This is a genomic window from Nocardia mexicana NBRC 108244, from assembly GCF_001613165.1.
Classification (GTDB): domain Bacteria; phylum Actinomycetota; class Actinomycetes; order Mycobacteriales; family Mycobacteriaceae; genus Nocardia; species Nocardia mexicana.
Genome location: NZ_BDBV01000067.1, coordinates 1 through 56,775, shown reverse-complemented (window position 1 = coordinate 56,775; position 56,775 = coordinate 1). Strand labels below are relative to the sequence as shown.

Annotated in this window: 57 protein-coding genes; 38 read left to right on the top strand and 19 right to left on the bottom strand. The window is 69.6% G+C overall.

From position 1 onward, the window contains the following. Positions 1-107 precede the first annotated feature (107 nt). From NM1_RS26120 to recN, 5 genes are all read left to right on the top strand, one after another. Positions 108-344 (top strand): SRPBCC family protein, encoded by a 237-nt coding sequence (locus NM1_RS26120; RefSeq protein ID WP_068025123.1) that lies wholly within the window; start codon positions 108-110, stop codon positions 342-344. Between the two features lie 377 nt (positions 345-721). Further along, positions 722-1,021 (top strand): hypothetical protein, encoded by a 300-nt coding sequence (locus NM1_RS42525; RefSeq protein WP_246011653.1) that lies wholly within the window; start codon positions 722-724, stop codon positions 1,019-1,021. A 1-nt stretch (position 1,022) separates the two neighbouring features. Next, positions 1,023-1,883, top strand: a complete 861-nt coding sequence (locus NM1_RS26110) for a TlyA family RNA methyltransferase (RefSeq protein ID WP_068025116.1) — start codon at positions 1,023-1,025, stop codon at positions 1,881-1,883. Continuing rightward, a complete protein-coding gene (locus NM1_RS26105; RefSeq protein ID WP_068025112.1) occupies positions 1,880-2,809 on the top strand; it encodes an NAD kinase in 930 nt (309 codons plus the stop codon). Before NM1_RS26110 ends, NM1_RS26105 begins: the two co-directional genes overlap by 4 nt. Further along, entirely contained in the window at positions 2,809-4,590 is a 1,782-nt protein-coding gene (gene recN / locus NM1_RS26100) for a DNA repair protein RecN (protein WP_068025109.1), read from the top strand. The genes NM1_RS26105 and recN overlap by 1 nt, the downstream gene beginning before the upstream one ends. Before the next feature lie 42 nt (positions 4,591-4,632). On the opposite strand, the gene NM1_RS26095 is transcribed toward recN, so the two are convergent. Next, a complete protein-coding gene (locus NM1_RS26095) occupies positions 4,633-5,055 on the bottom strand; it encodes an SRPBCC family protein (protein ID WP_068025319.1) in 423 nt (140 codons plus the stop codon). Positions 5,056-5,236: 181 nt separating this feature from the next. On the opposite strand from NM1_RS26095, the gene steA reads away from it, so the two are divergent. From steA to NM1_RS26005, 18 genes are all read left to right on the top strand, one after another. Continuing rightward, the gene (steA, locus tag NM1_RS26090) at positions 5,237-6,451 is read left to right on the top strand and encodes a putative cytokinetic ring protein SteA (RefSeq protein ID WP_068025106.1); all 1,215 of its coding nucleotides are present in this window, start codon (positions 5,237-5,239) and stop codon (positions 6,449-6,451) included. Between the two features lie 9 nt (positions 6,452-6,460). After that, positions 6,461-7,384 carry a copper transporter gene (locus tag NM1_RS26085; RefSeq protein WP_068025103.1) on the top strand — a complete coding sequence of 308 codons (924 nt, stop codon included), beginning with the start codon at positions 6,461-6,463 and terminating at the stop codon, positions 7,382-7,384. Between the two features lie 323 nt (positions 7,385-7,707). Next, a complete protein-coding gene (locus NM1_RS26080) occupies positions 7,708-8,313 on the top strand; it encodes a CatB-related O-acetyltransferase (protein WP_068025316.1) in 606 nt (201 codons plus the stop codon). A gap of 121 nt (positions 8,314-8,434) precedes the next feature. Further along, positions 8,435-10,174, top strand: coding sequence for a CTP synthase (pyrG, locus tag NM1_RS26075; RefSeq protein WP_068025099.1), 1,740 nt, complete (start codon positions 8,435-8,437; stop codon positions 10,172-10,174). Beyond that, complete coding sequence (locus tag NM1_RS26070) at positions 10,171-10,824, top strand: NUDIX domain-containing protein (RefSeq protein ID WP_068025097.1); 654 nt, start codon at positions 10,171-10,173, stop codon at positions 10,822-10,824. Before pyrG ends, NM1_RS26070 begins: the two co-directional genes overlap by 4 nt. Before the next feature lie 189 nt (positions 10,825-11,013). Continuing rightward, positions 11,014-11,322 carry a hypothetical protein gene (locus tag NM1_RS26065; RefSeq protein ID WP_068025094.1) on the top strand — a complete coding sequence of 103 codons (309 nt, stop codon included), beginning with the start codon at positions 11,014-11,016 and terminating at the stop codon, positions 11,320-11,322. 328 nt (positions 11,323-11,650) lie between these two features. Continuing rightward, on the top strand, positions 11,651-12,577 hold the full coding sequence (gene xerD, locus NM1_RS26060; RefSeq protein ID WP_068025091.1) for a site-specific tyrosine recombinase XerD: 927 nt from the start codon (positions 11,651-11,653) through the stop codon (positions 12,575-12,577). 286 nt (positions 12,578-12,863) lie between these two features. After that, positions 12,864-13,805: a ParA family protein gene (locus NM1_RS26055; RefSeq protein WP_068025313.1), complete on the top strand. Its 942-nt coding sequence runs from the start codon at positions 12,864-12,866 to the stop codon at positions 13,803-13,805. Beyond that, positions 13,802-14,746 carry a segregation and condensation protein A gene (locus NM1_RS26050; protein WP_084520040.1) on the top strand — a complete coding sequence of 315 codons (945 nt, stop codon included), beginning with the start codon at positions 13,802-13,804 and terminating at the stop codon, positions 14,744-14,746. The genes NM1_RS26055 and NM1_RS26050 overlap by 4 nt, the downstream gene beginning before the upstream one ends. A 141-nt stretch (positions 14,747-14,887) precedes the next feature. After that, on the top strand, positions 14,888-15,178 hold the full coding sequence (locus NM1_RS26045) for a hypothetical protein (RefSeq protein ID WP_147289117.1): 291 nt from the start codon (positions 14,888-14,890) through the stop codon (positions 15,176-15,178). Between the two features lie 221 nt (positions 15,179-15,399). Next, positions 15,400-16,071, top strand: coding sequence for an SMC-Scp complex subunit ScpB (scpB, locus tag NM1_RS26040; RefSeq protein WP_068025306.1), 672 nt, complete (start codon positions 15,400-15,402; stop codon positions 16,069-16,071). Positions 16,072-16,986: 915 nt separating this feature from the next. Beyond that, on the top strand, positions 16,987-17,934 hold the full coding sequence (locus NM1_RS26035) for a pseudouridine synthase (RefSeq protein ID WP_084520039.1): 948 nt from the start codon (positions 16,987-16,989) through the stop codon (positions 17,932-17,934). An 89-nt stretch (positions 17,935-18,023) separates the two neighbouring features. Continuing rightward, positions 18,024-18,692, top strand: coding sequence for a (d)CMP kinase (cmk, locus tag NM1_RS26030; RefSeq protein WP_068025300.1), 669 nt, complete (start codon positions 18,024-18,026; stop codon positions 18,690-18,692). Next, on the top strand, positions 18,689-20,110 hold the full coding sequence (der, locus tag NM1_RS26025; protein WP_068025084.1) for a ribosome biogenesis GTPase Der: 1,422 nt from the start codon (positions 18,689-18,691) through the stop codon (positions 20,108-20,110). The genes cmk and der overlap by 4 nt, the downstream gene beginning before the upstream one ends. A 652-nt stretch (positions 20,111-20,762) precedes the next feature. Beyond that, positions 20,763-21,476: a MerR family transcriptional regulator gene (locus NM1_RS26020; protein ID WP_068025081.1), complete on the top strand. Its 714-nt coding sequence runs from the start codon at positions 20,763-20,765 to the stop codon at positions 21,474-21,476. Between the two features lie 133 nt (positions 21,477-21,609). Continuing rightward, positions 21,610-22,695 (top strand): amidohydrolase family protein, encoded by a 1,086-nt coding sequence (locus tag NM1_RS26015; RefSeq protein WP_068025078.1) that lies wholly within the window; start codon positions 21,610-21,612, stop codon positions 22,693-22,695. Between the two features lie 346 nt (positions 22,696-23,041). Then, the gene (locus NM1_RS26010) at positions 23,042-24,190 is read left to right on the top strand and encodes an RNA-guided endonuclease InsQ/TnpB family protein (protein WP_084520038.1); all 1,149 of its coding nucleotides are present in this window, start codon (positions 23,042-23,044) and stop codon (positions 24,188-24,190) included. 109 nt (positions 24,191-24,299) lie between these two features. Then, a complete protein-coding gene (locus tag NM1_RS26005) occupies positions 24,300-24,494 on the top strand; it encodes a hypothetical protein (protein ID WP_068025072.1) in 195 nt (64 codons plus the stop codon). On the opposite strand, the gene NM1_RS26000 is transcribed toward NM1_RS26005, so the two are convergent. After that, entirely contained in the window at positions 24,488-26,602 is a 2,115-nt protein-coding gene (locus tag NM1_RS26000; protein WP_068025069.1) for a putative bifunctional diguanylate cyclase/phosphodiesterase, read from the bottom strand. The two genes, NM1_RS26005 and NM1_RS26000, sit on opposite strands and share 7 nt — an antisense overlap. A 133-nt stretch (positions 26,603-26,735) precedes the next feature. Between NM1_RS26000 and NM1_RS25995 the strand changes: the two genes are divergently transcribed. Beyond that, positions 26,736-27,542 carry an SAM-dependent methyltransferase gene (locus NM1_RS25995; RefSeq protein WP_068025065.1) on the top strand — a complete coding sequence of 269 codons (807 nt, stop codon included), beginning with the start codon at positions 26,736-26,738 and terminating at the stop codon, positions 27,540-27,542. A gap of 118 nt (positions 27,543-27,660) precedes the next feature. Next, positions 27,661-28,095, top strand: coding sequence for a protease inhibitor I42 family protein (locus tag NM1_RS25990; RefSeq protein ID WP_169814325.1), 435 nt, complete (start codon positions 27,661-27,663; stop codon positions 28,093-28,095). Positions 28,096-28,177: 82 nt separating this feature from the next. Here the strand turns inward: NM1_RS25990 and glpD are convergent, their stop codons facing one another. From glpD to NM1_RS25975, 3 genes are read right to left on the bottom strand one after another with little or no spacing between them, the layout of a single operon-like run. Next, on the bottom strand, positions 28,178-29,854 hold the full coding sequence (gene glpD / locus NM1_RS25985) for a glycerol-3-phosphate dehydrogenase (protein ID WP_068025059.1): 1,677 nt from the start codon (positions 29,852-29,854) through the stop codon (positions 28,178-28,180). A 32-nt stretch (positions 29,855-29,886) separates the two neighbouring features. Further along, positions 29,887-31,407 (bottom strand): glycerol kinase GlpK, encoded by a 1,521-nt coding sequence (glpK, locus tag NM1_RS25980; protein ID WP_068025057.1) that lies wholly within the window; start codon positions 31,405-31,407, stop codon positions 29,887-29,889. 56 nt (positions 31,408-31,463) lie between these two features. Then, complete coding sequence (locus NM1_RS25975) at positions 31,464-32,252, bottom strand: MIP/aquaporin family protein (RefSeq protein ID WP_246011654.1); 789 nt, start codon at positions 32,250-32,252, stop codon at positions 31,464-31,466. A gap of 252 nt (positions 32,253-32,504) precedes the next feature. On the opposite strand from NM1_RS25975, the gene NM1_RS25970 reads away from it, so the two are divergent. Continuing rightward, on the top strand, positions 32,505-33,269 hold the full coding sequence (locus NM1_RS25970) for an IclR family transcriptional regulator (protein ID WP_068025050.1): 765 nt from the start codon (positions 32,505-32,507) through the stop codon (positions 33,267-33,269). A 103-nt stretch (positions 33,270-33,372) separates the two neighbouring features. After that, the gene (gene glpK / locus NM1_RS25965) at positions 33,373-34,905 is read left to right on the top strand and encodes a glycerol kinase GlpK (protein ID WP_068025046.1); all 1,533 of its coding nucleotides are present in this window, start codon (positions 33,373-33,375) and stop codon (positions 34,903-34,905) included. Positions 34,906-34,982: 77 nt separating this feature from the next. Here the strand turns inward: glpK (NM1_RS25965) and NM1_RS25960 are convergent, their stop codons facing one another. Together NM1_RS25960 and NM1_RS25955 are read right to left on the bottom strand one after the other, a co-directional pair. Beyond that, a complete protein-coding gene (locus NM1_RS25960; RefSeq protein ID WP_068025044.1) occupies positions 34,983-35,216 on the bottom strand; it encodes a hypothetical protein in 234 nt (77 codons plus the stop codon). A gap of 186 nt (positions 35,217-35,402) precedes the next feature. Continuing rightward, positions 35,403-35,888 carry a hypothetical protein gene (locus tag NM1_RS25955; RefSeq protein WP_246011656.1) on the bottom strand — a complete coding sequence of 162 codons (486 nt, stop codon included), beginning with the start codon at positions 35,886-35,888 and terminating at the stop codon, positions 35,403-35,405. Positions 35,889-36,063: 175 nt separating this feature from the next. Here NM1_RS25955 and NM1_RS25950 point away from each other — a divergent pair, with 175 nt between their 5' ends. The 3 genes from NM1_RS25950 to NM1_RS25940 all read left to right on the top strand — a co-directional run bounded on the left by NM1_RS25950 (position 36,064) and on the right by NM1_RS25940 (position 38,757). Continuing rightward, positions 36,064-36,711, top strand: coding sequence for a TetR family transcriptional regulator (locus NM1_RS25950; protein WP_084520037.1), 648 nt, complete (start codon positions 36,064-36,066; stop codon positions 36,709-36,711). Next, the gene (locus tag NM1_RS25945) at positions 36,708-37,901 is read left to right on the top strand and encodes an NADH:flavin oxidoreductase (protein WP_068025042.1); all 1,194 of its coding nucleotides are present in this window, start codon (positions 36,708-36,710) and stop codon (positions 37,899-37,901) included. Before NM1_RS25950 ends, NM1_RS25945 begins: the two co-directional genes overlap by 4 nt. 106 nt (positions 37,902-38,007) lie before the next feature. Further along, positions 38,008-38,757: an SDR family oxidoreductase gene (locus tag NM1_RS25940; RefSeq protein WP_068025039.1), complete on the top strand. Its 750-nt coding sequence runs from the start codon at positions 38,008-38,010 to the stop codon at positions 38,755-38,757. Here NM1_RS25940 and NM1_RS25935 read toward each other — a convergent pair. The 3 genes from NM1_RS25935 to NM1_RS25925 all read right to left on the bottom strand — a co-directional run bounded on the left by NM1_RS25935 (position 38,694) and on the right by NM1_RS25925 (position 42,077). After that, entirely contained in the window at positions 38,694-40,187 is a 1,494-nt protein-coding gene (locus NM1_RS25935; protein WP_068025036.1) for an MFS transporter, read from the bottom strand. The two genes, NM1_RS25940 and NM1_RS25935, sit on opposite strands and share 64 nt — an antisense overlap. After that, positions 40,184-40,750, bottom strand: a complete 567-nt coding sequence (locus tag NM1_RS25930) for an acyl carrier protein (protein WP_068025033.1) — start codon at positions 40,748-40,750, stop codon at positions 40,184-40,186. The genes NM1_RS25935 and NM1_RS25930 overlap by 4 nt, the downstream gene beginning before the upstream one ends. A 268-nt stretch (positions 40,751-41,018) precedes the next feature. Continuing rightward, positions 41,019-42,077, bottom strand: a complete 1,059-nt coding sequence (locus tag NM1_RS25925; RefSeq protein WP_084520035.1) for an alpha/beta hydrolase — start codon at positions 42,075-42,077, stop codon at positions 41,019-41,021. Between the two features lie 181 nt (positions 42,078-42,258). Here NM1_RS25925 and NM1_RS25920 point away from each other — a divergent pair, with 181 nt between their 5' ends. Both NM1_RS25920 and NM1_RS25915 read left to right on the top strand, forming a co-directional pair. After that, on the top strand, positions 42,259-42,738 hold the full coding sequence (locus NM1_RS25920; RefSeq protein WP_068025030.1) for an RrF2 family transcriptional regulator: 480 nt from the start codon (positions 42,259-42,261) through the stop codon (positions 42,736-42,738). A 186-nt stretch (positions 42,739-42,924) separates the two neighbouring features. Beyond that, entirely contained in the window at positions 42,925-44,148 is a 1,224-nt protein-coding gene (locus NM1_RS25915) for an NAD(P)/FAD-dependent oxidoreductase (RefSeq protein ID WP_084520034.1), read from the top strand. A gap of 17 nt (positions 44,149-44,165) precedes the next feature. On the opposite strand, the gene NM1_RS25910 is transcribed toward NM1_RS25915, so the two are convergent. After that, positions 44,166-45,404, bottom strand: a complete 1,239-nt coding sequence (locus NM1_RS25910) for a serine hydrolase domain-containing protein (protein ID WP_068025027.1) — start codon at positions 45,402-45,404, stop codon at positions 44,166-44,168. 360 nt (positions 45,405-45,764) lie between these two features. On the opposite strand from NM1_RS25910, the gene NM1_RS25905 reads away from it, so the two are divergent. Continuing rightward, the gene (locus NM1_RS25905) at positions 45,765-47,063 is read left to right on the top strand and encodes an NtaA/DmoA family FMN-dependent monooxygenase (RefSeq protein ID WP_068025024.1); all 1,299 of its coding nucleotides are present in this window, start codon (positions 45,765-45,767) and stop codon (positions 47,061-47,063) included. A 24-nt stretch (positions 47,064-47,087) separates the two neighbouring features. Here the strand turns inward: NM1_RS25905 and NM1_RS25900 are convergent, their stop codons facing one another. Then, positions 47,088-47,396: a DUF1330 domain-containing protein gene (locus NM1_RS25900; protein ID WP_068025021.1), complete on the bottom strand. Its 309-nt coding sequence runs from the start codon at positions 47,394-47,396 to the stop codon at positions 47,088-47,090. Between the two features lie 42 nt (positions 47,397-47,438). Further along, positions 47,439-47,846 carry a Dabb family protein gene (locus NM1_RS25895; protein WP_068025018.1) on the bottom strand — a complete coding sequence of 136 codons (408 nt, stop codon included), beginning with the start codon at positions 47,844-47,846 and terminating at the stop codon, positions 47,439-47,441. Positions 47,847-47,968: 122 nt separating this feature from the next. On the opposite strand from NM1_RS25895, the gene NM1_RS25890 reads away from it, so the two are divergent. Together NM1_RS25890 and NM1_RS25885 are read left to right on the top strand one after the other, a co-directional pair. After that, the gene (locus NM1_RS25890) at positions 47,969-48,601 is read left to right on the top strand and encodes a TetR/AcrR family transcriptional regulator (RefSeq protein WP_068025016.1); all 633 of its coding nucleotides are present in this window, start codon (positions 47,969-47,971) and stop codon (positions 48,599-48,601) included. A 270-nt stretch (positions 48,602-48,871) separates the two neighbouring features. Further along, positions 48,872-49,363, top strand: a complete 492-nt coding sequence (locus tag NM1_RS25885) for a hypothetical protein (RefSeq protein ID WP_147289119.1) — start codon at positions 48,872-48,874, stop codon at positions 49,361-49,363. A 356-nt stretch (positions 49,364-49,719) separates the two neighbouring features. Here the strand turns inward: NM1_RS25885 and NM1_RS25880 are convergent, their stop codons facing one another. From NM1_RS25880 to NM1_RS25865, 4 genes are all read right to left on the bottom strand, one after another. Next, positions 49,720-50,541 (bottom strand): acyl-CoA thioesterase, encoded by an 822-nt coding sequence (locus tag NM1_RS25880; RefSeq protein WP_068025011.1) that lies wholly within the window; start codon positions 50,539-50,541, stop codon positions 49,720-49,722. Between the two features lie 95 nt (positions 50,542-50,636). Further along, positions 50,637-51,329, bottom strand: coding sequence for a YqeB family protein (locus NM1_RS25875; RefSeq protein WP_084520033.1), 693 nt, complete (start codon positions 51,327-51,329; stop codon positions 50,637-50,639). Continuing rightward, a complete protein-coding gene (locus NM1_RS25870; protein ID WP_068025008.1) occupies positions 51,326-51,931 on the bottom strand; it encodes a TetR/AcrR family transcriptional regulator in 606 nt (201 codons plus the stop codon). The genes NM1_RS25875 and NM1_RS25870 overlap by 4 nt, the downstream gene beginning before the upstream one ends. A gap of 111 nt (positions 51,932-52,042) precedes the next feature. Then, complete coding sequence (locus tag NM1_RS25865) at positions 52,043-52,405, bottom strand: MerR family transcriptional regulator (protein ID WP_068025283.1); 363 nt, start codon at positions 52,403-52,405, stop codon at positions 52,043-52,045. A gap of 211 nt (positions 52,406-52,616) precedes the next feature. Between NM1_RS25865 and NM1_RS25860 the strand changes: the two genes are divergently transcribed. Next, positions 52,617-53,522, top strand: coding sequence for an NmrA/HSCARG family protein (locus NM1_RS25860; RefSeq protein WP_068025281.1), 906 nt, complete (start codon positions 52,617-52,619; stop codon positions 53,520-53,522). Positions 53,523-53,614: 92 nt separating this feature from the next. Here the strand turns inward: NM1_RS25860 and NM1_RS25855 are convergent, their stop codons facing one another. After that, positions 53,615-54,433 (bottom strand): maleylpyruvate isomerase family mycothiol-dependent enzyme, encoded by an 819-nt coding sequence (locus NM1_RS25855; RefSeq protein ID WP_068025005.1) that lies wholly within the window; start codon positions 54,431-54,433, stop codon positions 53,615-53,617. 53 nt (positions 54,434-54,486) lie between these two features. Further along, complete coding sequence (locus NM1_RS25850; protein ID WP_068025001.1) at positions 54,487-54,720, bottom strand: hypothetical protein; 234 nt, start codon at positions 54,718-54,720, stop codon at positions 54,487-54,489. 265 nt (positions 54,721-54,985) lie between these two features. On the opposite strand from NM1_RS25850, the gene NM1_RS25845 reads away from it, so the two are divergent. Both NM1_RS25845 and NM1_RS25840 read left to right on the top strand, forming a co-directional pair. Beyond that, a complete protein-coding gene (locus NM1_RS25845; protein WP_084520032.1) occupies positions 54,986-56,245 on the top strand; it encodes a PucR family transcriptional regulator in 1,260 nt (419 codons plus the stop codon). Positions 56,246-56,567: 322 nt separating this feature from the next. Further along, positions 56,568-56,775 (top strand): hypothetical protein (locus NM1_RS25840; protein ID WP_157124011.1); only part of this gene is annotated, 208 nt, incomplete at its 3' end.

Here is a 56,775-nt window from a genome sequence, read left to right as displayed (position 1 = left end):
GATATCGACGTATGGCTCGATCAGTTCCGCGGGCTGTGGAGCGATGCCCTGTCTGCTCTCGACGTAGAGGTGCGTCGAGGAAAGTCGTCAACGAGGAACGGGGCGACATGAACATCGCCGACGAGATCAACAGGGTGATCCGCAAGATCACGACCAGCGGTGAAGCGCATCAGGTCGTTCTGGAGCGCGCCTTCGATACCGATGCCGCCGATCTGTGGAACGCGTGCACGAGTCCAGAGCGGCTGTCGCGCTGGTTCGAGCCGCTGCAACGGGTGTCGGGTGGGAAGAGTCGTTGCGAGCCCTGTCGCTGCATCTCGCCGACGATGCTCGATACACCCCGATGACATGGTGGAGTTCGCTAGTAGGCACGAAGGTCAGGAGCGGATCCGGCGGGCCGCCGATGCTTGGGGTTTGACCGACCAGGGCGCCGGAACGCCCGCGATCCGTGCAGAGCCGCGAGCACTGAGGACGGCAGCGTTTTACCTGGGCCGCGCAACAGACTCCTAGCCCCATGTCGATGAAGCAGGTAGCCCAGGCAGTCAGGTCGTGTCGTGACAGTCGTGGAACTCGGGAGGGCGGGTTACCAGCGGTCCGGAGTCATCGCATGTCCTTGTCCTGGTCGGCGGTGCGGAAATACCGACCGGAAAATGGGGTGGTGTACACCCCGACACCCGGTCAGTACGTGTGTTCGAATGTGAACTCCGGTAGCGTTGTGCGCACCATGAGTACTCCGATGCCCCGCCCGCACGCACCCGGATCGAACGGGCCCCACCCCGGCATTCCGATGCCCGGCCAGCACCTGGCGGGCGCGAATCCGGCGGAGTTCGCCGACCCGGAACAGGTGCGCGCGGAGATCGACGCCCTGCTGTCGGAACTGTCTGCGGGAGCGCGTCGTTCGGATCTCGCGGAGGCCGCGCCCGGCACCGCGAGCGCCGGGACCGACATCACCCGCCGCGCCCGCATCCTGGAGCAGGCGCACGAGGTGCTGGTCCAGGCCCTGGCGACGGTGGACAAGATCTGAGTTGGCCAGGCGCGCGCGGGTGGACGCCGAACTGGTTCGCCGCGGATTGGCGCGGTCGCGGGAACATGCGGTCGAGCTGATCGGTGCGGGCCGCGTCCTGATCAACGGTACGGTCGCGTCGAAACCGGCGACGGCCGTGGAACTCGGCACCCCGCTGCTGGTGCGCGACGAGCCCGACGAGGTGCAGTGGGCCTCGCGTGGCGCGCACAAGCTGCTGGGAGCGCTGGAAGCGTTCGAACCCCACGGAGTCACGGTCGCCGGAAAACGCTGCCTGGATGCCGGTGCGTCGACCGGCGGTTTCACCGATGTCCTGCTGTCCCGGGGTGCCCGCGAGGTGGTGGCGGCGGATGTCGGCTACGGCCAGCTGGTGTGGCGGCTGCGCAGCGACGACCGGGTGCGGGTGCACGATCGAACCAATGTCCGGGCATTGACGCCGGACGTGATCGGCGGAACCGTCGAACTGGTGGTCGCCGACCTGTCGTTCATCTCCCTCGGCCTGGTGCTGCCCGCGCTGACGCAGTGCTGTGCGCCGGGCGCCGATCTGCTGCCGATGGTGAAACCGCAGTTCGAGGTCGGCAAGCAGCGAGTAGGCTCCGGCGGCGTGGTGCGGGATCCGGCGTTGCGGGCCGAGGCGGTGCGCGAGGTGGCGGGTGCGGCGGCGGCGTTGGGGCTGCGGCCCCGGGGCGTGGTGGCCAGTCCGCTGCCCGGTCCGTCCGGGAATGTCGAATACTTCCTGTGGTTACGCAAGGAGTCGGTCGGCCTCGAGGCGGACGGCACAGTGGCCGCTTCCGGGACGGACGATGTCGCCGCGGGTGAGATCGCGGCGCTGGTGCAGCGGGCGGTCGAGGAGGGACCACAGTGAAACGGGAGATTCTGCTCGTCGCGCACCCCGGCCGTCCGGAGCTGACCGAGACCGCGCACCGGGTGGCGAAGATCTTCGAGGACGCCGGGATCGGACTGCGCGTGCTGGCCGACGAGGCCTACAGCACCCGGCTGGACTGCGACGACACCGGCGAGCCGGACGGCTACCCGGTGCAGGCGGTCGAGCACGGGCCAGACGCCGCCGTGGGCTGCGAGATGGTGCTGGCGCTCGGCGGCGACGGTACGTTCCTGCGCGCCGCCGATATGGCGCGCTCGGCGCGGGTGCCGGTGCTGGGAATCAACCTGGGCCGCATCGGATTTCTCACCGAGGCGGAGGCCGAGCATCTCGACGACGCGCTGGCCCAGGTGGTGCACGGCGACTACCGCATCGAGCAGCGGATGACGCTGGATGTCAGTGTCCGGGTCGATGATGTAGTCGTGGAACGCGGATGGGCCCTCAACGAGGCCAGCATCGAGAACGCCGCCCGCATGGGCGTGCTGGAGGTGGTGCTGGAGGTCGACGGCCGCCCCGTGTCCCAGTTCGGCTGCGACGGAGTGCTGATCGCGACCCCGACCGGATCCACCGCGTACGCGTTCTCCGCGGGCGGCCCGGTGGTGTGGCCGGAGCTGGAGGCGCTGCTGGTGATCCCGAGCAACGCCCACGCCCTGTTCGCGCGCCCGCTGGTGACCAGCCCGGATTCCCGGATCGCGGTGGAAACCGTTGCGACGGGCCATGATGCGATAATTTTCCTGGACGGCCGCCGGACGCTCGCACTGCCCAAGGGCGCCCGGTTCGAGGCGGTCCGCGGGACCGAGCCGGTGCGCTGGGTGCGGCTGGATTCCGCGCCGTTCGCCGATCGGATGGTGCGCAAATTCCAACTGCCCGTGACAGGCTGGCGAGGTCGTCCGCCGAACGGAGAGCACTAGTGCTGACAGAGATCAGGATCGACGGCCTGGGGGTCATTTCCACCGCCACGGCCCAATTCCACGAGGGGCTGACCTGCCTGACCGGTGAGACCGGCGCCGGGAAGACGATGGTGGTGACGAGCCTGCATCTGCTCGGCGGCGCCCGCGCCGACGCGGGAAGAGTGCGCCAGGGCGCGGCCCGCGCGGTGGTGGAGGGCCGCTTCACGGTCGAGGACGTGCACGACGGCGCCCGTGACGAGGTCGCGAAGGTGCTGGAATCGGCTGGGGCACAGCGCGATGACGACGGCAGCGTCATCGCCGTGCGCACCGTCGGCAGCGACGGGCGCTCACGCGCGCACCTGGGCGGGCGGGGCGTCCCGGCGGCGGTGCTGGGCGATTTCACCGCACCGCTGCTGACCGTGCACGGCCAGAACGATCAGCTGCGATTGCAGCGTCCGGAGCAGCAGCTGCGGGCGCTCGACCAGTTCGCCGGCGGCCCGATGGACGGGCTGCTGCGCAAGTATCAGCTGGCCCGCCGCACCTGGCTGCAGGCGCGCGACGAACTGCTGGAGCGCACGGCCCGGGGCCGCGAACTCGCGCTGGAGGCGGACCGGCTGAAGTACTCGCTGGACGAGATCGACGCCATCGCACCGGAACCCGGGGAGGACGAGCGCATCGTCGCGGAGGTGCGCCGGCTGTCGGATCTGGATTCGCTGCGCGAGGCGGCCACGGCCGCCCACGATGCGCTGGCCGGTCCGGCCGATGCGCCCGGCGAGGGCGCGGGCGCGCTGGACCTGCTCGGCACCGCGCGGGCCCGGCTGGATTCCGCCGAGGACCGCGCGCTGGGGGACCTGTCGCCGCGGTTGGGCGAGGCGATCTCGGTGGTGGCCGACCTGACCACCGAACTCAGCACCTACCTGTCGGACCTGCCCTCCGATCCGAGCGCGCTGGATTCGCTGCTGAACCGCCAGGCCGAATTGAAGACGCTGACAAGGAAATACGCGCCCGATATCGATGGCGTGCTCGCCTGGGCCGTCGATGCGCGCGGCCGCCTGGATTCACTCGACGTCTCCGACGAGGCGCTGGCCGCGCTCCGCAAGGAGGTGGAGGCCGGCGCCGAGCAGGTGTGCGAGACGGCGAAGAAATTGACCGCCGCGCGCACCAAGGCCGCCAAGAAGCTGGCCGCGGCGGTGAGTTCCGAACTGTCCGGCCTGGCCATGGGCCGCGCGAAGCTCGAGGTCGTGGTGCGCCCGATGCCCGCCGCCGCCGGAGATGCGGCGCCGATCACCGTGGGCGGCAAGGAATTACACGCCGGATCCGCCGGTGTGGACGAGGTGGAGTTCCGGCTCTCGGCGCATTCGGGGGCTCAGTCGCTGCCGTTGAGCAAGAGCGCCTCCGGCGGCGAGCTGTCGCGCGTGATGCTCGCGCTGGAGGTGGTGCTGGCCAGCTCCGAACACGGCACCACCATGGTGTTCGACGAGGTCGACGCCGGGGTCGGCGGCCGCGCCGCGGTCGAGATCGGCCGCCGCCTGGCCCGGCTGGCCCGCACCCACCAGGTGATCGTGGTGACCCACCTGCCGCAGGTGGCCGCGTTCGCCGACACCCATCTGGTGGTGGACAAGGTCGACGACGGCAAGGGCGTCAACAGCGGCGTCCACGCCCTGGCCACCGACGAACGCGTCAAGGAACTGGCCCGCATGCTGGCCGGTCTCGACGACACCGAAACCGGCCGCGCCCACGCGGAAGAACTGCTGGAAACCGCCCGCGCCGAAAAGGGCAGCGCCGAACCGGCCGCGAGCTGAGCGGATTCCGGCCGAAAGCATGCCGGAATCAGGTGGGAGCGCCTACTTCGCCACCGCCTTCTTGGCGGCGCTGAGGAACGGGCTGATCAGGCCCTTGAGGGCGAGTTCGGTGAGCTTGGCGGGGACGGGGACCTTCGGGTCGGAGTCCATGCGGTAGGTGACCAGGGTGCCGCCGGGGGCATCGGCGAAGGTGATGGTGCCGGTGTGGCTGCGGACCGGGGCGCCGGCGATGATCTTGTACTCCATGCGCTCGCCGGGTACCAGGGCGGTGGTCTCCTCGGTGACACCGACGCCCGCGACGCCGACCAGGTACCGCGCGCCGACACCGGCGGGCTCGGGCGAACCGGGCTGCTTCATGGTGAAGTTGATCGGCAGATATTTGTTGAGGCTGTCACGCTCGGTGAAGAGCTTGTACACGACATCGCGCGGTGCGGGAATGACGGTGTCGATCGTGGTGCTGGCCATGCCAATCTCCTTCTGAAGCGGTACGTCGTGCGCCTGCCGGGCGAGCATATCGGTACCGGACATATCGGTACCGGTTCGGTGACCCTCGTGATGCGTCGCTGGCATCACTGTGACGAATCTGGTAGCGGAATTCGGCGCGCCTCCACCAAAGGTTGAGGGTTTCCGATCATCATCGGATCTCATGAAGATGCTGGCGCTGCTGTCGAAAAGCACCGAAACGCTGCCCGGCCTGTCCGGGATAGCCCGGGTCGACCGCAACACCCGGCGTCTGCTCAAGCGTGTCGGACCGGGCGACGTCGTGGTGCTCGACGAGATGGATCTGGATCGGCTGACCGCCGACCGGCTCGTCGAGGCGGGCGTGGTGGCGGTGATCAACGCCTCCCCGTCGATCTCCGGGCGGTATCCGAATCTGGGCCCGGAAGTGCTGGTGGCCAACGGAATCCTGCTGCTGGACGCGGTGTCCACCGACGTCTTCACCAAGATCAAGGACGGCATCAAGGTCCGCATCGACGAGGGTGTCGTCTACGCCGACCGGGTCACCAAGAAGGTGCCGGAGGTGCTGGTGGAGACCATCGAGCTGAGCGAGGCCACGATCGCCGAGCGCATGATCGAGGCCCGCAACGGCCTGGCCGATCACCTGGAGGCGTTCGCGGGCAACACGATCGAGTTCATCCGCACCGAGAGCGCCCTGCTGATCGACGGTCTCGGGGTGCCGGACCTGGCCGTGTCCATGCGTAAGCGGCACGTCGTGGTGGTCGCCGACGGGCCCGATCACCGCGAGGACCTCAAGTCGCTCAAGCCGTTCATCAAGGAGTACGCGCCGATTCTGGTCGGGGTGGGGCGCGGCGCGGATGCGTTGATACGCGGCGGATACCGGCCCGATCTGATCGTCGGCGATCCGGAGGAGATCACCGCCACGGCCCTGAAGTGCGGCGCCGAGGTGATCCTGCCCGCCGATACCGACGGCCACGCCAAGGGCCTGGAGCGCATCCAGGACCTCGGTATCGGCGCCACCACCTTCCCGTCGTCCGGCTCGGCGACGGATCTGGCGCTGCTGCTGGCCGACCACCACGAGGCCGCGCTGATCGTCACCTGCGGCGCCGCCGCCTCGCTCGACGACTTCTTCGATCGCAGCAGGCGCGAATCGAATCCGGCGACCTTCCTCACCCGGCTCAAGACCGGGTCGAAGCTGATGGACGCGAAAGCCGTTGCCACGCTGTACCGGCAGCGCACCTCCGGCTGGGCGGCCGCGCTGGTGGTGTTGGCCGCGCTCGTCGCGCTGATCGTGGCGCTGCTCGCCTCGCAGCACATGGGTGGTGAGGTGCTGGACTGGGTGCGCGACACCTGGCAGCACGCCGAGTCCTGGGGCCGGGGCTTACTCGATCGGAAACAATAAGGGGGAACAGTGATTTCGTTACGCCAGCACGCCATCTCCATCGCGGCGATCTTTCTGGCGCTGGCGGTCGGGCTGGTACTCGGCGGGCAGGTGATCGGCGGGGGTTCGCTGCGCGCGGACCGCGGCGACGGGCGCACCGCCGAGCTGAGCGACGAAAACGCCGAGCTCACCGCGCAGCTGAACGCGGCCGACGCCTTCGTCGCCCGGTCGGCGGGACGGCTGCTGGGCGGTACGCTCGCCGACCGCAGCGTGCTGGTGTTCACCACTCCCGACGCCGACAATGCCGATGTCGACGCCGTCACCAAATCGCTGCTGGCATCGGGTGCCACGGTGGCCGGAAAGGTCTCGCTGACAGCGGCTTTCGTGGACTCCGGTCAGGGCGATCGGCTGCGCACGGCGGCCACGAACATGATTCCGGCCGGTGCCCAATTGCAGACCGGCGCGGTCGACCAGGGGGGTCTCGCGGGCGATCTGCTGGGCCTGGCGCTGCTCACCGATCCCGGTAGCGGTCAGCCGCGCGCCACCGAGCAGGAACGCGGACTGATCCTGGATACGTTGCGCGGCGGGGGATTCCTGAACGCCGATACCGTCCACCCCGCCCAGCTGGCCGTCGTCGTCACAGGCGACGGGGCCAAGGCGGACCAGGACAACGAGGGCTCGATCGTGGGCCGGTTCGCCGGTGGGCTGAAGGGCCGCAGCGCGGGGGTGGTGCTGGCCGGTCGCTCGGGCGCCGCGGACGGCTCCGGCCCGATCGCGGTGGTGCGCGGCGACTCCCAGCTCGGCTCCACGGTCACCACCGTGGATAACGTGAACCACGAAATCGGCCGGGTCACAACGGCTCTGGGGCTGAGCGAGCAACTGAACGGCGTCACCGGCAGGTACGGAACGGGCGCCAAGGCCAACTCCCTCACCGTCGCCGCCATGCCACGCTGAGGCCAAGCCGGAGATCGCCCTACGTCACTTCCGGCATGCCACGCCGAGTTCGTCGTTCCGGCATGCTTTCGGCCGGAATCCAGTGCGATCCCGGCCAAAAGCATGCCGGGAATTGGGGAGGGCATGCCGGGAATTGGGGAGGGCATGCCCGGGGATGGGGGGAGGGCATGCCGGGAATGGCGCAGGCATGCCGCCGGGAATGGGGAAGGCATACCGCCGGAAATGACTGGGAGGCGTGAGCCGTGGTTTGGCATGATGGGCCGGTTGTCCGAACGAAGGGATGATCCGTGCCTGTGCCACCCGATCCGACCGTGCTGCACCCCATGCCCGAGCAGCCGCGGGTGGTGCTGCTGAAGCCGCTGATCACCTCGCCGCTGATCGAGGTCGGGGAGTTCTCGTACTACGACGATCCGGACGATCCGACAGCCTTCGAGACGCGCAACGTGCTGTACCACTACGGCCCGGAGAAGCTGATCATCGGCAAATACTGCGCGCTGGGGGAGGGCGTGCGGTTCATCATGAACGGCGCGAACCACCGCATGGACGGGCCGTCGACGTTCCCGTTCCCCATCATGGGCGGGTCGTGGTCGGACCATGTCGATCTCATCGCCGGGTTGCCGGGGCGCGGCGACACCGTCGTCGGCAACGATGTCTGGCTCGGATACGGCACGCTGGTGATGCCGGGCGTGCGGATCGGGCACGGCGCGATCGTCGCCTCCGGATCGGTGGTCGTCGACGATGTGCCCGACTACGCGATCGCGGGCGGCAACCCGGCCCGGGTCATCCGCTACCGCTACGAGCCCTGCCGGATCGACCGCCTGCTCGAGCTCGCATGGTGGGACTGGCCGCTGGAGATGATCACCGCACACGTCCGGACAATCATGTCCGGCAGCGTCGACGACCTGTCTGCCGCGGCCGCTGCCGGGTAACCCGGGACGGATGTGCCGACAGCGCCGGATGGGACGGATGTGACGAAGAACTTCCAGCCATCGTGTGGCTACCTCGCGTGGCGTCGATTCGCCGCGGATTTTCGTGTTAACGTGAAGTCCCGTGGGTCAATCACGGATTCCGGCGCTCTCTCCTAATCAGACGGCCACCAAGCTCATCTTCGTCAGCGGTGGTGTCGCCTCCTCTCTGGGGAAGGGACTGACAGCCTCCAGCCTCGGTCAACTGCTCACCGCGCGCGGTCTGCGCGTCACGATGCAGAAGCTCGATCCCTATCTGAACGTCGATCCCGGCACCATGAACCCCTTCCAGCACGGCGAGGTGTTCGTGACCGACGACGGCGCCGAGACCGACCTGGACGTCGGCCACTACGAGCGGTTCCTCGACCGGAATCTGTCGGGCGACGCGAATGTCACCACCGGGCAGGTCTACTCGACGGTGATCGCCAAGGAGCGCCGCGGCGAGTACCTCGGCGATACGGTGCAGGTGATCCCGCACATCACCGACGAACTCAAGCGCCGCATCCTGGCCACCACGGGCCCCGACATGTACGGCCACGTGCCGGACGTGGTGATCACCGAAATCGGCGGCACCGTCGGCGATATCGAATCGCAGCCGTTCCTGGAGGCGGCCCGGCAGATCCGCCACGAGGTGGGCCGCGAGAACGTCTTCTTCCTGCACGTGACGCTGGTGCCGTACCTGGCGCCGTCGGGCGAGCTGAAGACCAAGCCGACCCAGCATTCGGTGGCCGCGCTGCGCAATATCGGCATCCAGCCCGACGCGCTGATCCTGCGCTGCGACCGCGACGTGCCGCAGCCGCTGAAGAACAAGATCGCGCTGATGTGCGACGTCGACGTCGACGCCTGCATCTCCACCCCGGACGCGCCCTCGATCTACGACATCCCGCGGGTGCTGCACCGCGAGGGCCTGGACGCCTACGTGGTGCGCAAGCTGGGCCTGCCGTTCCGCGACGTGGACTGGACAGTGTGGGGCGACCTGCTCGATCGGGTGCACAACCCGCGCGAGCATGTGACCGTCGCACTGGTCGGCAAGTACGTCGATCTGCCCGACGCCTACCTGTCGGTGACCGAGGCACTGCGCGCGGGCGGATTCGCGGCGCGGGCGAAGGTGAACATCCGCTGGGTGCAGTCCGACGAATGCGAGACTCCGGCCGGGGCCCAGCACCATCTGCACGACGCCGACGCGGTCCTGATTCCGGGCGGATTCGGCATTCGCGGCATCGAGGGCAAGGTCGGGGCCATCCGCTACGCGCGCACCCGCGGCATCCCGCTGCTGGGACTGTGCCTGGGCCTGCAGTGCGTGGTGATCGAGGCGGCCCGCTCGGTCGGCCTCGAGGATGCCAACTCGGCCGAGTTCGAGCCCGAGACCCAGCATCCGGTCATCTCCACCATGGCCGACCAGGAACAGGCCGTCGCCGGTGAGGCCGATCTGGGCGGCACCATGCGCCTGGGCGCCTATCCCGCCGTGCTGCAGCCGGATTCGGTGGTCGCGCAGGCCTACGGCGTCACCGAGGTGTCCGAGCGGCACCGGCACCGCTACGAGGTGAACAACTCCTATCGGGACAAGATCGCGCAGAGCGGGCTGCGGTTCAGCGGCACCTCGCCGGACGGGCACCTGGTCGAATTCGTCGAACTGCCCGCCGACCAGCACCCGTACTTCGTTGCCACCCAGGCGCATCCGGAGCTGAAGAGCCGGCCCACCCGGCCGCATCCGCTGTTCGCCGGACTGATCAACGCCGCGCTGAAATACAAGGCGGCCGAACGGCTTCCGGTCGATATCGAGGGCGAGGTCACCCTCGGCGAGGGGGAACGGGTCGCGCAGTGAGCACCCCCGGATCGCACGATTTCGAGACGGTGTCCAGCAGCACCGTGTACTCGGGCGCGATCCTGGCGCTGCGGCTGGACCAGGTCGCGATGCCCGGCGGGCGCGTGGTCGAGCGCGAGGTGATCGAGCACCACGGCGCGGTCGCGGTCGCCGCGCTCGACGACGACGGCAATATCGTGCTGATCAACCAGTACCGGCACCCGATCGGCCGCAGGCTGCTGGAGTTGCCCGCGGGCCTGCTCGACCAGCCGGGCGAGGATCCGCTCGCCGCGGCCCGGCGCGAGCTCGCGGAGGAGACCGGCCTGGCCGCGTCGGAGTGGTCGGTGCTGGTCGATGTCGCGCTGTCGCCCGGTTTCACCGACGAGTCGCTGCGCATCTACCTCGCCACCGGCCTGCACGAAACCGACCGTCCCGAACCGGAATTGGAGGAGGCGGACCTCGAGATCGTGCGCATGCCGCTCGACGAGGCCGTCGACGCCGCCCTGGCGGGCGAGATCGTCAACGCCACCGCGGTGGCGGGCGTGCTGGCGCTGGCCACGGCGCGCGCCCGGGGAACCGCGCTGCGTGCGGCCGATGCGGCGTGGCCCGGTATGCCGACCGCGTTCCTGAGGCGCAAGGCCCGCGCGGCCACGGCGGGCGGCGCGGAATAACGGAACCGGTCGGTGGACTCCGCAGGCGCGAGAACGCGTGTGACTCATGCAATCCGAATCATTCGCATACGCGGTTGCCGCCGGGTTCCTGGTGCCGCGCCGCTCTGGTATGCATGAGGGTATGCGCAAGGTGAGCCCGGTGCCGGTCATCCTGATTCCACCGGCGATTCCCTGCGCGCACGGCGCCGCATGAGGCGCGGCGAGGTCTGGCAGTACGCCCCGGTTCTGCCCGACGGCACCCCGGCCCCGCGGCGCACCACCGTCGTCCTGGTGTCGGATCCCGCGGTGATCGTCTCGCCCTACCGCTGGCTGCACGTGGTGCCGATCGCCGACGCGGACCCGGGGCATGTGCTGACGATTCACACCTGCCACGGATGGGCCGACGCCCTCGAGTTCCACCGCGTGTATCGGGTGTGGCTGGCGGAGCTGGCGGGGGAGTTGAGTGCCGACGAGATGGACGCGCTGGACACCAGGTTGCGGGCGGCGTTGAGTTTGTAGGTCGAAGTCGGCGCGTGTGGCCGGGTTGCCCGTGCTGCGCCGGCTTCAGGATGCACGGCTCTCTGTTGCGTCGAGCCGCTTGCTTCCCGCACTCTGTGCGCGCTCTCGCACCGGTATGTGTGCTGGAGCGGGTGCGTGAATCGGTGGGGGTGCGTGAATCGGGGTGGGACGGGTTGGTCGGGCGGGTGTGTTCGGTCTGCGCGGGGTGGGGTGGGCTGACATTATGTGAGCCGTGAATGTCGAAACCTTGCCGCTCGAGTCGTGGCGGTCGGTTGCGCCGATCGACGGGATGCGGTGCCCGGGCAAGTCGCGGCGGTAGGGGCGGCGGGTGTTGCAGCGGGAGATCGAGGCGTATCTCGACCATTTGACGGTCGAGCGGGGCGCGGCGCGCAACACCTCCAGCGCCTACCGGCGTGATCTGGATCGGTATCGGGAATTTCTGTCGCAGCGGGGGATCGAGGGGCTGGATGGCGTCGGCGAGGGCGATATCGCCGACTTCGTGGTGGCGCTGCGGGCGGGCGGAAACGGATATCCGCCGCTGGCCGCCAGTTCGGCCGCCCGGGGCCTGGTCGCGGTGCGCGGGCTGCATCGGTTCGCGGCGGCCGAGGGCATCACCACGGGCGATGTCGCCCACGCGGTCAAGCCCCCTTCCCCGGCCCGCCGCCTGCCGAAAGCACTTCCCTACGACCAGGTTTCGGCTCTGCTGGAGGCGGCGGGCGGCACCGGGGAAGCCGACGGCGGGCCCCGCGGGCTGCGTGACCGCGCGCTGCTGGAGCTGCTGTACTCCACGGGCGCCCGCATCTCCGAGGTGGTCGGGCTCGACGTCGACGACATCGACGTCGGCGAACGGGCCGTGATACTGCACGGCAAGGGCGGTAAGCAGCGCATGGTTCCGGTCGGCCGCCCCGCCCTGGACGCCCTGGATCGCTACCTGGTCCGCGGCCGTCCCGCGCTGGCCATGCGCGGCAAGGGAAATCCGGCGCTGTTCCTCAATGCGCGCGGGGGCCGCCTGTCCCGCCAGAGTGCCTGGCAGGTACTGCAGGATTCGGCCGAACGGGCCGGGATCGGCGCCGCGGTGTCCCCGCACACCCTGCGCCATTCCTTCGCGACGCACCTGCTCGACGGCGGCGCGGATGTGCGTGTGGTGCAGGAGCTGCTCGGGCACGCGTCGGTGACGACCACGCAGATCTACACGCTGGTCACGGTCAATACCCTGCACGAGGTCTGGGCGACCGCGCACCCGCGGGCGCGATAGCGGCCGGAGAAGATCGTCGCGGAATCGGCCGGTGGCCTCCGGTGTCGCGGTTACTGTTGACGGCAACGCCGTACTCATGGTCACACTCGACATCCAGGCGTGCCGCGGCATGTTCGCAGAGCGTGTCCGAGCGTAGGTCTTGCGCTCGGAAGCGGTAGCGTCTATGGGGATCCTGGTGCGACCCTGGGAGCGCCAGGCGGGACTGTCCCGCTCGCTCGGTGGGGCATTGGGCAGGAAAATTGAAGGAGCAGCGGATATGACGACAGCCGGTGCGGCCGAGCCGCCGATGAGTGCTGCGGCAGAACCGCTTTCACAGACCCGGTCAGGCCCGCGAACAGAGCAGGCGGCCCAAACACTATGGGAGGCGAACGACATCGTGGCGGACGGCACGGAACTCGGACCGACCGGACGCCCCCTGCGCGAGATTCCGGAACCTCCTCCGGCGCCCGCCGAGGGGGAGGCGCAGATCGTCGCCATGTGCAACCAGAAGGGCGGCGTCGGCAAGACCACCTCCACCATCAATCTCGGTGCCGCGCTGGCCGAGTACGGTCGCCGCGTGCTGCTGGTCGACCTGGATCCGCAGGGCGCGTTATCGGCAGGCCTCGGCGTGGCCCATCACGACCTCGACCTGACCGTGCACAACCTGCTGGTCGGGGGCCGGGCCAGCGCGAGCGACGTCCTGATGAAGACCAAGGTCGACAACATGGACCTGCTGCCCAGCAACATCGATCTGTCCGCGGCGGAAATACAGCTGGTCAACGAGGTCGGCCGGGAGCAGACGCTGGGCCGCGCGCTGGCCCCGCTGCGAGGCAGCTACGACTACATCCTCATCGACTGCCAGCCGTCGCTGGGCCTGCTCACGGTCAACGCGCTGGCCTGCGCCGACGGCGTGGTCATACCGATGGAGTGCGAGTATTTCTCGCTGCGCGGGCTCGCCCTGCTCACCGATACGGTCGAGAAGGTGCGGGACCGGCTGAACCCGCGGCTGAGCCTGTCGGGCATCGTAGTCACCATGTTCGATGCGCGATTGCTGCATTCGCGGCAGGTGATGAACCGGGTGGTGGAGGTGTTCGGGGATCTGGTGTACGACACCGTGATCAACCGGACCGTACGTTTCCCGGATGCCAGTGTCGCGGGTGAGCCGATCACCACGTGGGCGCCGAAATCCGGTGGCGCGACGGCGTATCGGGCGATGGCACGGGAAGTCATCTATCGGTCGGGCCGGTGACGGAACCGGCCACTCCAGCCGCCCAGGATTCGACCGACCCACTCCCGCCCGCCGCGCCGACTCCGGACCCGGACTCGGCGGCGAACGATGCTGCCGTCTCGGGCAATTCGGACAGATCGAGCGGATTTCGCCTGCGGCTGAGCAACTTCGAGGGTCCGTTCGACCTGCTGCTGCAGCTGATCAGCCAGCGCCGCCTGGACGTCACCGAGGTGGCGCTGCACAAGGTCACCGACGAATTCATCGCCTACACCAAGGCGCTGACGGCGAGCCTGGACGCCGACCCCACGCTGCGCGCGGACAAGATCCTCGACCAGACCACCGAGTTCCTGGTGGTGGCGGCGACGCTGCTGGATCTGAAGGCGGCCCGGCTGCTGCCGTCCGGCGAGGTCACCGACGAGGACGACCTGGCCCTGCTGGAGGCGCGTGACCTGCTGTTCGCGCGGCTGCTGCAGTATCGGGCGTTCAAGCAGGTCGCCGAGCTGCTGGGCGAGCTCGAGCAGGCGGCGCTGCGGCGGTATCCGCGGGCCGTCTCGCTGGAGGAGCGGTTTCTGGACCTGCTGCCGGAGGTTACCCTGGGTGTCGACGCCGCCGGCTTCGCGGAGATCGCCGCGACGGCGTTCCGGCCGCGACCGGTGCCGAAGGTGGGGCTCGACCATCTGCACGCGCACGCCATCTCGGTGGCCGAGCAGGCCGCGCTGGTGCTGGAGATGCTGAAGAACCGCGGGGCGGGCGGCTGGACCACGTTCCGCGAGCTGTGCGCCGACTGCGACGTGCCGATTCAGATCGTCGCCCGCTTCCTGGCGCTGCTCGAGCTGTACCGCGGCAAGACGATCGAATTCGACCAGCCCGACCCGCTCGGCCCGCTGGCCGTCAGCTGGCTCGGGGAAGAGGACGAAAACCAGCCGGGAGAGACGATCACAATCGACCAGGACTACGGATGACCATGGCGGACACCGAGGCCACCGAGCCCAGCCCCGAGCCCGAGGAGCGCACCGACACGGCGATCTCGGCCGAGGCGGACGGTACTGACGGGGTCGGCACCGCGGTCGCTGCGGGTGATGCTGCTGCCGAGGGTGCTTCCGGTGCCGAGGCCGGCGCTGGTGTTGCCAGGGCCGAGGCTGGTGCGGGCGCTGACGGTGATGCCGATGCCTCCGGAGTCGAGGTCGGTGCCGGGGACCCTGCCGATGTGCCCGCAGACCAGGGCGGTGCCGGCGTGGGCGCCGACGGTGATACTGATTCTGCTGATGCCCCCGGAGTCGAGGCCGGTGCTGGTGCGTCCGGGGCCGAGGCTGGTGTGGGTGCTGAGGGTGTTGATTCCGAGGGTGACGCAGATTTCGCAGGGGAGTCCGAGGGTGCGGTGGGTGCTGGTGTGAGCAAGATCGATGCTGTGAGCGCGTCCGGGGCCGATGGCGACGCTGACGGTGGCTCCGGGGCCGATGGCGACTCCGATGCCGGTCTCGATATGACCTCCGGTGCCGCGGCTTCGTCGTCCGATCGCGATGCCGCTATCGATCTCGATGCGCTTTCCGATGTCGACGCGCTGAGCGATGCCGATGGGAGGTCACGCGGCGATGCGGTGACGTCTGCCGATGCGGTGGCCGCGGCCGATCCCGATGACGTGGACGAGCAGTCGGAGCCGGGCTCGCTCGACGACACGGAGTTCCGGGCCGCGCTGGAGGCGATGCTGTTGATCGTGGACGCGCCCGCGCCGGTCGAGCTGCTGGCGTCGGCGGTGGGCGACAGCGAGCAGCGGGTGGGGGAGGCGCTGCGGGAGATGTCGGCGGAACTCACCGCGCGGGGCAGCGGGATGGATCTGCGGTTCGTCGGGGACGGCTGGCGCTACTACACCCGCACCGACTACGCGCCGTACGTCGAGCGCATGCTGCTCGACGGCGCGCGTTCCAAGTTGACCAGGGCCGCTTTGGAGACCCTGGCGGTGATCGCGTACCGTCAACCGGTTACGCGAGCACGGGTGAGCGCCGTGCGCGGTGTGAACGTGGACGGCGTGATCCGCACCCTGGTGGCGCGCGGGCTGATCGCCGAGGCCGGGACCGACCCGGAGACCAACGGCACCCAGTACATCACCACCGAGCTGTTCCTGGAGCGGATCGGGCTCGCGTCGCTGGCGGAATTGCCGTCGCTGGCGCCCTTGCTTCCGGGCGTCGACCTGATCGATGAGATCAACGAGAGCCTGGAGACCGATCCGCGGTACACCAGGCTGAAGAAACCCGCCGAGGCAGATATCGACCTCGGCTCCGAGGATTGACAGGACACCGTGAATACACCCGCTCGCCGAGATGGCACACCGGATCGTAGGAAACGCAGCGCGGAACCACCCCGCGGAGGATCGCGAGAGCGCGGCGCCCAGGGCGGTGGCGCTCGCGGCGGGAACAGCGGGGGCGGTGCTGACAGCCGCGGCGGATATTCCGGGCGCGGTGGGAACGGCGGCGGTTCCGAGGGGCGCGGCGGATACACCGGGCGCGGCAGGGACAGCGGGGGCGGTTCCGAAGGGCGCGGTGGTTACCGGGGCGCGACGGACGATCGCGGCGGATTCGGCGCGCGGCGCGGTTCGGACCGATCCGATCGTGGTCGCGGGGCGGCACAGCAGGGCAGGGGCGGCTACTCGCAGGACCGTGGCGGTGCGGGTCGGGACGAGCGCGGCGGCTTCGGTGCCGGACGTGGGCGGTCTGCCACAGGCGGCCGGGGTGGTTACGACTCCGGGCGCGGTGGCTACGACTCCAGTCGCGGTGGTTCGCAGTCGGGTCGCGGCGGTTTCCAGGATCGCGGTGGCAGCGGCCGGGGTGGATATGACTCCGAGCGGGGCGGCTACGACTCCGGCCGGGGAGGTTCCAAGCCTGGTCGCGGTGGTTCGCAGTCCGGTCGCGGCGGTTTCCAGGAACGTGGCGGTTTTCAGGATCGTGGCGGCAGCGGCCGGGGCGATTTCGGTACAGGTCGCGGCCGGTCCGGTCCGAGCGGGCGTAGTGGTTTCGATTCCGGTCGTGGTGGTTCCGCGGGCGGTCGTGGTGGATCGGCGTCCGGGCGCGGTGGTTTCGATTCCGGGCGTGGCGGTTCCGCGTCCGGCCGCGGGGGCTTCCAGGCTGATCGTGGCGCGAACTCGCGGGGCGAGCGTGGCCCCGGTAAGACAGACCGCGGCTTTCAGCCGCGCGGCGGTGGGCGTCGGGTGCCCGATGCGCTGCCCGGGCGCGGTGAGAGTCGTTCGCTCGCAGGCAAACCGGGCATCGGCGGCGGGCGGCCGCTGACCCCCAAGCCGGCGCCCAGCCGCAATCCGAAGCCGAAGCCGAAGCGTAAGCAGCCGACCGTGCTCAGCTTCGCCAAACCGGCCCGCCACCAGCACGCCGAGCCGGAGCAGACCGGCCCGAAGAAGCTGCCGTGGGGCGAGGGCGAGCGCCTGCAGAAGGTTCTGGCCAAGGCCGGAGTGGCCTCGCGCCGCGCCGCCGAGGAACTGATCGAGCAGGGCCGCGTCGAGGTCGACGGCGCCATCGTGCGCGAGCAGGGCCTGCGTATCGACCCGAACACCGCGGTGGTGCGCGTCGACGGCGTGCGGATCGTGGTGCGCGACGAGCAGGTGTACCTGGCGCTGAACAAGCCCAAGGGCTTCCAGTCGACCATGTCCGACGAGATGGGCCGCCCCTGCGTGGGCGATATCGTCGCCGAGCGCGTGATGGCCGGACAGCGACTGTTCCACGTCGGTCGCCTGGACGCCGAGACCGAGGGGCTGCTGCTGCTCACCAACGACGGCGATCTCGCGCATCGGCTGATGCACCCGTCGTTCGAGGTGGCCAAGACCTACCTGGCGACCGTGAACGGCGAGGTCCACCGCGAGGTCGGGAAGCGGCTGCGCGCGGGCGTGGAACTCGACGACGGACCGGCGACGGTGGACAAGTTCACGGTGCTGGAGGTCGGCGAGGGCAAGTCGCTGGTGAAGGTGGTGCTGCACGAGGGCCGCAAACACATCGTGCGACGGCTGCTGGACGCGGTCGGCCACCCCGTGATCGCGCTGGTGCGCACCAATATCGGTCCGGTCGCGCTCGGAGACCAGCGGCCCGGCACGCTGCGGGTGCTCGGCCGCGACGAAATCGGAAAGCTGTACGAGGCGGTGGCGTTGTGAGAGGCGGTGTCGGTGTGAACGGTGTGCAGGCAGGAGGGATCGTCGTGGACGGTGCGGAGCTGTCGCGGTCCTCGTCGCTGGTCGTCGCGATGGACGGCCCGTCGGGCACCGGTAAGTCGAGCGTGTCGCGACGACTGGCGACCAGGCTGGATGCGCGCTATCTGGATACCGGCGCGATGTACCGCGTCGCGACCCTGCGCGTCCTGCGCGGCGACGTCGATACGGCCGATGCGGCGGCGGTGGCCACGGCGGTGAAGGATCTGCCGCTGACCATCGGCACCGATCCGAGCCACGAGGTGATCGAACTCGACGGCGAGGACGTGTCGGGGGAGATCCGCGGCAACACGGTCACCCGCGCGGTGTCCGCGGTCTCGGCGGTTCCCGAGGTGCGCGAGCAGCTGGTGGCGCTGCAGCGCGAGATCGCGCTCGCCGCCGGGCGGATCGTGGTCGAGGGTCGCGATATCGGCACGGTCGTGCTGCCCGACGCCGACGCCAAGATCTATCTGACCGCGTCCGCGGAGGCGCGGGCCTGGCGCCGCAATCAGCAGAACATCGCCGAGGGGCGCGGCGACGACTACGAGGCGGTGCTCGCCGACGTGCAGCGCCGCGACAACCTGGATTCCACCCGAGCCGTCTCGCCGCTGCGTCCCGCCCCGGACGCGGTGCTGGTCGACACCAGCGAGCTCACCCGGGACCAGGTCATCGACGAGCTGTACCGGGTTGTGGCGCAGCAGGTTTCGGCAGGAGGCCGGCAATGACCCAGGAGACCTTCGCCAGCGACGGGGTCTGGGCCGACGAAACCGAGTGGGAGATCGCCGATCTCGAGGGCGACGTCGAGGCGCACGAGCACGTGCCGATGCCCACGGTGGCCGTCGTCGGGCGTCCGAACGTCGGCAAATCCACTCTGGTGAACCGGATTCTGGGTCGCCGCGAGGCCGTGGTGGAGGACGTGCCGGGCGTGACCCGCGACCGCATCTCCTATGAGGCGTCCTGGTCCGGACGGCGGTTCCTGGTGCAGGACACCGGCGGCTGGGAGCCCGACGCGAAGGGGTTGCAGCAGGCGGTGGCGCGGCAGGCCGAGCTGGCGATGCAGACCGCGGACGCGATCCTGCTGGTCGTCGACGCGACGGTGGGTGCGACCGCGACCGACGAGGCGGCGGTGAAGGTGTTGCGCCGCTCCAAGACTCCGGTGATCCTGGTCGCCAACAAGGTGGACAGCGAGAAGCTGGAGGCCGAGGCGGCCTCGCTGTGGTCGCTCGGGCTGGGGGAGCCGCGGATGGTCTCGGCCTCCCACGGCCGCGGCACCGGTGATCTGCTCGACGACGTGCTGCAGGTGCTGCCGGAGACGCCGCGGGAGGGCGGCGGCGGGATCGGCGGCCCCCGGCGCGTCGCCCTGGTCGGCAAGCCGAACGTCGGCAAGTCCAGCCTGCTGAACAAGCTGTCGGGCGATGAGCGTTCGGTGGTGCACGACGTCGCGGGCACCACCGTCGATCCGGTCGACTCGCTGGTCGAATTGGGCGGCAAGCCATGGCGTTTCGTCGATACCGCGGGATTGCGGCGCAAGGTGGCCAATGCCAGCGGCACCGAGTTCTACGCGTCGCTGCGGACCAAGTCGGCCATCGAGGCCGCCGAGGTCGCCATCATGCTGATCGACGCCTCGCAGCCGATCACCGAGCAGGACCTGCGGGTGATCAGCATGGTCGCCGATTCCGGCCGGGCCCTCGTGATCGCCTACAACAAATGGGATCTGGTCGATGAGGACCGGCGGTATCAGCTCGAGCGCGAGATCGACCGCGAGATGGTGCAGGTGCCCTGGGCGCAGCGGGTGAACATCTCCGCCCAGACCGGCCGTGCGGTCCAGAAGCTCGTTCCCGCAATGGAAACCGCGCTCGAGTCGTGGGACAAGCGCATCCCGACCGGCCGCCTGAACTCCTGGCTCAAAGAGGTCGTCGCGGCGACCCCGCCGCCGATGCGCGGCGGCCGGCTGCCGCGCGTGCTGTTCGCCACCCAGGCGACCACGCGCCCGCCGACCTTCGTGCTGTTCACCACCGGCTTCCTCGAGGCGGGCTACCGCCGCTTCCTGGAACGCCGCCTGCGCGAGGAGTTCGGCTTCGACGGCTCCCCGGTGCGCATCTCGGTCCGCGTCCGCGAGAAGCGCGACCGCCGCGGCCGCTAGGTTCCTCGGTTCCCGCACTCCCTGCGCGTTCCCGCACGGGTTGCATGCCCTCGCAGGGGGTGCGGGAACACGTAAAGGGTGCGTCGAGAGTTGGTGCACTGCTGCGGGGTTCACGCTGAGTCGGGGCGATTCTGTGTATTTTCAATACCTATACCCCGATATGCGCATCTATGCATTTGTGTGCGGGATGTCGCGCTGCCGTTGTTTCTGCAGGGTTCGGCTGAGGCGAGAACACGGCAACGAAGGGGGGAGCTGCTCCCGCGACGAGGGCGGGGCTGTTTCCCGCCGCGTCGGGTCGCCCGGATTTGCCTGTGGCCTGGGGGGATTCCGTTCGGGTGGCAGTGTGATCCGGCTCACGGTAGGTTGAATTCGCTTGGCACCCAACCGAAGAGGGTTCACATGTGGAGTATCGCCGTCATCTCCGTGATCAGCGCCGTCTTGATCGGCGCCGCCTTCGTGGTGTCGTTCCCCGACCGCTGAACCGAGCACAAGGACCAGCCGGATCGGTAACCGACGAAAACCCCCGCCCCGGCGGCCCCATCCCGCAGAGCCCTCGTCCTCGGGGTGCTGGGGTGCTCGGTATGGCGGTGGGCCGGTGTAGGGCTTGACCTTCGAGGCGGGTCGAAGGTTTACCGTCGAGGTTGTGAGCACGATGCGGATTTCGGAGCTGGCCGAGCACAGCGGGGTCCCGGCGACAACACTGCGGTACTACGAGGGTGCCGGGCTGGTGCCCGCCGAGCGGACCGAGGCGGGATACCGGGTCTACCGGGAGGATTCGGTGCGGCGGCTGGCCGTGATCGGTGCGGCGAAGGACCTCGGGCTGCCGCTGACCGATATCGCCGAGGTGCTGGCGGTGTGGGACGGCGGCGCGTGTGTCGAGGTGAAATCGGAGCTGCGGCCGCGGGTCGCCGCGAGCCTGGAGCGGGTCGAGGGTCGACTGGCCGAGCTGGCGGACTTCGCCGGGGGAGTGCGGTCGGCGCTGCGGCGGCTCGATGCGCTGCCCGATCGCGACGGTCCGTGCGATGACGAATGCGGGCTGGGTGCGGGAGGTCCGGTCGCGGCCGGGGAAACGTGGCGGAGCGCGCCCCTCGCGTGCTCGCTCGACAACGACGCGGCGGCGGACCGAACCGAACAGTGGCACAGGGCGATCGAGGGAGCCGAACGGGCCCCGATCCCGAACGGCCTGCGGCTGACGGTGGCCGCCGACAGAGCGAGTTCACTTGCGGCACTGGCGGCCGCCGAACAGCGCTGCTGCCCATTTTTCGGATTCGCCCTGCATTTCGACGGACCCCTGGTCCACTTGGACATCCGCGCTCCCGAGGCCGCCGCAACCATGCTGGCCGAAATCTTCGGCGCCGCACCGTAATCGAGTGTTCGGCCGGTAGTGCGTGGCTGGTGTTGGGGTCGGCGGTCCCGCGGTGGCCTACAGTCGGGTTCGGACAGCTCGGTGGGTTTGGTGCTTACCGGGGCAAGCGACCGCGAATCGGAGGCCGACCGCCGTGACCAGTGCAGCCGACGTCAATTCCAAGACCGTGCTCAACAATGTTCGTGTCTTCGACGGTCATCGCGTGGGTGAACCGGTGACGGTGGTGATCGACGGCGGAGTGATCGGCACCGATCCCTCCGGGGCGCAGATCGTCGAGGCCGGGGGAGCGGTCCTGCTGCCCGGATTCATCGACGCGCATGTCCATCTGGACGGGCCGGGGCAGGTGGAACAGCTTGCGGTGCACGGCGTTACCACGGCGCTCGACATGGCCGCCTGGCCGCCGGACATGGTGGCTTCGCTGCGGGAACTGCGCGGTACCGCCGACGTGCGCAGCGCCGGGCTGCCGGTGATCGGCCCGGGTGGTTTGCACGCGAAGGTGCTGCCCGCGGAGGCCGTCATCCACGGCCCCGACGAGGCCGAAGCGGCGGTGGCCGCGCGGGTCGCGTCCGGTTCGGACTACCTGAAGCTGGTGCTGGAGGCGCCGGGCGAGGGCGGACCGGAGGCGGTGACCGCGAAAGCCGTTGTGACGGCCGCGCATATGCAGCGCATGCTGGTGGTGGCGCATGCCGCGTCGCCGGGCGCGTATGCGATGGCGCTGGACGCCGGCGCCGATATCGTCACCCACATTCCGCTCGGGGTGCCGCTGAGCGGGCATGACGTCGGCCGCATGGTGGCGCAGCGGAACGTGGCCGTGCCGACGCTGACGATGATGGAGGGCATCGCGACGGCGACCGGCAACGGCGGTGCGTTCGCCGCGGCGTTGACGAGCACGTCGGAACTGCATGCGGCCGGGGTGCCGATCCTGGCGGGCACCGACGCGAACGACACCCCGAACATTCCGTTCGCGCCCGAGCACGGCGCGAGCCTGCACCACGAGCTGGAACTGCTTGTGCGTGCGGGCCTTTCGACGGTCGAGGCGTTGAACGCGGCCACCGCGCTGCCCGCCCGTCACTTCGGCCTGGCGGATCGCGGCGTGATCGCCCCCGGCGGCCGCGCGGACCTGGTCCTGGTGGAGGGCGACCCAGTCGCGGATATCGCTGCCACACGGGCGATCCGGCGGGTCTGGTGCGGGGGAGTAGCGCAGCCGCTACCGAGCTGACGCTACCCGTCGTCAGCGACATGTCACTGCAGCAGGATCTGCTCCAAGAGCTTTTCGCCCTCCAGCAGGAGGAGGAACATCCCGTAGTAGATCCAGAGCATAGTGACTAAGTGTGCAACACGTTGCCGTCGCGGGTGCGGGGAGTCGCAGATCTTGGTGCGCGCGTGGCCACGTGGCGTGACCGGCATCATGAACCCGGCACAATCTCATCGACCGAGCTGGCACGTATTGCCGGGCAGCGGGTGTGACCGGGAAACGTTGTGCGCGAGCCGCTCCCGTCAGGCCTGGGTCAGCGCATCGACTACGTCTTCCGGAACCTGTCGGTGGGTGCCGGTACCTTGTATTTGTGCAGCTCAGGTACAACTATCGTGTCTATCCGACGCCCGGCCAACGACAAGCGTTGGCCCGTGCGTTCGGGTGTGCGCGGGTGGTGTACAACGATGGGTTACGTGCTCGACTGCAGGCACGCGCCGAGGGTGTGGGTTACATCCCCGACACAGAGTTGCAGAAGCGGGTCATCACCGCTGCGAAGCGGACTCCGGAGCGGGCGTGGCTTGCGGGGGTGTCGTCGGTGGTGTTGGTGCAGGCACTCGCGGATCTGCATACCGCGTACCGCAACTTCTTCGGCTCGGTCACCGGGCGTCGGAAGGGCCCGAAGGTTGCGTCGCCGCGCTACCGATCACGCAAGGACAACCGGCAGGCGATCCGCCTCACCCGCAACGGCTTCACCCTCCGCCCCAGCGGGAGACTGTATGTGGCGAAGATCGGAGAGTTGCGGGTGGCGTGGTCACGGACACTGCCGACGGTGCCGTCGTCGGTCACGATCGTCAAGGACGCGACGGGTCGATATTTCGCGTCGTTCGTGGTCCAGGTTGAGGATCGGCCGCTGCCCGGTGCCACGGCGGAAGTGGGTATCGATTTGGGGCTCACGACGTTCGCTGTCTTGTCGGACGGGACGATGATCGCGTCTCCGAGGTTTTTCCGTCGAGCCGAACGTCGCCTGCGGAAAGCTCAGCAAGCACTGTCTCGGAAGCAGAAGGGATCGGCCAACCGTGGCAAGGCCCGGCTGCGGGTTGCTCGAGCGCATGCGCGGGTAGCCGATACCCGCAGGGATTGGGTGCACAAGCACACGACACAGATAATCCGCGACAACCAAGCGGTGTATGTGGAGGACTTGTGCGTGAAAGGGTTGGCTCGTACCCGGCTGGCCAAGAGCATCCAGGATGCGGGCTGGGGCATGTTCATTCGGCTGTTGGCAGAGAAGGCCACCCGGTGCGGGCGGCATTTCGCGAAGGTCGACAGGTTTTATCCGTCGTCTCAGCTGTGTTCGGTGTGCGGGCATCGTGACGGCCCGAAACCTCTGCACGTACGCACGTGGACTTGCCGGTGTGGCGCGGTCCACGACCGCGACCGCAACGCCTCCATTAATATTCTCGCCGCCGGACGGGCGGAGAGGTTAAACGCCTGCGGAGGGACTGTCAGTCTTTCCGTCTGACGGAAAGCAGGTCCCTGTGAAACAGGAACCCACCCAGGCACCGGGCACCGGTGTAGAAGGAATCTCGGTCGTTACGGCCGGGAGGACGTCAAACGGTTCACGCCATCTTATGACGGCGTTCCTGGACGCCAATCCGGCGGTGGCCGGACAACCCGTGGGCAGCAAGGAGATTCCGCTGCTGTTCGCCGACACCGGATACGAGGTGAGTTTCTACATCATCGCCGCGGCGTCCGCGATCGCGCTGGTGGGAACCCTGCTGATGAAGCACGGCCGCACACCCGCCACGGGCGGCACGGCCTACTGATCCGGCTCGGTCCCGGCGAGCAGCTTGGTGATCTGCTCGCCGGGCATCGGGTGGTGGAAGTACCAGCCCTGGGCGGTGTCGCAGCCCAGCTCCAGGAGCCGTTCGGCCTGGTGCGGGGTCTCGACGCATTCGGCCGTGACGGTGAGGCCGAGTTCGTGGCAGAGGTCGATGATGGTGCGCAGCACCAGCAGATCGCTGCGGCCCCCGGGGCCGGCCGTGCGGATGCGGTGGATGAACGGCCCGGCGAGCTTGACGACGTGCAGCGGCAGGCGCCCGAGATACGCCAGATTCGAATAGCCCGTACCGAAGTCGTCGATCGCGATGCGCACCCCCGCCTCGGCCAGGGTGCGCAGGGCCTGCAGCGGCCGCCCCGAGGCGTGCATGAACGCCCGCTCGGTGAGTTCCAGCTGTAGCCGCCGGGGCTCGATGCCGGTGTCGGCGACCAGCTCCTGCACCCCGTCCAGCCAGGCCGGGTCGGCGACCTCGGCCGCGGAGACGTTGACGCTGAGCACAGGTGTGCGGGAACCGAAACGGTCGTACCAGTCGCGGGCGGTGCGGCAGGCGTCCTCGAGCACCACCATGCCGAGGGCGCCGATGTGCCCGCTGTCCTCGGCCAGATCCACGAATCGCGCGGGTGTGAGGGTGCCCAGTTCCGGATGCCGCCAGCGCACCAGCGCCTCCACCGCCACCGGTGTCCGGTCGGTGAGCGCGACGATCGGCTGGAAGTCGAGGAAGAACTCGCCGCGGCCCAGCGCCACCGGCATGGCCGCGGTCAGCTCGGATCGGGTGTGCTCGCGGCGGCGGCGGTCGGCGTCGAACACCGCGTAGCGCCCGCGCCCGTCGGCCTTGGCCCAGTACATGGTGGTGTCGGCGGCCTGCAGCAGCTCGTCGGTCGTGGTGCGGCCCGAGCGCTGGGCGGTCACGCCGACGCTGGCGGTGACGGTGAGCCGGTGGCCGTGGATATCGAACGGCGCGGCGAACGCGTCGAGCACCGTCCGGGCCAGCCGGGCCAGTTCGCCGTTGCCCGCCGAGCGCGGCACCAGCACCACGAATTCGTCGCCGCCCATGCGCGCGACCAGGTGGTCCGGCTCGGTGATGCAGGCGGCGAGGCGGTCGGCGGCCTGGGTCAGCAGTTCGTCGCCGGACGCGTGCCCGAAGGTGTCGTTGACGGCCTTGAAGTGGTCGAGGTCCACGTAGCACAGGCCGACCAGGGCCTCGGGGTCGTCGAATGCGGCGGCGAGCGCGTCGAAGAAGCGGGTCCGGTTGGCCAGTCCGGTGAGCGGGTCGTGGTGGGCGCGGTGGTGCAGCCGCTCGCGCAGCACGCGCTGCTCGGAGATGTCCTCCACCAGCACGAGTGTGTACTGCGGCTGGCCCTGCTCGTCGCGGATCAGCGAGACGTTGATATTGGTCCACACCGTGTGGCCGTCGCGGTGCGGGTAGGCCTTCTCCAATTGCACGTTGTCGTGGTCGCCGCGCAGCACCCCGGCGTAGAGCTCCCACATGCCGGGTGCGTCGTCGGGATGGGTGAGTTCGCCGACGTTGAGTTCGGCCATTTCCTCCCGGCTGTAGCCGAGCATGGTGGCGAAGGCGGCATTGACCTCGATGATCCGGCCGGTCATATCCGACAGGCCGGTGCCGATCCCGGCCTGGGAGAACACGCCCCGCAGCCGGGCCTCGCTGGCGCGGAGCTGCTGTTCGGCCGCGCGCCGGGCCGCGATATCGGCGGTGCGCACGCTCTCCTGCTCGCTCAGCAGCCAGGCCCGGAAGGCCCGCACATAGCCGGTGGCGAAGGCGGCCAGCACCTCGCCTGCCCGGTCGCCGGGCACGCCGGTGGCGGCGAAATGGCTGGTCAGCACGTCGATGCTGCGGCCGAGCACCTCGTCGCCGACGAAATGCGCGCGCGCCAGCCGCACCCCGGCCGCGGCGGCGCGCGCGGTACCGCCGGTGCGGGCGACGGCATCGAGTTCGGCGGCCAGCCCGGCCAGCAGTTCCCGTACCTCGGCAACGCTCAGGGGCACGACGTGATCGCGGGTCCCGCCGCCGAGTGCGGCCGCCCAACGCTCGGCCAGATCGGCGTGCAGGACGTCGCCTGACCCTTCCCACGCCATAGAGATCGATCGTAGTCCGGCGATCCGGCACGTGTGAACCAGGCGCGTTTCGGTGGTTGCTCGAATACGATTGCGATGCTTTGCCTTCCGGTACCCGCGGCGGCGGGTTCTGTGTTCTCCAGAGAGGGTTTCGATGACCAGACCGAGTTGGGCGCCCGAGGGAATCGACCTGGACCGGCCCAGTGCCTCGCGGGTCTACGACTATTTCGTGGGCGGTATGCACAATTTCGAGATCGATCGGGTGCTGGCCCGGCAGATCGAATCGTTCACGCCGAATGTCGCCGAGGTCATGCGCGCCAACCGGGATCTGCTGCGCCGCTGTGTGCGGGGGCTCGTCGACGCCGGGATCACGCAATTCCTCGATCTCGGCTCCGGTATTCCGACGGTCGGCAACGTGCACGAGGTGGCGCAGGGCCGCAATCCGGAGTCGCGGGTCGTCTACGCCGATATCGATCCGGTCGCCGTCGCGCACAGCCAGGCGATCCTGGCCGACAACAAGTACGCGAGCGTCATCCAGGCCGACGTCGCCGATCCGGAGGCGATCCTGGCCGATCCGGAGACGACGCGGCTGCTGGACTTCGACCGGCCCATCGCGGTGCTGCTGCTCGGGGTGCTGCACTTCGTGCCCGACGAGGCCGATCCGGCGGCCCGGGTGGCCCGCCTGCAGGACGCCGTGGTGCCCGGCAGCTACCTCGCGATCACGCACGCCACCGCCGACGGGCAGCCCGCCGAGGTACTGGAGGCGCAGAAACTGTCCGGCCGCACCTCCACCGAGATCGTGCTGCGCTCCAGGGACGAGATCGCCGCCTACTTCGGCGACTGGGAGCTGCTGGAGCCCGGCCTGGTGCATCTCCCACTGTGGCGCCCGGAGAACCCCGCCGACGTCGGCTCGCAGCCGGAACTGTCGGGCGCCTACGGCGGGCTCGCGCTGAAGCATTAGCGCGGGAGTTGGTTGCGTTCGGAAGGGTTGCTGGGGAAGTGTTTTGGTGGTTATCCGACCGGTTGCTCGGGGCGCGACTGTATGGTGTGAGCGCCCTGTGATGGATGGAAGGATTGTGGTGCGTACACCTTTGCTGATGGTTGTGTTCGGATTGGCGCTGGCCGCCGGCGGCCCGAGTGCGGTGGCCGTGGCGGCCCCGGCTCCCGCCCTGCCGAATCTCGTTGTGCCCGTGGCGGAACCGATGGTGGTCGGCACCGACGCCAACGGTACGGCCGTGACGCTGTCGTCCGGGAACGAGCTCGTGGTGGCGCTACCGGACAACCCGTCCACCGGCTACCGCTGGCAGGTCGGCGAGACCGACGAGAACGTGCTGCACCAGGAGGGCGAGCCGCAGTTCCGGCCGAACCCGGGCGACCTGCTCGGCACCGGCCCGGGCACCTCGGTGTGGGCCTTCACCGCCGCCAACCCGGGCACCGTCCGGCTGTCGATGGTGTCGGTGCGTCCGGGATCGGCACCGGCACAGGAGTTCACGCTGAACGTCACGGTGAACTGAGCCGAATTCCCGCGAAACCGAACTGCCCTGCCATTCCCGAACTCGGAAATGACAGGGCAGCTCGTGTTTCAGGCGCCGCAGCTCAGGACACCGCGACCAACCGCGCGGTATTCGCGGCCTCGTCGTCGGTTGCCTCGTTGGCCGCCAGTTCCGCCTGTACCCGGTCGCGGTAGCGGGCGAGTTCCGCGGCCTTGGCGGGCTCGTCCCAGCCCAGGTGCGGGGCGACCAGATCCGCCACCGCCACGGCCGCGGTGAGGCCGCGGTCGGGCACCTCGATGGAGATGCGGGTGCGGCGGGTCAGGATGTCGTCGAGGTGCAGCGCGCCCTCGTGCGTGACGGCGTACACGGCCTCCGCGCCCAGATACTCGCTCGCGCCGGGCAGCGGCATGCCCAGTTCCGGTGCGGCGTCGATCATTCCGATCAGTTCCGTGGTCAGCGCGCCGTAGCGTTCGAGCAGGTGCGAGATCGTCTCCACCGGCAGCCCGGCCCGCGCCGCGACACCCTCGACGTCGTCGAGCATTTCGTGATAGCCGACCGCGCCGAGCAGCGGCAGGTTCTGGGTGACCGACGGCGCCATCCCCTGACCGAAGCCCGCCACCGCGGCATCCACCACGTCGGCGGCCATCACCCGGTAGGTGGTGTACTTGCCGCCCGCGACCACGAACAGCCCCGGAACCGGTTCGGCCACAGCGTGTTCGCGCGACAGCTTCGAGGTGTCGCTCGAAGCGCCGGACAGCAGCGGGCGCAGGCCCGCGTAGGTGCCGACGATGTCGTCCTCGGAGATCGGCTCGCGCAAAAGCGAATTCAGGTGGTCGAGGATGTAGCGCACGTCGGTGGCGGTGGCCACCGGGTGGTTGCGGTCCAGCGACCAGTCGGTGTCGGTGGTGCCGATGATCCAGTGCTCGCGCCACGGGATCACGAACAGCACGCTCTTCTCGGTCTTCATGATCAGACCGGTGCCCAGGTTCAGCCGCGCGCGCGGCACCATGATGTGCACGCCCTTGGACATGCGCACGTGGAACGGGAAATCCACGCCGGTCATGGCGTTCATCTCGTCGGTCCACACGCCCGTCGCGCTGATCACGCTGCGGGCCCGCACGTCGTAGGAGCGGCCGGTCTCCCGATCGGTCACCGTCGCGCCCACGACCTGCTCCCCCTCACGGAGCAGGCCGGTCACCCTCGTCCGGGTGAGCACCGTCGCGCCGTGCTGGGCGGCGGTGCGGGCGAGCATCATGGTGTGCCGCGCGTCGTCGACCTGAGCGTCGAAGTAGCGGATGGCGCCGGTCATGGCGTCCGCCCGCAGCGCGGGCGCCAATTCCAGTGCGCGCGTGCGGCTCAGGTGCTTGTGCATGGGCAGCGCGCGGGCCCCGCCCAGGGTGTCGTAGAGCGCGACGCCGGCGCCGATGTACGGGCGCTCCCAGTGATGCTGCAGCGGGAACAGGAACGACACCGGATGCACCAGATGCGGGGCCAGCCGGTTCAACAGCAGCCCGCGCTCCTTGAGCGCCTCCCGCACCAGCGCGAAGTCCAGCTGTTCCAGATAGCGCAGGCCGCCGTGGATGAGCTTGCTGGAGCGGCTGGAGGTTCCGGCCGCCCAGTCGCGGGCCTCGACCACGACCGTGGTCAGTCCGCGGGAGGCGGCGTCCAGTGCGGCGCCGGCGCCGACCACGCCGCCGCCGATCACCAGGACGTCGATGTCCTTGCGGCCCAGGGAGTTCAGCCCCTCGGCGCGGTACTGCGAATCCAATTGTGTTGTCACTGCAGTATTTCTCTCTCGTATTCGGTGATAGGTCACTCGTCGACGTCGACCCAGTCGAGGGTGCGCGACACGGCTTTCTTCCAGCGGGCGTAACCGCGCTCGCGCTGCTCGTCGGTCCAGGTCGGGGTCCAGCGCTTGGACTCCTGCCAGTTCTGCTCCAGCTCGCTGACGTCCTTCCAGAAGCCGACGGCGAGCCCGGCGGCGTAGGCGGCGCCCAGCGCGGTGGTCTCGGCGACCACGGGCCGCGACACCGGCACGCCCAGGAAATCGGCCTGCAGCTGCATGCACAGCTCGTTGGCGGTGACGCCGCCGTCCACACGCAGGACGTCCAGCTCGACCCCGGAATCGGCCTCCATGGCCTCCACGACATCGCGCGTCTGGTAGCAGATGGCCTCCAGGGCGGCGCGGGCGAGATGGGCATTGGTGCTGTAGCGGGACAGGCCGACGATGACGCCGCGCGCGTCGGAGCGCCAGTACGGCGCGAACAGCCCGGAGAACGCGGGCACGAAGTAGACGCCGCCGTTGTCGTCCACCTGGCGGGCCAGCGACTCGCTCTGTGCCGCACCGGAAATGATGCCCAGCTGGTCGCGCAGCCACTGGATGGCCGAACCGGTCACCGCGATCGAACCCTCCAGCGCGTACACCGGCTTGTCGGTGCCGAACTGGTAGGCGACGGTGGTCAGCAGGCCGTGCTGCGAGCGCACGATCTCCTCACCGGTGTTGAGCAGCAGGAAGTTTCCGGTGCCGTAGGTGTTCTTGGCCTCGCCCGGCCGGAAGCACAGCTGGCCGACGGTGGCGGCCTGCTGGTCGCCGACGACGCCCGCCACCGGGATCTCCGCCTGGAACGGGCCGTCGGCGGTGGTGGTGCCGAACAGGGCCGGATTCACCGACGGCTGAATCTCGGGCAGCATCGCGCGCGGCACGCCGAACAACTCCAGCAGCTCGTCGTCCCAGTCGAGGGTCTCCAGGTTCATCAGCATGGTGCGGCTGGCGTTGGTGACGTCGGTGACGTGGCGGCCGCCGCGGGAGCCGCCGGTGAGGTTCCACAGCACCCAGGTGTCGGCGGTGCCGAAGATCGCGTCGCCGCGCTCGGCGGCCTCGCGCACGCCGGGGACGTTGTCGAGAATCCACTTCAGCTTGCCGCCGGAGAAGTACGTGGCGGGCGGCAGGCCGGTCTTGTGGCGGATGGTGTCGGCGTGCCCGGCGCGTTCCAGCTCGGTGACGATGCGGTCGGTGCGGGTGTCCTGCCACACGATGGCGTTGTAGTAGGGGCGTCCGGTGCGCTTGTTCCAGACGATGGTGGTCTCGCGCTGGTTGGTGACGCCGACCGCGGCCAGGTCCTCGGCGGTCAGATCCGCCTTCGCCAGTGCGGTTTTGATGACGGTGCTGGTGCGCTCCCAGATCTCGGCCGGGTTGTGTTCGACCCAGCCGGCGCGCGGCAGGATCTGCTCGTGTTCCAGCTGCCAGCGGGCGACCTCGTTGCCGCCGTGGTCGAACACCATGAAGCGAGTGCTGGTGGTGCCCTGGTCGATGGCTCCGACATACCGGGTCATCGCGGGTTCCTTTCGGGAAAGACGATGGGGGAGAGGGTGGTTCGATGGACCGTGATTCAGAAGACCATGGCGGACACCAGGCCCGCGAGCGCGCCGCCGGCCAGCGGGCCGAGCACCGGCACCCACGCGTAGGCCCAGTCGTTGTTCTTGGGCTGCGGTGCGGGGGTTTCGGCGGGCGCGCCGGAACCGGCGGGCACCCGCGCGGGTGTCGTGCTCTGCACCGGCAGCACGGCGTGCGCCAGCCGCGGGCCGAGGTCGCGGGCCGGGTTGATCGCGTACCCGGTCGGGCCGCCGAGCGAGGCGCCTATGCCCACGACCAGCAGTGCCGCCGCGAGCGGGCCGAGGCCGGTCGGGGTCTTGCCGATGCCGATGATGACCAGCACCAGGACGAAGGTGGCGATCACCTCGGTGGCGAAATTCCAGCCGTAGGAACGGATTTCGGGGGCGGTGGAGAAGACGCCGAGCTTCTTGGCGCCGTCGGATTCGGCGTCGAAATGCTTCTTGTAGGCCACGTACACGATGCACGCGCCGAGGAACGCGCCGAGCATCTGCCCGCCCAGATAGGCGATCGTATTGCCGAAGGTGATGGCGACCCCGGGCGCGTACTCGTCCGCGCCGCTGGAGAGGATCCCGATCGTGACGGCCGGGTTGAGGTGGCCGCCGGTCTTGTAGGCGACGTACACGCCGCCGAAGACGCCGAGCCCCCACCCGAAGTTGATCAGCAGCCAGCCGCCGTCGAAGCCCTTGGTCTTGGCCAGCAGCACGTTGGCGACTACACCGGCACCCAGAATGATCAGTACGCCCGTGCCGAGGGCCTCGCTGAGAAATATCTCGCCGAAGTTCACCGTTGAGCCTCCGTCTAACATCGGCCACTCGTGCGGCCGTCCTGAATGTGACGGTACGGTCGCGGTTTCGACCCGGACATAGGGGTCATTCGACAATGTCGAACCGCGGGGGTGGAGCATGATCTTGCTGATCGCTACTCTACGGCGGTCGTGAGGAATATGGCCCAGGTCACACCCCATGGGTATGTGTGTCGCCGGGTAGCGCGCGTGTTCGACATCGTCGAAAGCGTGAATGCGAGTTAGGTTGCGTGCATGCCGGGTCCGATTCAGTCGATCGAGCGCGCGGCGGCCGTCCTGCGACTGCTCGCCCGCTCCGGCCGCCTCGGGGTGGGCGATATCGCCGCCGCGCTCGGGCTGGCGAAGCCGACCGCGCACGGCATCCTGCGCACCCTGCAGGGCGTCGGGTTCGTCGTGCAGGACGCGGGCAGCGGCAAGTACCGGCTGGGCGCGGCGATGGGCAAGGTCGGCACCGGTTACCTGGACCCGAACGACCTGCGGTCGCGGGCGATCAACTGGGCCGACGCGCTGGCGGCCCGAACCGGCGAGGCGGTGCGGATCGCGGCGCGCGCGGGTGACGACGGCGGTGTGCTCGTGGTGCACCACGTATTCCGCCCCGACAACACCGAGCAGGCGCTGGAGGTCGGCGAGCGGCTGCCCGCTCACGCGACCGCGCTGGGCAAGGTGCTGCTGGCCTACGACGCGGATCTGGCGGCGCGGGCGCGCGGCGGCGAGCTGAGCGCGCTGACCCACCGGACGGTGATGGACCGGGCGGCGCTGGATCGGGAGCTGACGCGGGTGCGGCAGGACGGGTGGGCGGGGGAGATCGAGGAGTTCCGTTCCGGCGTGGCCGGGATCGCGGCACCGATCCGGGCGCACGGCGGGCTGGTGGTCGGGGCCGTCGGCATCATGGGTCCGGTCGATCGGATCTGCGATGCCCGGCTGCGGTTCCGGGCGACGCCGGTCCGGCAGGTGCGCGATGCGGCGCGGGCGGTGTCGCGGGAGCTCGGCGCGCAATGACGGTGGGATACACGAGATTTCCGCCGTTTCGCCGGTTTCGCTCGATCGGCGTGTTGCAATCTCCTTGTCCCCGAACCGGATACCCGACAGGAAGCCGCCACGGATGACGCAGCGATACGTTCTGGCCCTCGATCAGGGCACCACGTCCACCCGGTGCATCCTGTTCGATCACCGCGCGCGCCTGGCGGGAGTGGCGCAGCGCGAGCATCGGCAGCACTATCCGCGGCCGGGCTGGGTCGAACAGGACGCCACCGAGATCTGGCGCACGGTGGAGCGCATCATTCCGCAGGTGCTGCGCGATTCCGGGATCGGCGCGGAACAGATTGCGGCGGTGGGGATTGCGAACCAGCGCGAGACCACCGTGGTGTGGGACCGCCGCACGGGCGTGCCGGTCGGCCGCGCCATCGTCTGGCAGGACGTGCGGACCGAGGATCTGGTCCGGGAGTTCGAGGACGCCCCGGGTGCGGAGCGGATCCGGGAACTGTGCGGCCTGCCGCTGGCCACCTACTTCGCCGCGCCCCGATTACGCTGGTTACTGGATACCGTGCCGGGGCTACGCGAGCGGGCCGAGCGCGGCGACGTGCTGTTCGGCACGATGGAGAGCTGGCTGGTCTGGAATCTCACCGGCGGCGTCGACGGCGGGCTGCACGTCACCGACGTGACCAATGCCAGCCGCACGCTGCTGATGAATCTGGCCACCCGCGCCTGGGATCCGGAACTGTTGCGGTTCTTCGGAATTCCCGCGGCGATGCTGCCGCGGATCCAGTCGTCGACGGCATCGTTCGGCAGCACCCGCAGCCTGGTGCCGGGCATCCCGATCGCGGCCGCGCTGGGCGACCAGCACGCCGCGCTGTTCGGCCAGACCTGTTTCGCCCGTGGGGAAACCAAGTGCACCTACGGCACCGGCGCCTTCCTGATGATGAATACCGGCAGCGAGCTGGTGCAATCCGAGCACGGGCTGCTGACCACCATCGGCTACCAGATCGGGGACGAACCCGTGTACGCGCTGGAGGGGCCGGTCGCCATGACCGGTTCGCTGGTGCAGTGGGTGCGCGACAACATCGGGCTGGTCGGCACCGCCCCCGAGATCGAAACCCTCGCGCGCACAGTGGAAGACAACGGCGGGTGCTATCTGGTGCCCGCGTTCTCCGGCCTGTACGCGCCGCACTGGCGCAGCGATGCCCGCGGTCTGCTCATCGGGCTGACCTCCTACGTCACCAAGGGGCATATCGCGCGCGCGGTGCTCGAGGCGACGGCGTGGCAGACCCGCGAGGTGGTCGACGCGATGAACGCCGATTCGGGCCTGCAGGTGCGGGCGCTGCGCGTCGACGGCGGCATGACCTCCGACAACCTGCTCATGCAGATCGTCGCCGACGTCCTCGACGTCCCGGTGATGCGCCCCTTCGTCTCCGAGACGGTCTCCCTGGGTGCGGCGTACGCGGCCGGACTCGCCGTCGGCTACTGGCCGGATCTGCAAGGGCTGCGCGGAAATTGGCGAGTAGCCGCGCAGTGGGTGCCGCGCATGGACCCGACCCACCGCGAGCGAGAGTACGAGAACTGGCAGCGCGCCGTGGAACTGACCTTCGGCTGGATGCGCTCGACACGCGGCACCCCCGCGGGCGGCCGGGCCCGCTGATCTGGCTGGCAGGTATTTCCGGCGGGCGCGGCAAGCCCGGCGCGACGATCCGAACCGGGCTTGCCGCGTCGTCCCCGCTATCCGGGCAGGCAGCCCTTGGCCTTCAGGTCCGCGAAGACCTCGTTGGAGACGGTGACGGAGGTGCCGGGCTGGACGTTGGCCAGCGCGTCGACGCCGACCTGATTCTGGATGGAGCAGCCGAGCAGCTCCGCGGTGACGGTGATGGTCTCGTCCGCATGGGCCACACCGGACCCCAGGACGGCCGCGCCGGCGAAAGCCAGCGCGACGGCGCCGGTTTTGACGAATCGCATTCGGATCTCCTCGTGATCGACATCGGGTGCGGCAGAACCGGTCGTTTGTCCAGGTGAACTGGGGTTTCTCGGGCGCCACCGCGATTGCGGGCCCCAGACTATGCGGTGCGCTGTGAGTCTGCCGTGGAGGCCTGGAGACTTGCCGGATCTCGGGGTTTCGATCGCGGGATCACCACCGGAGGTCGATCAGCGGAGATCGCGGGCGAGGCGGGCCGCGCCGGTCGCCAGGTAGCTGCCGGTCATGGTGACCAGCGGTGCGGCCGCGCTGCGCGGTACGTCGCCGCGCACCAGATGCCCCGCCCCGTGCGCGGTGTCGAGGAAGTCGACCATCAGTGCCAGGCGCTGCCACCGGCGGCGGTCGCCGTCGGACGCGGTCAGGTACCCCAGTCCCAGCGCCAGCGCCCGAGCGCCGAAAATGCGGGTGAGATAGACGGATTCGGGTGTCAGCCGCATGCCGAACAGTCGCCCGAGCCGCCTGGGTGCGGCCAGGGAGCCGACGCCCAAAACGATGCGGCCGACCGCCAGGGCCTGTAGTGCCGTCGCCAGCCCACGGTCGGCGCCCGCTGCGTGCCCCTGCGCTGTCTGGTTCGGTGCTGCCTTGCCCTGCGTTGCTTGATCCCGGGCCGCCTGGCTCTGCACTGCGTGACTTTGTGCTGCCTGCTTGTCTGCCATGGTTTCGAGCTTCCTCGGGTGGGCGGGTCGAGGCGATTACCTGCTGGGTAAGAGTTGGTGGGTTCGGGGCGAGTGCCGAGATCCTGCGCCCTTTCGATGTCGCACATGCGCCGGAGTTCGGGCAGTTTCAATCAATGATTGAAACATTGTTTGAGCGTGTGTTTCACTGGCTGCCATGAATGAGCGCAGTGAGCGAATCGCCGACACGGCGCGCGTCGCGCAGAGCGGGGCCGAGGGGCAGCGGGGTGCGGCCGTCGGCGAGAACGCCGCGGTGGGCACTCGGGAGCGGCTGCTGGCCGCAGCCGAGCGGCTGCTGCTGACCGAACGGTACGACGATGTGTCGGTGCGCGCCATCTGTGCCGCGGCACAGGCGAATCCGGCCGCGGTGCACTATCACTTCGGATCCAAGGACGCGCTGGTGTCGGCCCTGCTGGAGGACCGGCTGGGGCCGCTGTGGGCCGACCGGCTGTCGGCCCTGACCACGGCGCACGCCCCGGTCCCGGAACTCGTCGAGGCGCTGATCGAGCCGTTCGTCGAGCTGTCCGCCGATCCCGTGGGCCGCCTGCACCTGCGGCTGCTGGCGCAGTTCGTGCTGGGCAGGCACACCGGTGCGTGGCAGCAGCCCTGGTTCCGGATCGACTCCTGGACCGGGCTGCTGCCGGGCGTCGACGCCGCCGACAGCGGACGCCGGTGGATGCTGGCATTCGAATTGATCATCACGCGGTTCGGCGGGGCGCAGCGGGTCATGTCGCGCGAATCGATTGCCGCACTGCGCGATTTCGTCGTGGCCGGGCTGACCACTCCGTCCGGGAGTGACCGATGAACGACGTCTTCGCACCGGCCACACTGGGCCCGATCACGTTGCGCAACAGGGTGATCAAGGCGGCCACGTTCGAGGGGCGAACCCCCGACGCCCTCGTCACCGACGATCTGATCGAATTCCACCGCGAGGTCGCCGCGGGCGGGGTGGCGCTCACGACGGTCGCCTACTGCGCGGTCGCGCCGGGCGGCCGCACGGACCGCCACCAGCTGTGGATGCGGCCGGAAGCGGTTGCGGGACTGCGGAAGCTGACCGACGCCGTGCACGCGCAGGGCGCGGCCGCCAGTGCGCAGATCGGGCACGCGGGCCCGGTCGCGAACGCGGCCTCCAACCGGGCGCCCGCCCTCGCGCCGAGCCGGATGTTCAGCCCCTTGGGCATGCGCCCCATGAAGGTTCCCGACGCCACCGAGATCCGGCAGCTCGTGGCCGCCCACGCGGACGCCGCGCGCCTGGCCGAGCGGTCGGGGTTCGACGCGGTCGAAATCCATTTCGGGCACAACTATCTGGTGAGTTCGTTCCTGAGCCCGCTGCTGAATCGGCGCACCGACGGATACGGCGGGTCGGCGGTCAACCGGGCGCGGCTGGCCCGCGAGATCGCCTGCGCCGTCCGCGAAGCCGTGGGCGACCGGCTGGCGGTGACGGCGAAGCTGAACATGGAGGACGGCGTGCGGGGCGGTCTCACCGTCCCGGAGTCACTGCAGGCCGCGGCCTGGCTGGAGGCCGACGGGGCACTGGACGCCCTCGAATTGACCGCGGGCAGTTCGCTGCTGAACCCGATGCTGCTGTTTCACGGCGCGGCACCGCGGCGGGAATTCGCGAAAGTGCTTCCGGCCCCGGCACGGTGGGGCTTCCGCCTGGCCGGGCGGGCCTTCCTGAAGGAGTACCCGTATCGCGAGGCGTATCTGCTGGAGCGGGCCCGCCAGTTCCGCCGTGAGCTGTCGATGCCGCTGATCCTGCTGGGCGGCATCACGAATCTGGAGACCATGCGCGCGGCGATGGCGGAGGGGTTCGACTTCGTCGCGATGGGCCGGGCTCTGCTGCGCGAACCGGATCTGTTGCACCGCATCCGATCCGATGCGGCCACGCAATCGGCGTGCATCCACTGCAACGAATGCATGCCGACGATCTACACCCGCACCCGCTGTGTCTACCGCCCTGACCGAACCCCCGAACCGATCGCCCCGGCCGAGTAGGTCCCGCCGGGGCGAGTGAGATTCGTTGCGGCAGTGGTGCTGTCCGACACCGGTCCGATCTCGCAGCGCACCGAGGCTGTGATCGGCCGAATGAGAGGAGAAGAACATGACCGGACGTCTCGCCGGACGCGTCGCCGTGATCAGCGGCGCCGCATCGGGAATGGGCGCCTCGCACGCCCGCGCATTCATCGCCGAGGGCGCCGACGTCGTGCTGGGCGATATCGCCGTCGACGCGGGCAAGCAGCTCGCCGACGAACTCGGCGAGCGCGCGGCCTTCGCGGAACTCGACGTCACCCGCGCCGCGGACTGGGAGGCGGCCGTGGCCACCGCGCTGGACCGGTTCGGCAAGCTCGACGTCCTGGTCAACAATGCCGGAATCCTCGACGGCGGCCCGCTGGGCAGCTATACCGAGGCGCAGTGGCAGCGGGTGCTGGCCGTGAATCTCACCGGACCGTTCCTCGGCCTGTCGGCGGCGCGCGATGCGCTCGTGGCCGCCCGCCCGGCATCGGTCGTCAACATCTCCTCCGCCGCGGGCATGCAGGGTGTCTCCGGTATGCACGCCTACACGGCCTCGAAGTTCGGGCTGCGCGGGTTCACCAAATCGGCGGCGCTGGAGCTGGCGCCGCACGGCGTGCGCGTCAATTCCGTGCACCCGGGCGGCATCGTGACGCCGATGATCGGCGCGCAGCCGGGCGCGGTGACCATCGACCTGAACGAGAGCACGCTGACGCGGCTGGGCACGCCCGAGGAGGTCTCCGGCCTGGTGGTGTACCTGGCCTCCACGGAGTCGAGCTACTGCACCGGCGGCGAATTCCTGGCCGACGGCGGGATGACCGCGGGCTCCACCTTCGGCTGAGCCCCAGCAGTGGATCCTCGCTTCGGCGGACCGGGCAGCGCCAGGGTGAGCACGCCGAGCCCGAAGGCCACCACCGCGATCGCCGACAGCATGGTGATACTCCCCGCCAGCGTGTGCGCGCGGAAGAACACGGTGCTCAACACGGCCAGCCCGACCGCGTTGCCGACCTGCTCGAGGGTGGGCACCGTGCCCGAAGCCTCCGCCATCCGGTGCTCGTCCAAACCGGCCAGCATGAGCGGCTGCAGCGGCACCCCGAACAGCCCGATGCCGAACCCGGAGATGAACACCGGCACCACGGCCAGCGCGAGGCTGACATCGCCGTCGGTGATGTAGAGGTACCCGGCCGCGATGGCCACGCATCCGCCGTAGACGGTGACCCCGGCCGAGAGCGCGCGAACCCCCCAGAAGTGGATGAACACCGGCGACAGCAGCGCCCCGGCGCCCGCGCCCAGCGCGAAGGGCGTCATCGCGATGCCGGTCCGCAGGGGCGACCAGTGCAGCACGTCCTGCAGCAGGATCGAGGCGGCGAATACGAAGGCGGTGAAGAGCCCGAAGAAGATGGTCACCAGGATCGAGCCGACGGCGAATCGTCGTTCGGAGAACAGATCCAGGCGCACCAGCGTCGTGCGACCGCCCCGCTCGCGGCGGCGCTGGTGTGTCACGAATACCGCCGCCAGCGCCAGCGCGGCGATGATCATCGCGAAATGTGCGGGCCGCCAACCCCGTTGCTGCACATCGGCCAGCGCCGACAGCAGCAGGAACAGGCTCACGATGGACAGCGTCGCACCACCGAAGTCCATCCGCTCGCGCTCCGGCGCCCGGCCCAGATGCAGGTACTTGTAGGCCAGTACCGCGGCCAGCAGGCCGAGCGGCACGTTCATCCAGAAGATCGAATGCCAGCCCAGCCCACCGATATTCAGGGTGATGAGCACGCCGCCCACGATCGGCCCGAGCATGCCCGCGAAGCCCGCCGTCGCCCCGTACAGCGCGAAGACGAGCTGGTGCCGCTCGCGCGGAAAGCTGGCGGTGAGAATCGCGATGGTCTGCGCCGCCATCCCGGCCCCGGCGACCCCCTGCGCCACCCGGGCAACCACCAGTTCGGTTGCGGTATCCGATATTCCGCACCACACCGACGCGGCGGTGAAGGCGGCCACCGATGCCAGGAACATGGTGCGGCGGCCGACGAGGGCGCCGACGCGGGCCGCGATCAGCAGGGTGCAGGCGAACGCCAGCGAGAATCCCGCCACCATCAGCAGTTGCGCGGTCTGCGAGGCGTGCAGGTCGCGGGTGATGTCCGGCAGTGCGGTATTCACGATCGTCACGTCGATCATCTGCATGAAGACCGAGATGAGACATCCGGCGAACGCCAGCCAGGCGGCGAGTTCGCCGGACGGGGGAGTGACCGCGGTGGGGGTACGGGCCTCCGTCACCGGCAGACCTCCTGTCCGTGGTTCGAATGTGCCGGTGCCGCCGGGAGTTTCGGTCCGGCCTGCGTCGCGGACTCGGCAGCGGCCGAATCGGGCTCCGCCGCGTTCTCGCCGGCTGCGGACGCATCGCCGGCGAGGATCAGCGCCGCCAGCTTCGTCCCGGCCTGTGCCAGGTTGAACGATCGGCCCGTCTGCAGCGACACCAGTTCGATGCCGAAGGTTCTGCTGATCCGGGCGCCCAGTTCGACGGCCATCAGCGAGTCCAGGCCGAGGTCGGAGACGGGGACCGTCGCGTCGATGGAATCCGGTGCGACGCGCATGATCTCGGCGAGTTCCGCGGTGAGCATGCGGGTCACGGCCGGACCGCGCGCGTCGACGTCCATGGCGGACAGCTCGGCCCTGATCCGCGTCAGCCGCGAGGTGTCGTGGGCCGGAGTTCCGGCCCGGCCGGTGCGGTTCGGCTGGGGGAAGGCCGCGGCCGCGACGACCTCGAGGTACTTGGCGACCTGCTCGTCGGCGTCACCGGCAAATCGGCAGCCGATCCCGGCCATGGCAATGTCCGACATTGAGATCCTCCGATTTCGGACAGTCGAAAACGTCATTCCCGACCCGGGGAATGGTTCGAATGGCGTCACTGTCGCAGACGGGAGCGTGGCTATCCCACTCAACGCATGAACGTTCCGGAATGACACAGAAGTCGCGTGGAGCCGTTGTGAGTCAGCCCAACGCCTTGTGATGCAGTCGTTTTCCGGCGTTGTGGCACGACGAAGCAACGGGCGGCGGGCGCCTGTCAGGCATGTCGCACGCGGCGATGACCGGGCAACGTGCCGGGGCTCAGCGGCCTGTGGGCTCGCTCGCGTCCGGCCGCGTGAGTGCCGCCTCGAACATCGGCCAGGACTTGTGCAGGTCCTCTTCCCAGTAACCCCAGGAGTGGGTCCCGGCGGGACGGAAGTCGAAGGTGGCGGGAACGTTCAACTGCCGCAGGCGTTCCTGCAGCTGACGGGTGCACACATTGGTGACCACCTCCAGCGGCGCGCCGAAGAACAACTGATACATCAGCTGCACGACGTCGCCGCGGGCGCCGTCGAGATTGTCGTACGGCCCGGGCAGGCCGTTGCCGGTGGAGACGTAGACGGCGGTGCCGCGCAGCCGCTCGGCGTGCAGGTAGGGATCGTTGGCGGCCCAGGCCGGATCGCCGGGCGGGCCCCACATATTGAGTGCGTTGCCGCGCTGCCCGGTGACGACCGCCTGCACCATGGCCTGCCCCTGCGGGTCGCTGGTGCGCACGCAGCCGCTGTACGAGCCGATGGCCCGGTACATCTCGGGTGCGCCGATGGCCAACTGGAATACCGAGGTGCCGGCCATGGAGAGCCCCGCGATGGCGTTGGCGCCGCTGCCGCGGAAGGCGGCGTCGATGATCGGCGGCAGCTCGTAGGTGAGGAAGGTGGCCCACCGCTGGCGGCCCAGGACCGGGTCGTCGGCGCGCCAGTCGGTGAAGTAGCTGCCCGCACCGCCGAACGGGATCACGACGTTGACCTGCTTGTCACGGAAGAACTCCACGAGATCGGTGGTCTCGAGCCAGTTTCCGTCGGATCCGCCGTTGGCGCCGTTGAGCAGGTAGAAGGTCGGGGCGGGCCGGTCCGGGTCGGCGGCACGCAGCACCGTGGTCCGGGTGACGGTGTTCATCGCCGCGGAATACACGCCGACATCGAACATTCGGTCGGAGATGGCGCGAATGTCGTCGATGCGCGCGCCGTTCGGCGCGGTGAGCGGTTCGCCCGCGACGGGTTCGGCCCCCGCGAATCCGGTGGCGCCCACGCTGGTGACGAGCATGGCGCTGACGAGCACCGTGGCCGCGGTGAGCAGGCCCCGCGACACGCGCTCCGACTTCATCGCACCCCGCTCTCGACACCGTAAACCGCTTTCGAGTCAACAACATCACAGCGGGGTAACGCCAGTGTCGGGAGAAATGTTGTGGCCGTTCCCAGGTCGTTCGCGGGGCAAGTTACCTCCGGTCCCAAAGTTTCGGCGGGCGGGCTTGCGGGATGGAACAGGGATAACTAATATCCCCATTATGAAAATGGGTGAGGGAGTCGAGTGGAGCCTGCACTGCTGTGTGACGCTGGCCTGGCTCGACGGTGAGCCCCCGGTGTCGATCGCGCGGCTCGCGGGGTGGTTCGACCTGCCGGTCGAATACCTCAAGAAGCGCCTGCAGGCCCTGGTGCGTGCCGGGATCCTGGCCTCGACTCCCGGCGTGCGGGGTGGATTCACCCTGGCCCGCCCACCCGAGCGGATCACGCTGCTCGATGTGGTCACGGCGGTGGAGGGAGGTGTGGATCCGTTTCGCTGCACCGAGATTCGGCAGCGCGGCGGCAGCGGGCGCTCGGCGGGCAGCGAGTTCACCAAGCCGTGCGGAATCGCGACGGCCATGCGCCGCGCGGAGCTGGCCTGGCGCCGCGAACTGGCCGCGCAGACCGTCGCGGATCTGGTAGCGGATGCGCCCGCGAGTTCGGCGGCGCGGACGCGGCGGGGGTTTGCTGTAGCGGAGGGCTGAACCGGGATCCTTACTGGCCCAGGTGGATTCCGGCGAAGAGCGGGTCGGAATTATGGGTGGGCAGGTTCGGTGTGCGGGAATGGCCGGGCGCGTCGTCACGCGTCGTCACGCGTCGCCCGGCGGCGACTGCCGCGGGTTGTAAATGGGGACATTCAGTATCTCGAATTAATACCGAAGGAGGAGATCATGGCCGGAATAGTGGTGGTGGGCGGGGGTTTCGCCGGGGTGTGGAGCGCCGCGAGCGCGGTTCGGCTGGCTCGGTCGCACGGCGTGGATGTCCCGGTGACCCTGGTGTCGGCCGGGGACGATCTGGTGATCCGGCCGCGCCTGTATCAGGCCGAGCCGGACCGCATGCGGGTGGCGCTGGACCGAATCCTGGGGCCGATCGGGGTGCGCCGGGTGGCGGCGACCGCGACGGGGATCGATACCGCCCGCCGCACGGTCGCCACCGTCGGCCGTGACGGCACCGCCGGTGAAATCGGCTGGGACCGACTGGTTCTCGCCACCGGAAGCCGGCTGATCAGGCCGACCCTGCCCGGCGCGGAACTCCTGCACGATGTCGACACGCTGCCCGCGGCCGCCGCACTCGACGCACATTTGCATCGACTGCCGGAAACGCCGCCTCGCGACGGCCGGTTCACCGCCGTCGTCGTCGGCGCCGGTTTCACGGGGCTCGAGATCGCGACCGAGCTGGTGGATCGGCTCCGGGCGATCGCCGCGAAACGGGCTGCGGGCGAACGGGTCCGGGTCGTGCTGGTGGAGCGGGCCGACGTGATCGGGCCGGAGCTGGGTGCGGGTCCGCGCCCGCAGATCCTCGGCGTGCTGTCGAGCCTCGGGGTGGAGCAGTGGGTCGGGGCGAGCCTGGCCGCGGCGGATGCGGACGGTGTGGAGCTGTCGGACGGCACGCGCATCCCGGCGGCCACCGTGGTCTGGACGGCAGGAATGCAGGCCAGCCCGCTCACCGCCGCCATCCCCGGCGAGCGAGATCGGCTGGGGCGCTTGGAAGTCGGCGACGAGCTGCAGGTCTCCGGCGTGCCGGGCGTCTACGCCGCGGGCGACACCGCCGCCGCGGCCGCCGAACCGGGGCACCGGGTGATGCAGAGCTGCCAGCATGCCCTGCAGCTCGGCAAGTTCGCCGGGCACAATGCGGCCGCCGACCTGCTCGGGCTGGCTCCCGCGCCGTTCGCGGCCACCCCGTACGTCACGTGCCTCGACCTCGGCTCCACGGAGGCCGTGTTCACCAACGGCTGGGACCGCACGGTGGTGTCGACCGGCGAGACGGCCAAGGCGCGCAAGCGCAAGGTGAACGAGCTGTGGATCTATCCGCCCGTCGACGACGCCGACGAACTGCTGCGCCAGGCAGACTATCGGTTCTCGCACCGGCAGATCGGCGAACCGCAGGTGGCGTGAGCTACGGGTGAGAGCCGTCAGAATATGCGGTCGGCCGGTGCCAGCCGGTCGGCCGCGGCGGAGATCCGCGCGACCAGCTGCCACGGCCGGTTGGCATCGGTCGACGCCTTGCCGCTGGTCAGGATCGCTCCGGACAGCCCGCGCTCGGGATCGGCCCAGCCGTACTGGGTGGTCAAACCGCTTCGGCCGAAATGGTTTCCGGTGTGGGCGCCGAACTTCGACCGGCGTCCGCCCAGTTCGAAGCCCGCCCGGCTGACCCGCCCCGCCGCACCCGGCAGCCATTTCGCCGGGCGCACCGCCTCGCGCAAGGTGTCGGGCCGGATGATCCGCACGCCGTCGAGTTCGCCACCGCGGGCGAGGATTTCATAGAACCGCGACAGCTCGGAGGCGGTGGTGACGAGGTTGCCCGAGGGGAGCTCCGCGGTGAGGAACGCCCGGTTGTCCGCCTCGGACACCGGGCCGCTCAGTCCGCCGCCGAGTGCCTTGTGCGCCAGGAACTTCCACACCCGCCCGGGTGGCGGGCCGGTCCGCACGCTGGGCACGATCAGGTCGACGTCCTCGGGTCGCACGCCGAAGGTGGTCCACCGGAAGCCCAGCGGATCCAGGACCCGGTCGGTCAGGTGCTCGCGCATCCGCTTGCCCGTGGCCCGCTGCACCAGCAGCCGCTGGATGAGACCGCTGGTCATCGCGTGATAGACGCGGAACCGGCCCGGCCGCCAGCTGGGGGTGAGGTCGGCCAGCGCCCGGACCGCCAGCTCCTCGTCGAGCACCAGCTCGGCGCCTTTGTAGGGCGGGGTGATGAAGGGGATTCCGGCCGAATGCGACAGCACGTCCCCGATCGTGATCGCCTGCTTGCCGTTCGCCGCGAACTCCGGAATGTACTGGCACACAGGGTCGTTCAGCGCGAACGCACCCTGCTCCAGGAGCATGAACATCACCGTGGCCGAGACGCCCTTGGCGGTGGAGAAACCGCAGAACGGCATGTCCGGCGTCACGAGGACCTTCTCGGTGTCGGCGCCGTCGCCGGGTGCGTTGCCGCGAGAGTGCCCGATCGCCCGATTCAGCACGATCTTCCCCTGGCGCCGCAGGCACACCTGGATGGCGGGCGTCGTCCCCAGCCGGTACCAGTCGAGCACCGCCGCCCAGACGTCCTCGACCGCACCGCGCGTCATCCCGGCGTCGGCCGGATCGTCCTCGTGCCCCGCCGTCGTCACCGAGTCGACGTCGCGGGGGACGGTCACCATCGGGTTGGTCATTTCAGCCAGCATAGTTACGCTGCGCGGGCGTGATCGGCGCGGCGGGTCTGCGGTGATCCGCAGCCGGTCGGGAGCCCGGTTCGAAGCCGGAAGGTTGGGATGCCGGTGAGCAGTCCGCCGCGATCCGCACGTCTACACGGCGGGCGCGGCGGCGCCCTCAACGACAGCAGGCCCTGTGCGGTGATCCGGCGGTGCAGCCTCGCGGTCGATGCCGTGGGCGACCGGTGCGGATCCATCGAGGCGGGCCGGGACGTAGGGCACCTGGACCGGCATGTACGCGCCCTAATCCGTTGGCGGACAATAGGATCTCGCTGAGTGCAACTCGTGGGGTGGCGGGTAGGGCACCGTTACCGTCGGGGCATGAGCACCTCCGGGCGGCGACCCTTGAAGACCACGACGGGTATCACCGGATCGCCGGAGGTGTACGCGGCGGCGATCGATTCCGGCAGGTCCACGCTGGCGGCGGCGGTGGAGGTGGCGAAGATCGCCGAGGCCAACAGGATCGACGCGCTGTTCGCCGCGGACCTGCTCAGCTTCGGCGCGCAGGGCGCGATCGGCGCGCAGGAGCCGCTGGTCCTGGTCTCGGCGCTGAGCGCGGTCACCTCGCACGTCGGGCTCATCGCGACGGTGACCACGACCTTCCACCATCCGTACAACCTGGCGCGGCTGTTCGGCACCCTCGACCACGTCAGCAACGGGCGGGCGGCCTGGAATGCGGTGACGTCGTCGGTGGGCGAGGAGAACTACGGGGACGGCGAGCTGCCCGGGCCCGACGAGCGGTACGTCCGGGCGGCGGAGTCGCTCGAGGTCGTCAACGCGCTGTTCGACAGCTGGGGTCCCGGCGCGCTGACCCCGGACGGCGCGGGCGGTGCGGTCCTGGATGCGGGCCGCGTGCGGCCGATCGACCACGTCGGGCGCTACTTCACCGTCCGCGGCCCGCTGAATATTCCGCCGCTGCCGCAGCGGCGGCCGGTCCAGTTCCAGGCCGGTCAGTCCGAGGGCGGCATCGAACTCGGCGCCCGATTCGCCGAGGTGGTGTTCACCTCGCTGCCGACCCTGGAGGACGCGGCGACCTACGCCAAGCGGATCCGGGCGCGGGCCGCCGAACTGGGCCGGGCCGATGGGCTGCCGCTGATCATGAGTTCGCTGCACGCGACGTACGGGGCGACGGAGGCCGAGGCGCGGCGCGCGGTACGCGAGCGGGACGAGGCGACCGATTTCGAGGCGGGGCGGCTGCGGCTGGCCGATATGCTCGGCGGTGATATCGATCTGTCGGAGCTGCCGCTGGATCGGCCGATTCCGGACCACCTGCTGCCCGACGTCCGTGCGGTCCGTCGGCGGCGCGGACGGGTGGAGATCTTCAGCCGCTTCGCCCGTCAGGGAAAGACGTTGCGGGAGTTGATCATCGCCTCGAAGGACACCGGGCACTGGGCGGTGGCGGGGACGCCGGAGCAGATCGCGGACGCGGTGCAGGAGCGCTACGACGCCGGTGTCCTGGACGTGCTCGGTCTGGGCGGGCTCGACGACACGCGCTCCCGCGACTTCGTTCTCAATGGACTTCTGCCCGAACTGCGTCGGCGGGGTATCGCCGGGACCGATTACGCCGGGGCCACCTTCCGCGACAATCTGGAACTGCCGCCGCTGCCCGCCGCCCGGTAACGATCGCCCGGGCGGCGACTTCGGCTACGCGGCAGGCGCGGCGCCGCCCTCGACGAACAGCAGGCGCAGGTCGATCGCTCCCTCGCGCACGGACTTGGCGTGCTGGTATTCGGGGGAGTGGTACCACTCGCGGACGCGGTCCATATCGGTGAATTCGAGGGTGGTCACCACCCGGCCGGTGGGCCACCGGTCACCCTCGACCACCTCCGGGGTGGCTCCCTGGGTCAGATAGCGGCCGCCGTAGGCGGCGATCGACGCTATCGCCAGGGGAAGGTACTCGGTGGCGCGGGCGGCGTCGAGGTTGGTGGCCTCGACGAAGACGTAGGCGGGCAACGGGATCTCCTTGTGTTGGTGGGGGATTCAGCAGGCAGGTGGTCAGGAGCGGGTGGGGATCGGAGTGTCGGGGATGGCGGCGAGCATCCGGCCCCACTCCGGATAGGTCTGTACCTTCTTCAGGTGCATGCGCGTGATCGCCTGTCGCAGACCGGGATCGGGGTCGTCGGACAGGCGTACCGGTGACAACCGCTCGAGGTGGGGGAGGATCTCGGTATCGGCGGCGAGGTGCACGGGGTCGTACAGGTACCGTTCCAGCGCCTCGAGATCCGCGACGGCCGCCAGGTAGGTGTGGGTGAATCCCTCGGCCGGATCGCCGAGATCCTGCCCCACGGTGGCGAACGACACCGACTCCATGCTCGCGGCCCGGCGCATCGCGGCCAGTACCGCGGCGCGCGTTTCGGCGTCGGCGGAGTCCTTGAATCGGAATCGTAAGACGTTGACTATCAAGGTGAAACCTCCTCGAATTGAACCAGTGGGTTCAGATTAGTGGTGTCGCTGGTTTTGTCAACAGATGCAACAGAGTGAACCGATGGGTTCAGAATGCGCCGGTCGGCGGGTAGGCTGCCGGGGTGGCAGCAGGGCAGACGGTGCGGGGCCGCATCGACAAGCGGCAGGCGATTCTCGACGCGGCGTTCGCCGTGTTCGCGCGGCAGGGGTTCGAGCAGGCGTGCGTGGCCGATATCGCCGCGGAGGCGGGCGTCGCCAAACCGACCGTCTACAACCACCTCAGCGATAAGCACAGCCTGCTGCGGGAATCACTCGTCGTGGTCGCCGATGCCGTCGGCGCCGACTGCGTCGCCGTGCTCGACCGTCTGCGGGAGCCCGGTGCCGACCTGCGGGCGACGCTCGAGGACGTCGCCTACCGGCTGCTGCGCATCTGCAACGACGAGCGCTCGCGCGCCCTGCGCCGGCTCGGCTACGGCCAGGCCGCCACGCAGCCGGAGCTGATCGAACTCGCCCGCGAGCGCACCGGCGTCCGCACCCTCGAGGCCCTCGCCGACCGCCTGGCCCGGCTCGCGCTGTCGGGTCGGCTGCATACCGGCGACCCCGCCGTCGCGGCCGAACAGTTCCTCGCCCTCCTGACCGCCCCCTTGGAGAACCGCTCACGCATGGGCACCCGCCCCGTACGCCCGGCCGAACTGCGCACCATCGCCACCGCCGCCGTCGCGACCTTCACCGCCGCATACCAGCCCGCCGTGTAGGCCGGGCTGCTTCCGGGAGGACGGCGCGCCTACCGGTCGGCAGAGCATCAATTCCCGCACTCCATATTGATTCCCGCACCCTTTACAAAGGGTTGCAGGGGGTGCGAGAACACGCCGGGGGTGCGGGAATTGGAGCTCTGCCGACCGGTAGGTGGTGTCGGCGGGTCGTACTGTGTTCGCGTAGCGGTCGGTGGTGGGCCGGGCCGAAACTGTTGCCGGGCAATAGGATCTCCATGCGCACTGTCCGGCGGGTGGGCGCTGGGGAAGACGATGAGTGTTGATGGAGGGCCGATGGCGTGGTTCGAGCGGTGGCGGCGGTCCGTCACCTTCTGGCGGGTGTCGGCCCTGGTCATGGTGGGGCTCGCGCAGGTGCTCAACACTCGGTACCCGTCGGTTCCCGACGTCGAAGCGTGGGCGGGCGACGCGACGTCCCATTTCGTGTCCGTTGCCGTCGGCCTCGAGGCGCCGCCGCTGCTCGACCAGTGGCTCGAGTACGCCACGGAGTCCGGCCTGGCGCTGCTGCTGCCCGCCGTCGCCTTCCTGCTGCCGCGCCGATACGCGCGCCGCGGAGTGCTCTGGTCGGCCGCGCTGCTGGCCGTGCTCGGCGTGGTCGACGGCTACATCGGGAAGGCGGCGATCGAGGCCAGCGAGGCCACGGGGTCCGAGTCCCTGTTCTTCCTGTCGCCGTTCTACCTGCTGGCGGCGGGCGCGCTCGTCATGAGCGAACGGCACACCCGGAACGCGTCGAGCGAGTCCGACTGAACGGCTGCCGCAGTACGGTCCGAACGCCCTGCACCGCAACGGAACTCGACCGGCCGAGCCGCTGCCGCAGCGCGGTCCGAACGCTCTGCACCGCAAGGGAACCCGACCGGCTGAGCTGGCTGCCGCAGTACGGTCCGAACGCTCTGCACCGCAAGGGAACTCAACCGGCTGAGCTGGCTGCCGCAGTACGGTCCGAACGCTCTGCACCGCAACGGAACTCGACCGGCCGAGCGTCTGCCGCAGTACGGTCCGAACGCCCTGTACCCCAACGGAACTCGACCGGCCGAGCCGCTGCCGCAGCATGGCCCGAATACCTTGCGCCGCGCCGGAACTCGACCGGGCTCCAGACGCGCCTGCTAGGCGGGTGTGTCCTTGTAGTAGACGATCTGGTGGCTGGTGACCAGGAGGTCGCGGTCGTGGTTCCACAGTTCGGCGGTCTGGTCGAAGAAGCCGGTGCCGAAGTGCTGGGCGCGGGCCGTGGCCAGGATGTACCGGTCGGCCTGGGCCGCGAGTTGGTCGGGGGTGGCGTGGAAGTACACGGTCATCGAGACTGTCCCGGCCGGGATCACCCGGCTCAGCCGGTGCATGACGCGCGGGAAGAACACGTCGCTGAGCGCGGTGAGCGCGGGATAGTCCAGCGGGCGCGCGGGCTCGTCGCGCACCCAGAGCGTGCTGGTCGAGGTCCCGCGGCCCTGGCCGATCTCGGCGATGCCGCCCTCGACGAAGCGCATCTCGTAGTTGTCCACCCACGCGATGAAATCCGGGACCGGCGACGGTTCGACCGCCGCCACGGGCGGCGCCGGCGGCGGCACGGCCTCGGTGAGCGACCAGGTCGGCCGGCGGTTGGCGAAGATGGCCGTCGCCGTGGTGGTGACCTCGTCGTCCTGGGTCATCGTGAGCGACCAGTGCTGGGTGTTGCGGTTGGTGCGCATCGGCCGCGCCTCGATCTCGAACGGGCCGTCGGAGATCGGGCCCGCGAAATTGACCGTGAGGGTGACCGGCTGGGCGAGATGCCGTGGATCCTCCATGATCGCGCGCAGCATGGTCGCGGCGGTGATCCCGCCGAACGGGCCGACCATATTCGCGTAGGGCGCGGTGGTCCGGCCGGTGAACCGCCCGTCGCCCAGGGCGGTCAGGCCGGTGGCGAGGTCGAACGGATGGGTTCGGGTCGACGTCACTGCGACGCTCCTACTCTGCCGATTCACGGCCGGATCGTGCGATACGACCGGGCCTGGTGGCTGCAGAATAGCTGCCGTCGGGCGGGTGTTCGCGATCAGGACACCGTGGTCAGCCGAATCTCCTGCCGGCCCTTGCGGTCTCGGACATCGACGCCGAGCGCGGTCAGTTGTTCCTCGACCTCCTCGACGGTACCCGGCTTGTCGTCGTCCAGGGCCCGGCGGCGGCTGCGCAGCAGCGCATCGACCTTCGCGCCGGTCTCCGGTCTGCCGTCGACCCAGGTGACGTAGTGCTCGGCGAGGGGATCGTCGCGGTCCCGCCAGGGGTAGCCGCGCTCGCGGAACGCGCGGGCGATCTCGTCGGCGCGCAGGTCGCTCGCCTTGCAGCGGGCCAGCCGCAGGTCGCGGTGATCGGTGAGGACCAGGTCGGGGCCCTCGCGGAAGACGGCGCCGATCGTGCCGCGCTCGATGTACCGGGCCCGGTCGTTGCGGGACAGCTCGATATGGTCGTCGGCGACGGACAGGGTGGGGCTTTCCTTGCGTGCCACCTCGAAAAGCAGTGCGCCGCCGACTGTTCCGAGCACCGCCGCGATCGGTACCAGCAGTGCGGGCGGCAGCTTCATCGCCACCCGGACGGGGCCGGGCGCCGACTCCACGGTGTCGAGCAGCCACTGACCCACGGCGGGCAGCGCGAATCCGACGCCGCAGCCCAGGGCCAGGCCGCCGATCGTGAACACCCAGAGCCAGAAGGTGGGAAATTTCAGAACCGTCGCCGGGGATGTGTCGGTCACGGTGCCTCCTCGACAGGGGGACGGAGCAGGCGCGACACCGTGGTGTGCACGAGGTCGCGCGGATCGTGCGGGTCGGCGGGGTCGATGTTCAGGAATGCGGCGTCGACGATCGACAGGATCCAGCGGGCCGTATCCTTCGGCGCCAGCCCGGAATCGATCTGCCCCGCCGCGATTCCGCGCTCCAGCAGGCTCGCCAGTGCCTGCGCGCTGAGGGTCGCGTCGGTGCCGACCACCGTCGCCAGCTCCTCGTCGTGATCGAGGCGGCGCAGCAGTTCGACCAGCAACCCCGGCGCGGCGGGATCGGTTGCCTCCGAGGCGAGTCCGTCGACGATGTCCAGGATCGCCGCCGGGCAGTCGCTGCGCTCGATATGCCTGCCGATCAGCTCGGCGTGCTCGGGAATCGACTCCTCGAAGATCGACCGGAACACGGCGGCCTTGTCCGGGAAGTAGTAGAAGACGCTGCCCGGACTCAGCCCGGCGGCCTTGGCGATCTGTGCCGCGGTGGTCCGCTCGTACCCGTGCTCGGCGAACAGCCCGGTGGCCGCACGGGTGATCGTGCGGCGGCGTTCGCTGACCCGCTCGGGGTCTCGGGTTCGGGCCATGCCTGCACGATATCAATTAACTGAACGATCAGTCAAAGAATACTAGCCTCGGACGCGCCCTCGTCGTAGTCGGCGGATGGCGCCGGGATGACGTATCGACTGCCCCCTGCTTCAGGATGGACTTCCTGTTCCGTCGTGATTGCGCGCCTCGGTGATGCAGTCGTGCAGCCGCTTGCGCACGCCTTGCAGGTCCGTCATCTGCCGGTCGAGGCGGTCGAGTTCGGCCGCGAGCAGCTCCAGCAGTTCCGGTGACGCGCCACCGGAGTCAGCGAACGGCAGCACCTCGCGAATGGTTCTGCTGGTCAAACCCGCGGAGTAGAGCTGTTGGATAAGCCTGACTCGTTCGACGGCACCGTCGCGATACCGGCGCTGGCCACCCGGATTCCGGGAGGAGTGGAGCAAGCCTTGCTGCTCGTAGTAGCGCAGCGCCCTGACGCTGACGCCCGCCTTCGCGGCGACCTCTCCGATCCGCATCCCGATCTCCTGACTCGACTCCACGTCTTGCTTGCACCTGACGTCGGCGTCAGGTTCTAGCGTAGTGAACAGCGGTGGGAGCCATCCCGTCCGAATCCTGGAGCACGCCTATGACCAGCGCGTCTCCAACTCACTTCTCGAGGTCTCAGGAAGAATCAGCAATGTTCATCAGGAACACGGTCGTGATCGCCGAGAGCGCAGCGTGGTCGGCATGACCAACATCAACAAAACCGTCGTCGTCCTGGGCGCCACGGGGCAGCAGGGAGGATCGGTCGCCGCGGCGCTGCGGGCCGATGGCTGGGGGGTGCGCGCGGTCGTGAGGGACCCGTTCGGCCACCGGGCCCGGTCCCTCTCCGCCGTCGGCGTCGAAACCGTCCGCGGTGACCTCGGCGATCCGGAGTCGCTCCGCGCCGCCTTCTCCGGCGCCCACGGCGTCTTCAGCGTCCAGCCGAACTCCGGCCAGGCCGGTGCCGGCGTGACCGACGAGGACGAGGTCCGCTTCGGCGCGGCGGTGGCCGAGATCGCCGAGCGCTGCGGCGTCGCCCACCTCGTCTACAGTTCGGCGGTCACCGCGGGTTCGACAACGGGCGTGGACCATCTCGACACCAAGAGCCGTATCGAGGCCCATGTCCGGAATCTGGACATCGCCGGCACCATCATCCGGCCGGCCACGTTCATGGAGCTCCTGGTGACCCCCGAAATGGGCCTCGACCGGGGACACCTGTCCTTCCTGATGCGCCCGGACCAGGCCATGCAGTTCATCGCAGTACGCGACATCGGCCGCATCGTCGCCGTGGTCTTCGGCTCACCCGATCGCTACGCCGGTCGCACCATGGCGATCGCCGGTGACGCTCTCACCGGCAACGCTCTGGCCGAGAACTTGACCCGGGCCGTCGGCCGGACGATCAGCTACAGTCGCCTGCCGGCGCAGAACGAGGTCCTCGGCAAGTTGGAAGCACTTGTGGACGACGGCAGGCTGGCGGGGAAAGCGAACCTCGACGCGTTGCGCGCGGAGTTTCCCTTCCTGCTGCGCTTCGACCGCTGGCTGGCAGGCCCTGGTGCGGGCCTCCTCGATGAGGCGCTCCGTTCCTTGGACACGGGCATCGCCCCGCGCTGACGAGGACCTTCCGGGTGAGCCCGGCCGTGGTGGCCGGACGGGTCCGTCCGCCCCCTCACCCGCCTCAGCCGACGGATCTCTGGCGCGGGACACTAGGCGACCACTGCGAGCAGAGTTGTTGCGGCAGTGGTCAGTTCGTGGTCGCCCTGCAAGGCGGCACGCCCTCGGGCCTCGTCGACGCTGATACCCCGGCTGGCCAGTCGCCAGGCCGTGTCGGGATCCATGCGCACGGAGGCGTCGGGGTCGGAGGTGGGCGCGGCAGTCAGTTCCCAGGAGTCGCCGTTGCTCACCGCCGCCCAGCGGCCACCCGCCGGGCCGGTGATCTCGAACAGCACCGACGTGCTCGCCGGGCGGACCCGGTCGCGGAGCGCGACGGGCAGGGCGTGCAGGAAGGTCGCGAGCACCGGGTGCAGCAGCGACACCTCGTCGGCGCCGGGGCGGGACACCGCGTCGCGGATCTGCTGCTGGTGCACCCAGTACTCGGTGTAGTCGCGGGCGATATCGAGCCACGCCGGGCTGGGGCCGGGGCCCGCCCACGAGACGTTCAAGGGAGCGGGCGACGCGAGATCCGTTGCGGCCCAGACCGCGTCGAGCTGCGGGCCGAGGTGGTGCAGCAGGTCGATCATGGTGCGCGGGCTGCACTGCCGCATCGCCCGGACGAACTCGTCGTTGGTCCGGGCGAGGTAGGCGGGCAGCGTCTCGTCGTCGGCGAAGACGGCGCCGCCGTGGCCGTCGCGGCTGCCGGAGATGCGGCGCAGATAGTCGTTGAGGATGTGCGCGGTCACGTCCCGCACGGCCCAGCCGGGGCATACCGTCGGCTTCGTCCAATCGGCGGGGCCGAGCGATCCGAGCAGGTCGACCAGCTCCTGCCGTTCCCGCGGAAACAGCGGCCGGGTGTCGAGTGGGATCATGTCCCCAGTGAACCGGGGCCGCCGGCGCCCACGCGAATGGTTTTCCCGTCGCGTCACTCGTCGTGCTGTTTGACCTTGTCGTTGGCCCAGCCCGCCAGCAGGACGCCGACCGCGGTCACCAGCAGCAGTGCGACGAACCGCACCGACCAGCCGCCCGGGATCCAGTCGAATACGCCCCACAGCTGGGACTTCTCGTGGTCGAACAGCTGGCGGAGCGCGGCCTGGGCGAAGACGACCGTGACGACCATGCCGGCGACCTGGAGGCCGACGTAGCTTCCCTTGTTCATGCTCCTGATCTTCGTCGCGCGACGTGCGCGCCCGCATCGCCCGGCGGTCGGCGTCGGGGTCATCCTCCGGTCGCACGGTGATCGGCCGCAGGTCGCACCGGCCGTCCGCACCGCGTCGCCGGCGGGCCGCGCACCCCGTTCCGAGAGGTCACCGCCCGCCGCGCAATCCCGTTGTGCAGGTTCACCGCCGACGCCGCAGCGCGTATCCGGCACCGCGGATGTGTCGTAGCCTGGCCGACCGACGGCAGCTATCGGTAGGAGCAGGATGGGCGGCGATTCCTTCGGTCTCAGCTCGCGGTATTGGGAACCGCCGTCGGAGCGGGTCGCGGAGTTGCTCCGATCCGGTGTGGAGATGGTGCTCGACCACCCGGAGCTGATGTACGAGGCGATGGACGATGCGTCGCTGGCCGCCGCCAGCCCGGCCATCGCCGCCGAACCGGGACTGGCCGAGGCCGTGCGCGCCTGCGTGCGGGCGAACCTCACGCACTGGTGCGTGGCGAACCTCGGCGCCCCTGGAATGCCTGTGGCGCCGAATCTTTCGGCGGAGAACGTGAACATCGCCCGCGACGTGGTGCGGCACGGGTTCGACGAGATGCTGGTCACCAATTTCCACGCCGGGCAGAACGCCGCGATCCGGAAGTGGGCGCAGCTGGCGTTCTTCCTGAGCCCGGACCCGTACGAGGTGCGCGAACTGCTCGATGTCGTCATGGGTTCGGTGTTCGCGTTCATCGATGACACGCTGGCCGGTGTCTTCGAGCTGATCCAGCGCGAGCGCCGGAACCTGGCCGACGTCGACCACACCGAGCGGATGGAGACGCTCAATCTGCTGCTCGGCGGCGCGCCGATCAGCGCGGGACGGGCGGGCGAGCGGCTGCGCTACGAGCTCGACCGCCACCATCTCGCGGCCGTGGTCTGGAACGATTCCTACCCCACCGATCCGGAGCCGCTGGAGCTCGCGGTCAATGCGCTGGTGCAGGCGGCGGGCTCGACGCCGCCGCTGACCATCGTGCCGAGCCCGTCGACGCTGTGGGTGTGGCTGCCGGTCGACCAGCTACCGCCGCTGGCCGAGGTGCGGCGGTCGCTGGCCGGGACGGCGGGGGTGCGGATGGCGATCGGGTCGGTGGGCGCCGGGATGTCCGGGTTCCGGCGGGCCCACCTGGATGCCGTTGCGGCACAACGGCTGATGCGGCGATTACCGTCGGGGGAGCGCCTGGCCACCTACGACGAGGTGGAGGTCGTCGCGCTGGCCACCGGTGGCGACGAGGAGCGGGCGCGCGAGTTCGTCACCCGCACCCTGGGCAATCTGATGTCCGCGGACGCGGACCTGCGCGAGACGCTGCGGGTCTATCTGCACGAGGGATCCAACACCGCGCAGACCGCGCGCTCGCTGTTCACCCATCGCAATACGATCGTGCACCGGCTCGACCGGGCTCGCGGCCTGCTGCCGCGCCCGCTGGAACAGCGCCCGCTGCAGGTGGCGCTGGCATTGGAGATCATTCGCGTCGTCGGCGTGGCGGGCGGCTGAGTCTTTCGCCCCCCCGGGGGGCGGGATGCCCGGTGTCGCGGGGCGATACTGCACAACGGCAATCCGCAGCGTTGTGCACTTCGGCCCATCCCCGGTGTGGAACTTCGGGATAGAGTGTCGCATCGGTGAAACTTCGCCGCGCAATATTGTGCCCTCGCATCGTCGAACGGGGAATTGTCATGGACGCCCACCCGGCCAGGGAAGTGTCACAAAAGAACTCGACCGCATTCGGTGAACGTTCCCAATCGAGGGCCGAGGCGTGACGATCACGGACGGTATTGCGAACCGCAGAATTTCCCCGATCGATATCCCCCCGGCCCCCGTGAATTATCAAGCGCTGTCCCGGAAAATCGTCGACGGCCTGGACCTCGCCGCGCTCGCCGACCGTTCGGATCCGGCCGTGCGCAGCGATCTGCTCGCGGTCGTCTCCTGCTGCATGGAGACCGTGGTGGCGGCGGCCCGGACGGGCACGCCGGTCCCGGAGCGCGCGGCGGCCCGGCTGGCGGGTATCGCGGCGCGCTGGGCGGACC

Bases quoted from the DNA above. Each gene is read 5' to 3' on its own strand.
- steA (WP_068025106.1), top strand. From the start codon at position 5,237: ATGAAGATGCTGGCGCTGCTGTCGAAAAGCACCGAAACGCTGCCCGGC.
- NM1_RS25950 (WP_084520037.1), top strand. From the start codon at position 36,064: ATGAATGAGCGCAGTGAGCGAATCGCCGACACGGCGCGCGTCGCGCAG.
- NM1_RS42525 (WP_246011653.1), top strand. From the start codon at position 722: ATGAGTACTCCGATGCCCCGCCCGCACGCACCCGGATCGAACGGGCCC.
- NM1_RS26020 (WP_068025081.1), top strand. From the start codon at position 20,763: ATGCGGATTTCGGAGCTGGCCGAGCACAGCGGGGTCCCGGCGACAACA.
- glpK (WP_068025057.1), bottom strand. From the start codon at position 31,407: ATGACCCGGTATGTCGGAGCCATCGACCAGGGCACCACCAGCACTCGC.
- NM1_RS25970 (WP_068025050.1), top strand. From the start codon at position 32,505: ATGCCGGGTCCGATTCAGTCGATCGAGCGCGCGGCGGCCGTCCTGCGA.
- NM1_RS26005 (WP_068025072.1), top strand. From the start codon at position 24,300: ATGACGGCGTTCCTGGACGCCAATCCGGCGGTGGCCGGACAACCCGTG.
- NM1_RS26065 (WP_068025094.1), top strand. From the start codon at position 11,014: ATGAGGCGCGGCGAGGTCTGGCAGTACGCCCCGGTTCTGCCCGACGGC.
- NM1_RS25920 (WP_068025030.1), top strand. From the start codon at position 42,259: ATGAAAATGGGTGAGGGAGTCGAGTGGAGCCTGCACTGCTGTGTGACG.
- NM1_RS26120 (WP_068025123.1), top strand. From the start codon at position 108: ATGAACATCGCCGACGAGATCAACAGGGTGATCCGCAAGATCACGACC.
- NM1_RS25855 (WP_068025005.1), bottom strand. From the start codon at position 54,433: ATGATCCCACTCGACACCCGGCCGCTGTTTCCGCGGGAACGGCAGGAG.
- NM1_RS25995 (WP_068025065.1), top strand. From the start codon at position 26,736: ATGACCAGACCGAGTTGGGCGCCCGAGGGAATCGACCTGGACCGGCCC.
- NM1_RS25940 (WP_068025039.1), top strand. From the start codon at position 38,008: ATGACCGGACGTCTCGCCGGACGCGTCGCCGTGATCAGCGGCGCCGCA.
- NM1_RS26055 (WP_068025313.1), top strand. From the start codon at position 12,864: ATGAGTGCTGCGGCAGAACCGCTTTCACAGACCCGGTCAGGCCCGCGA.
- NM1_RS25845 (WP_084520032.1), top strand. From the start codon at position 54,986: ATGGGCGGCGATTCCTTCGGTCTCAGCTCGCGGTATTGGGAACCGCCG.
- cmk (WP_068025300.1), top strand. From the start codon at position 18,024: ATGGACGGCCCGTCGGGCACCGGTAAGTCGAGCGTGTCGCGACGACTG.
- NM1_RS25910 (WP_068025027.1), bottom strand. From the start codon at position 45,404: ATGACCAACCCGATGGTGACCGTCCCCCGCGACGTCGACTCGGTGACG.
- NM1_RS25860 (WP_068025281.1), top strand. From the start codon at position 52,617: ATGACCAACATCAACAAAACCGTCGTCGTCCTGGGCGCCACGGGGCAG.
- NM1_RS25905 (WP_068025024.1), top strand. From the start codon at position 45,765: ATGAGCACCTCCGGGCGGCGACCCTTGAAGACCACGACGGGTATCACC.
- NM1_RS26000 (WP_068025069.1), bottom strand. From the start codon at position 26,602: ATGGCGTGGGAAGGGTCAGGCGACGTCCTGCACGCCGATCTGGCCGAG.
- NM1_RS25925 (WP_084520035.1), bottom strand. From the start codon at position 42,077: ATGAAGTCGGAGCGCGTGTCGCGGGGCCTGCTCACCGCGGCCACGGTG.
- NM1_RS25915 (WP_084520034.1), top strand. From the start codon at position 42,925: ATGGCCGGAATAGTGGTGGTGGGCGGGGGTTTCGCCGGGGTGTGGAGC.
- NM1_RS25865 (WP_068025283.1), bottom strand. From the start codon at position 52,405: ATGCGGATCGGAGAGGTCGCCGCGAAGGCGGGCGTCAGCGTCAGGGCG.
- NM1_RS25885 (WP_147289119.1), top strand. From the start codon at position 48,872: ATGAGTGTTGATGGAGGGCCGATGGCGTGGTTCGAGCGGTGGCGGCGG.
- NM1_RS25870 (WP_068025008.1), bottom strand. From the start codon at position 51,931: ATGGCCCGAACCCGAGACCCCGAGCGGGTCAGCGAACGCCGCCGCACG.
- der (WP_068025084.1), top strand. From the start codon at position 18,689: ATGACCCAGGAGACCTTCGCCAGCGACGGGGTCTGGGCCGACGAAACC.
- NM1_RS25930 (WP_068025033.1), bottom strand. From the start codon at position 40,750: ATGTCGGACATTGCCATGGCCGGGATCGGCTGCCGATTTGCCGGTGAC.
- NM1_RS25945 (WP_068025042.1), top strand. From the start codon at position 36,708: ATGAACGACGTCTTCGCACCGGCCACACTGGGCCCGATCACGTTGCGC.
- NM1_RS25955 (WP_246011656.1), bottom strand. From the start codon at position 35,888: ATGGCAGACAAGCAGGCAGCACAAAGTCACGCAGTGCAGAGCCAGGCG.
- NM1_RS25850 (WP_068025001.1), bottom strand. From the start codon at position 54,720: ATGAACAAGGGAAGCTACGTCGGCCTCCAGGTCGCCGGCATGGTCGTC.
- NM1_RS26095 (WP_068025319.1), bottom strand. From the start codon at position 5,055: ATGGCCAGCACCACGATCGACACCGTCATTCCCGCACCGCGCGATGTC.
- glpK (WP_068025046.1), top strand. From the start codon at position 33,373: ATGACGCAGCGATACGTTCTGGCCCTCGATCAGGGCACCACGTCCACC.
- NM1_RS26080 (WP_068025316.1), top strand. From the start codon at position 7,708: ATGCCCGAGCAGCCGCGGGTGGTGCTGCTGAAGCCGCTGATCACCTCG.
- NM1_RS25960 (WP_068025044.1), bottom strand. From the start codon at position 35,216: ATGCGATTCGTCAAAACCGGCGCCGTCGCGCTGGCTTTCGCCGGCGCG.